Genomic DNA, 57,671 nt, shown 5'->3' on the forward strand with positions numbered 1-57,671 from the left:
GTGCGGGGGTCGTCCACTGGTCGGGGTGGGGGAGGAGCTCGCGCAGCGCAGCGAGTTCGCGGCGGCGTCCGCCGACGACCGCGACCACGGGCACGCCGACGGCGCGCGAGAAGGCGTCGACGTCGATGGAGCCCTGGCGGCGGGTCAGCTCGTCGGTGAAGGTGAGGACCACGCACACCGGCAGATCGGTGCCCAGCACCTGGGCAAGCATGCCCAGAGATCGGCGCAGCGTGGTCGCGTCGAGGGTGACGACGAGACCGTCGGGGGTGTCGGTGGTGATGTCCTCGGGGTCGAGGACGTCGGCGACGATCTGCTCGTCGGGGCTGATCGCGTCGAGACTGTAGGTTCCGGGCAGGTCCTCGACCAGGACGTCGTGGTCGCCGACCTGCGTGCGCCCCTCGTAGCGGGCCACGGTGACACCGGGGTAGTTGCCGGTCTTCGCGCGGAGCCCCGTGAGCGCGTTGAACAGGGTTGTCTTACCGGAGTTCGGGCTGCCGACGAGGGCGAGTCGGGCATCGGAGCCGTGATCGTCGAGTGATCCGGCGCCACCGTGCGGTCCGCAGCTCACGCGTCACCACCCCTCTCGTCGGCTCGGGTCAGGTAAGGCTTTCCTGGACTCCCCGTCCACCACAGTAGCGCTGCGACGCGACCGTGCCCTCCCCGAATTCGCGCAGGTGAGGGCGTACGTCCGACTTGCCCGAATGGCAGACGCACGGGATGCGATCGACACCCGCTCGACATCGTCAGGCCAGCGTTGGTTCATCTGGATCGACCACGGTCGCGTCATGAGACCGACGACTCGCCTGGCCACCCTCGTGCTCGCCCTCGCCGCGGCGGTGACCGTCGCACCCGGATCGGCGGGTGCTGTCGACTTCGGCAGTTCCGGACTCGGCGGTGACCCCGGCACCTACACCTACGCGGTGATCGGCGACGTGCCCTACGGACAGCCCCAGATCGACGTCTTCCCGACCTGGATCGCCCAGATCAACGCCGACCGCGCCGTCGACATGACCTTCCACGTGGGGGACATCAAGAACGGGTCGACCAAATGCACCGACGACTATTTCGCGTTGATCCGCAAGGACTTCGACACCTTCCGTCGGCCCTTCCTCTACACCCCCGGCGACAACGAGTGGACCGACTGCCACCGCGCCAACAACGGCGCCTACAACCCCCTCGAGCGCCTCGCGGCGGTGCGGAAGACCTTCTTCTCGCGTCCCGGACGGACCCTCGGGCAGCAGGCGCGACCGGTCGCCTCCCAGAACGCCATCGGATTCCCCGAGAACGTGTCGCTCACCCAGCGCGGCGTGGCCATGGCGACCCTGCACGTGGTCGGCAGCAACGACGACCTGCAGCCGTGGACCGGGATCGGCCAGACCGCGGCCACGCCCGCGCAGATCGCCGAGGAGACCGCGCGCATCAACGCCGCGATCACGCAGGTGCGCACCACGTTCGCCCAGGCGAAGGCGCGCAACGACCGCGCTGTGTCGTTCTACACACAGGCCGACATGTTCGATCCCACCTATGCGGTGACGCAGAACGACGATTCGGCGTTCACGCCGCTGGTGCGTGCACTCGTCGAGGAGTCGCGCAGTTTCGGCAAGCCGGTCTACCTGTTCAACGGCGACAGCCACATCTACAACTCCGACACCCCGCTCGCGACCGGCTCGAAGTGGTTGTCGTTCTATGGGATCAAGGACGCGGCTGACAACCTCACACGCGTGACCGTCGACGGTTCGTCGAACAACAAGGACTATCTGCGGGTGTCGATCTCGAAGCCGAATGATCCGAAGGTGCTGAGCTGGACCCGCGTGCCGTACACGGTGCAGGCAGCGGGCTGAGCCGCGACCCGATCACACCAGGGCCGGATCAGGCGGCCGCGATGACCTTGATGCAGTCGGCCTGGCGACGGCGCAACGCGATCTCGTACCCGGCGACCCGCACCACCACCGGTCCGCGCATCGGAGCGCGTCGCACGGCGACGACCTCGGCGCCCGGCGCGAAACCGAGGTCGAAGAAGCGACGTGCTGCCGACGGGTCGGCGTCTGCGCACAGGCGCGACACGACCGCGGACGTCCCCAGCGGCAGGTCGCTCACGGCGACCTCACCGATCGTGACCTCGTGATCGGCGACGGCGCGCGAGCGGAGACGGTCGGTGGTGATCGACATGTCGCCTCCTGCCTGTGTGATTTCGTGCTGGGCAAGTGAGCCTTACCTAGCTGAGATGAGGCAAGCATAACCACGATCTCCGACCCGGCGCCAGGCCCTCGGTGAGCGTCGGTAACGATCTGCCCGATACGGGCGATCTGCGTGTACACCCGTCCGACGACCCCAGGGACAGACCATGACCAGGATCGCGACCTATCTGACCGCCGCCGCCGCTGCGCTCGTGCTCACCGGCCTCACCGCAGGCTGCTCGTCGGACTCCTCCGACACCACCACACCGACCTCGACGGTCACCGTCACCCCGTCCACCGCCGCATCCGCATCGGGCGGCGAGACCACCGGCGGCGACCCGTCGGCGGACGGGGCCACCGACGCCCCGACCCAGGAGACCGCCGGCCAGACCCGCATTCCCGCCGTGTCGGCCGTGCCTGCGTCGGAGTTCGCGGTGGGGTCGTACTACGCATTCGGCACACCGAGCGGCAAGATCCAGTGCCACGCGGTCGAGGGCAACTTCCTCTGTCGCACCGAGGGCAACCCGCACACGGTGAGCTCGGCCTCGCTGTGCAACTTCTACTCCGGCGAGGAACAGGGCCGAGCCGTGCAGTTCGGCTGGTTCACCAGCCGGACCGAGCCATGCGCCACGATCATCCAGGGCAACGGATGGGCGGCCGGCAAGACGTTGGGCTACGGACAACGCGTGACATTCCCCGCCGACGCGGGCCGGACCATCACCTGCTCATCGGCGTCGAACGGGAACACCTGCACCCAGGTCGGCGGCTCGGGCGCGCGAGGTTTCGTGCTGTCCGCCGAATCGTTCACGGTCCTCTAGGGGTCAGGACAGCATCAGCAGCGTCGAGGTCGCGCTGGCCACGAGCCGCTGGGAGGAGTCGTGCACCTCGGCACGGACGGTGGCCGTGGTGCGGCCGTGGTGTTCGACCTGTGCGCGCACGCGGATCGGCCCGGTGTCCGGGGCGATGGCCCGGATGTAGCGACAACTGAGGTCGAGCGTGGTGAAGCGGCGGTTCTCCGGGTTCACGGTCATGAGGGCCGAACCGAACGCCGCGTCGATCACCGCGGCGATGAGTCCGCCCTGGATGGTCCCGAAAGAATTGCAGTGGAATTCGCGTGGCTCGAGCTCGAGGACCGCCCACCCCTCGCCCGCGTCCACCGGACGGTAGTCGATGGTCGACGACGCCGGACTCATGGGCAGCTCACCGGCGATCTGGGCGTGCACCTGCTCGATGCCGTGCAGCTCGGCATGGGCACGTCCGACCGGCGGCGCCCACGTGTACTCGCGCCGTGGCTCGTCGACCTGCGTCACGACTCGATCTTGTTCGCGCGCAACTCATGTCCCTTGGAGGTGAGACAGCGACCGGTCGGCAGGTCCCACGACCACCCGTGCAGGTTGCAGGTCAGTTTCTCGCCCTCGATCACCCCGAACTTCGACAGGTCGGCCTTGAGGTGCGGGCACCGACGCTGGATCTCCCAGCCGTCCTTCTCGATCGACGCCGAATCGTCATGCGCCTCGGAGAACCAGCCGTCGGCGTACGCGATGCGTTCGGCCGTCAGGCATTTGAAGAACGTGTAGAGGAACTCGTTGTATCCACCGATGCGCCACGTGGTGAACCGCGTCGACAGGAAGATGGTGTTCACCCAGTCGGGTTCGTCGTCGCGCAGCACGGTGCGCACCAACTCGGCCGGGATGCGGAAGCCGTAGCGGTACTTGCCCTCACCCTCCTTCGGCTCGCGGACCGTGCGGTTGGGGAAGTCGAGGACGACGGTCTGATCACCCATCACGAGCCCGACCGGGTATCCGATGCCGTCGCAGATGAGGTCACTCGCGGCCATGATCGGCTCGAAGAGATCGCGCAACGGCGGCAGCAGCGGCTCACCGTCGGCCGGCGCCCACGACGCCTTCGCCTCGGCGATCACCGGCGCGAACTTCTCGGCCATCTTCTCGAGGTACGCGTGCTTGTTGGCGCCGAAGACCTGCTCGGGCGGATACGGGTGCGACACCTCGACGAGCTCGGATCCTCGCAGCTCCGCCGTCGACCCCGACACCATCATCAGGCCGCGGTGCGTGGTGCCGTCGTCGGTGCCGTGCTCGACCATCTGGTCGAGAAAGGTTGCCTGATCAGGAAAGATGCTGGTCGTGTCGGGTGTGCCGTCGGCGTCGGGGACGTCGTTGAGGTAGCGCAGCTCGGGGTCGAGGAACATCGGCGGACCCGCCGAGGGCACCACCCAGGTGGCGCCGACCTGCTCGATGTACGACCGTGCGCGGTCCATGCCACGCTGACGCTTCTGCGCCGCGAAATTGGCCTTCGTCTTGCGCGGGATGTCGTAGACCATCGGGTACCAGATGGCTCCGGAGTACTGCAGCAGGTGGATGTCGATGTGGCCGAACGCATCCGAGATCACGTCGAGGTCCACCGGACGCGCGTCGTTCATGTTGAAGCACGTGGTCTCGCCGTCGGAGACGATGAGCCCGCTGTCGCCGATGGGACCGTCGGCGGGTGCCCGCAAGGCGACGATCATGACGTCGAGGCTGCCCTTGTCGTTCGAGACAGTGGTCTTCACCGAGTCCTCGGTCTCGACGAACGTGTGGAACCCGAGCGCCTCGAGCTCGCGCCGCAGATCGGGCACCGGGTAGTCCGGCAGCAGGACGGTGGCGTCCTTGTTCACGTTCTCGGCGAGGTTGCGCGCATCGAAGTGGTCGCGGTGCAGGTGCGACACGTACAGGTAGTCGCAGTCGCCGAGGGTCTTCCACTCGAGCTCGGAGTTGTCGGGGAACGGGAACCACGAGGCGAAGTAGGCGGGGTTCACCCACGGGTCACACAGGATGGACCCGGCCGCGGTCTGGATGTGGAATCCCGCGTGTCCGATGCTGGTGACCTGCACTCTGCGCCTCTCTCTCGATTCCGCGGCCCCGGGAAGCGAGGCGCACCTCCAGGGTAGAGGCGGACGCTAGGGTCATCGGCATGGAACCCGCGTACGACACCGTGATCGCGATCGCCCGCTCCATGTGGGCCGCGCAGGGACTGAAGTTCACCGTCACCGGCGCCGAGAACGTCCCCGAGTCCGGTGGGGCGGTCATCGCGATCAACCACACCGGGTACCTCGACTTCACCTACGCCGGACTCCCGGCGTTCCTCCACGGCCGCCGCAAGGTGCGGTTCATGGCCAAGAAGGAGGTCTTCGACTCGAAGGTGTCGGGGCCCATCATGCGGGCGCTGCGACACATCCCGGTCGACCGCGGCGCCGGCGCCGAGAGCTACCGGGCGGCGGTCGAATACCTGCAGCGCGGCGAGCTCGTCGGCGTGTACCCCGAGGCCACGATCAGCCGCAGCTTCGAGATCAAGGACTTCAAGACCGGCGCCGCACGCATGGCGCTCGAGGCCAACGTGCCCATCGTGCCGACCGTGATCTGGGGCGCCCAGCGCGTGTGGACGAAGGGCCACCCGAAGCGTATGGGTCGGTCGAACACCCCGATCAGCATCGGGGTCGCGCCACCGATCACGCCGACCGGCACCCCCGAGGAACTGACCGCGACGCTGCACCAGGTGATGACCGACACCCTGCACGAGATCCAGGGCGCCTACGGGAAACACCCGGCCGGCGAGTTCTGGGTCCCCGCCCGCCTCGGCGGCGGCGCGCCCACCCTCGAGGAGGCCAACGCGATGGACGCCGAGGAATCGGCCGAGCGGGCCCGCAAGCGCACCGAACGCGAGAACTGACCCCGGTCAGATCTCCGCGGTGCTCGACTGCCCGCCGCCTGCGCGTTTGGCCGTGTACATCCGCGCGTCGGCGTCGCGCATCGCGGACTCCAGGGCTTCGGGGTAGTCGCGATCCCGCGGTGCGCCGATGACGGTCGCGCCGACGCTGACCGTGACCGGCACCGCGTCGCCGGCGTCGGTCAGCCGCCGGGGCAGCAGGTCGACGAACCGCGTCACCTCGTGCGGGGTCCCGCAGAGAACGACGGTGAACTCCTCGCCGCCGGTCCGCCCCGCGACGGCGTCACCACCCAGGATGTCGCGCATCCGACGTGCCAGCGATCGCAACACGTCGTCGCCGGCCACGTGTCCGTGGGTGTCGTTGACCCGCTTGAAATCGTCGATGTCGACGACCACCGCCGCGATCGCCAGACCGTCGCGCGACGCCCGCTCCCACAGCGGCTCCACCGAGACCTCGATGCCGCGCCGATTGCGCAGACCCGTCAACGGGTCGACGAGCGACTGCTGGGCATCGATCGACAGCCGATTCCATGCGATGTGCGCGGCGATCGGCACCCCGCACACCGCGGCGAGCAGCACCAGTCCACCGGCGGCGACGGCGTACGGGTCGAAGAGGTGCGCATCGTCCACTCGCCACAGCGCATAGCCGATGACCGCGGCTGCCCAGGCGAGGTGGGCGAGCAGCCATCGCGAGCTCACGAAGTAGGTGCACAGCGCGCTGTTGATCACGAACAGTGCGCACCCGATGGCGTGGACTACGGGGCTGTAGAGCACCAGGATCAGCGTCAACCCCACGTCACCGAAGACACCGAACCCCACGAAGTAGTTCCGCGCCCGCCGCTGGGTCGTCGGCATCGGGGCGAGCACGATCAGCACGATCGCGGCCGCCTGCACCGCCATCACCACCAGGGCGACCGTCCGCGCGACGGTCCCCTGTGGGCCGTCGGGGCTACGCAGCAGCAGTGCCGAACACACCGCCATCAGCAGCGTGTTACCTGCGAACACCGCACGGATCGACGACCGCAGCGACCGCATCGAGTGGTGGTCGACGATCCAGGCGTAGTCGTGGGGCCCGGTCAACCACCGGACGAGGTGAGATCGGCCGCCGGCCCCGATGGTGTTCACCGGTGCGGGTCGGTCGGGTGTGTGGTCGGGGGTGGGCATCGGTACCTGTCAGATCACCGCGACGCCGGCCTGATCGCCGCCGGCCCGTGACCGCGGCCGGTCGCCGGATCGCAGGCGCACCAGCCGCTGCCGGTTGTACGACGGATGTGAATGCAGCACAGAGAGCTTTCGGGTCGAAGCGGTCAGCCCCCCGACGGGCTCGGCCCAATCATTGCACTCCGGCGGCCGCAGACGGGTCGATAGGCTGAACGGATGGAACCCGTCTACCGGACGCTCGAGATCGCGGCGCATGCCCTGGTCCGGGCGCAGGGGATGCGGCTGTCGGTACGCGACGAGGACAAGCTGCCCGCCACCGGCGGTGTGGTGCTGGCGGTCAACCACACCGCATACGTCGACTTCCTCGCCGCGGCACTCGGGGTCTACCGCGCGGGCCGTCGTGCCCGCTACATGATCAAGTCGGAGATGATGGACAACCCGCTGGTGCGATTCCTCATCACCCACACCCACACCGTCCCTGTGGATCGCTCGGCCGGTGCGGAGGCGTACGCCCAGGCCGTCGAGAACCTCCGCGAGGGCTACGTCGTGGGCGTCTACCCGGAGGCCACCATCAGTCGCAGCTTCGAGCTCAAGGAGTTCAAGACCGGCGCGGTGCGCATGGCCGCCGACGCGGGCGTCCCGATCGTGCCCGTGATCGTGTGGGGTGCGCAGCGTCAGTGGAGCAAAGGTGTCCCGCGGGACATGGGACGCAGCCGTATCCCGGTGTCGGTGCGATTCGGTGATCCCCTGCACGTCGGCGCAGACATCGACCCCGTCGACGAGACCGCACGCCTCAAGACGCAGATGTCGGAGCTGCTCGATGCCGTGCGCGCCGACTACGGCGAGCATCCCGCCGGCGCGCCCTGGGTTCCCGCGTCGATGGGCGGTGGCGCACCCACACCCGAGCAGGCCCACGAGATCGAGGCCGCCGAGGCCGTCCGCAAGGCCGAGCTGCGGGAGCGCAAGCGCGCCGAGCAGGCTCGCCGCGAGAAGGGGCGGGGCTGACATGCGCCGCACCCCGTTCGGGCCGCCCTCTTTGATCGTCAGCGACGTCGACGGCACCCTGATCGACGGTTCCGAGACGGTCCGGCCGTTGACCCGCCGCGCTCTGCGCCGCGCGGCAGAGGAGGGCACGGCCTTCGTGCTCGCGACCGGTCGCCCGCCCCGCTGGATCGCCCCCATCGCCGAGCAGCTCGACCACGTCACCTACGCCGTCTGCGCCAACGGCGCCATCGTCTACGACGTGACCGCCGACGTCGTGTTGCAGTCGGCCACCCTCTCGCCGGAGGTGTTGGCCGAGATCGCCGAGATCGCGCGCCGGGAGATCCCCGGGTGCGGTCTGGCCGCCGAGCGGGTCGGCGAGAGCGCACACGATTCGGCGACCGCGCCCTTCGTCGCCGCCGCGGGATACGTGCACGCCTGGCTCAACCCCGATCACGTCGAGGTCGGCGACGACGACATCGTCTCGGCACCCGCGGTGAAGATGCTCATCCGCAAGCCGGGTGCCTCCAGCGACGCGATGGCCGCGGCGATGACCGCCGCGGTCGGCGACCGTGCCGCGGTCACGTTCTCCACCGACAACGGGCTCATCGAACTCGCCGTGCCCGGCGTGGACAAGTCGACCGGTCTGCGGCGGTTGGCCGAGATCGCCTCACTGCCGGTCGATGCGGTCATCGCCTTCGGCGACATGCCCAACGACGTGGAGATGCTGCGGTGGGCCGCGCGCGGCGTCGCGATGGCCAACGCCCACCCCGCGGCGCGGGCTGCGGCCGACGAGATCACGACGAGCAACGACAACGAGGGTGTCGGTCGAGTGCTGCACCGGTGGTTCACCTGATCGGGGCGCATCCCGCCCCACCGAGGTCGACAGGTGCATCCGATTCGGGGACACTGTGGTCGTGAACACAGCACAGGATCGCCGCCCCACCGCCCGCACGATCGCACTCGGTGTCGCCACGACGGCAGCTGCTGCCGGACTCGTCGCCGCCGGCGCCGGTGCCGCCTCGGCCGCACCGTCGGCCCCCGAGGGGACGTACACCAAGACGTTCACCTCGCGGTACTACCCGACCCCGCAGAGCGCGGTCATCGGTGCCGAGATCAACCTCTACCTGTTCAACTCGGTGCGCCTCAACGGCAACCAGGCCTGCTCCGAGCAGCGCAACCCGCTGGTCAAGCCCGACAACCCCACCGGCTGGACGGCCACCATCACCGCCATCTGCCTGCGTGACGCCGGCACCGCCAACTCGAACCAGTCGGTCAACTGACCTGACGCGACCTCAGTTCGCCGGGCCGGTGCTGGGCACCGGTGCCGGCGCACTGGCACCGTTCATCTGATTCCCCAGGCTGCGGGTGAACTCGTCGATGAACGCCTTGATCACCTGCACCACCACGCCGCTGGTCTTGTTGAAGACCAGCGAGCCGAACTGGAACGCCTGGGTGATGATCCCGCTGATCGCGGAGTCCTCCGACCCCGTCGGCAGCCCCAGCGCACTCTTCTCGTAGCCGGCCGCGCCCCACGCCTTGGCGATGGCGCCCTGGACGACCTGCGCCCCGGTCTGCGGCGACCAGTAGATCTTCCCGTTCGTGAAATCGACGTACTTGGCCAACCCGTTCGGGGTGGTCAGCTCTGCGCTGGTCGGCGCACCCAACGCACCGGTCGCCCCGCCCATCGACAGCCATTTCTGCGCGATGGCGCCCAGGTCGGTCGCCGACAACACCTGCGTCGCGACCCCGCCCACCGTCGTCGTGTCGCCCGGCGCCGTGGTCGGTGACGTCGGCGCCGGTGTGGCGTCGGTCGGGGTGGACGTCGAGGGTGTCGTCGCGGTGGGCGCCGTGGTGCCCGCGGCGGCGAGGTTGCCCGCGGCGACCTCGCGGATCTGTGGGAGCGCGGCGTAGCCCAGCGTCCCGGGGCACTCGGTGTTGTCGTAGTCGCGGTGCCCGCTGATCATCGGCAGTGACGTCGTCTGACCCGCTCCGTACTGCGCGGTGTCGAAGCCGATGGAGGTCAGCGCCGAGGTGCCCTTCGGATCGAGACCGGCGAGCTTGAGGCGCCACCCGAGGTAGCTGCCCACCGAGCGGATGAGCTCCGGGGTCGGCGCCACGTCGTTGTAGTTGCCGAGCATCGCCACACCGACCGTGCCCTGGTTGAACCCACCGGTGTGGGTGCCCTGCACGTTGCGGTCGAGACCACCGAACGCGCCCTCGAAGATCTGTCCGTACTTGTCGACGAGTGCGTTGTAGCCGATGTCGCACCAGCCCAGCGTCTGTGCGTGATAGGCGTAGATGCCGCGCACGATCTCCGCCGACTGCTCGGGTGTGTAGTCGTTGTTGCCCGCGGAATGGTGCACCACAGCGGCTTTCAGCGTCGGATCGTAGGTGGGCTGATCGCACCGCTTCGATTCGTCGGCGCCCCACTGTGCGCGGGTGATGATCGGCGGCTGCTGACCGGGCAGCACCGTCGGCAGGCCGAGAGCACCGCCCGAACCGCCCGGGGTGCCGGGGTCGATGAGCGCGGCCTTGAGGGTCGAGACCACGTTCTCCAGCACGCTCGGCGTCGAGGGCCCGGTGACCGGGGCCGGACCGGTCGCCGTCGTGGTGCCGGCGGCGGGAGCCATCGGGTCGCCTGCAACCGGCGAGCGCGGGACGGTGAACGCCCGCGGGGCGATCTCGCCGGGGGAGACGGTCATCTCGGGCTTGTCCGCCGATGCGGGGTTCTCCGGCGCGCCGGGGACCGCCGGGGTGGCGACACCCGCGCGGGTGACGGCGACCTGCACGGCCTTGGTGACCCCGACCCAGATCGGTTCGGTGCCGGCGGTCGATCCCTTGCCGCCGGCACGCGGTCCTCCGTCGGCGGGATCGGCCGAGAGCCACGGACCCCAGCTGCCGTCGGACTTCTGCGCCCGGATGAATGCAGTCGTCTGGGCCAGCGCCTGCTCGGCCGCGGCCTGCGGTGCGTTCGCGGCCGGTTTCAGGTCGTCCCAGGTGAGGCCGATCATGCTGAACGGCCGGTCGCGGCTGATCTCCTTGACGACCGCGCCCGCGGGGACGTCAGCCGAGACCGGCGTCCGGGGATCGGTCGTCGGGGCAGGCGCGGTCGTGCTGCTCCCCGACGGCGCCGCCCCGGTGGGCAGGAGATCCGAGGGCAGCAGGCCGGGCGGGAGCACGCCGGAGGGGATGACCTTCGACAGATCGGGGAGAGGGATCGACGACAGGTCGATGGGCGGCAGGGTCACCCCGGCCGCGGCGAGACCCGACCGGACCAGGTCGAGGACGATCGTCGGCACGGTGTTCAGGCCGACCTGGCTGATCGTGGTCGCCTCGGCCGCGAGCGTCGGTCGACGCTGGTCGGTGGCGTTCTCGGGCGCGCTTCCGCCGATGACGGCGATCACGGGGCTGGCCACGACCACCGCCGCGACGGTCGCCACCACGATCGACGGCCTCGAGCGGCGATATCGCACAGTGAACTCCTCGCGTGACGGTGAATCGCACACGACGAGTCGTCGTACGCAGACCGCCACATCGTGTTGTCGCGGAGGGGTCAAGTCCAGAACCGGACACGGCGTGGCGTGAAACTCGTGATGCGGTTGTTATCGCATGGGGCTGTTGTGACTACTAATCGGACACTATCGTCGCTGGAGTCCCATCCATACGCACGCATCACGATGTTCGCCCAACCGCAAAGGACCCCAGCCGATGGCACAACGGGCCACCGACCGACGTCTGCTGACCTCGGCAGCTCTCGGTCTCGCGCCCGTTCTCGTGCTCGGCGCGGGAATCCTCGGCGTCGGGGCCGTCGTCGCGCACCGCGAGATCTCCGAGCCGGTGACCCTGTCGGTGGGCAGCCAGGTCACGTTGATCGGCCACGGGTTCGGACACGGGCGCGGGATGGGGCAGTACGGCGCGTACGGCTACGCCAAGAAGGGTTGGACGGCCGATCAGATCCTCAACCATTACTACGGTGGCACCACCGCGGGGAAGACGGACAAATCCGTGACCGTTGCGCTCACGCGCAACACCACGGCGAATGTGCGTGCGGACGCCGGGATGAGGGTCGGTGGGCAGACGGTGGCGCCCGGACAGGCGGTTCGACTGTCCGGGACCACCGCCACCATCACCGCCGGATGCGGTGGCGCGGTGGTCCGCACCGTCACGGTGAACCCGCCGACGATCGACCCGATCAACACCGCGAGCAACCGGCCGGCCAACGAGTGGCTCCGGTTCTGCGGATCGAACGACGCCTACCGCGGCTCCATCGGCCTCGACGGTGGCCGCGTGGTCAACATCGTCAGCGTCGACGACTACACCAAGGGCGTCACGCCCAAGGAGAGCCCCGCCCGCTGGGCCGATTCCGGTGGCGCCGAGGCACTCAAGGCCCAGGCCGTCGCCGCGCGCACCTACGCGCTGGCCGCCACGGCCAAGGGCAAGAAGATCGACGACACGATGATGTCGCAGGTGTACGGCGGGGCCGGCAGCGAGGATCCGCGCACCAACGCCGCCGCCGACGCGACCGCAGGCCAGATCCGCGTGGTCGGGGGCCAGCCCGCGTTCACCGAGTTTTCATCCTCCACCGGCGGGTACACCGCGGGTGTGAACTTCCCCGCCGTCGTCGACGACGGTGACACCGAGTCGCCCAACCACAACTGGACCGCCACCGTCGGGTCGGGCAGCATCGCCTCGGCCTTCGGCGTGGGCGCTCTCACCGGGTTCCAGGTGATCCAGGCCAACGGCCTCGGGGCCGAGAACGGGCGGGCGATCAAGGTCCGCATCTCCGGCAGCTCGCGCACGGTGGAGGCCACCGGCGACGAGGTCCGTTCCAAGCTGCAGCTCAAATCCGCCTGGTTCACCGTCCAGGGTCAGGCGAAACCGCAGATCGTCGCGCCGCCCGCGGGTGTCGGGGCGGGCACGGCCACCCTGCCCGGTGTGCCGTCGGTGCCCGGTGGTGTGCTCCCGTCGCTGGTCGACGCGGTCACCGGCGCGCTCGGAGGTCTCGTCAGCCCGTCCACACCGGGAGCGCCCTCGGCACCGAGCACGCCCGCGACACCCGGTGCGCCCACCGGGAGCGACCTGTCGACGCTGATCAGCGGACCCGTCTCCGCAGTGCTCAAGGCCGCGATCGCGGCCATCGACGCCAAGATCGTCGAATACGGCGGCCCCTCGGGACTCCTCGGTCAGGTACTCACCCCCGTCCTGCAATTGGCGGGTGGCGGGTTCCTCCAGAAGTTCGCGAACGGCAACGTCTACTTCAGTCCGCAGACCGGGGCGCACGCGCTCGGCGGGTCGGCGCTCACCGACTACGTAGCCAAGGGGGCCGAGGGAGTCCTCGGCCTGCCGACCGCCGACGCCGGCATCCCCACGAGGTGACCCCGGCCGGGTGCACCCGATCGGCGGTGACCCGGTGGGCCATCGCCGTCCGTTACCCTGAGGCCCCGTGGCACCTGACAACGCAGCACCCGATTCCTCCTACGACCTGATCGTCGTGGGGTCCGGATTCTTCGGACTCACCGTCGCCGAGCGCACCGCGTCGCAGCTGGGCAAACGGGTCCTCGTGATCGACCGCCGGAACCACCTCGGCGGCAACGCGTACTCCGAGCCGGAGCCGACCACGGGCATCGAGATCCACAAGTACGGGGCGCACCTGTTCCACACCTCCAACAAGGTCGTGTGGGACTACGTCAATCAGTTCACCGACTTCACGAACTATCAGCACCGGGTGTTCGGCCTCTACGAGGGCCAGGCCTACCCGCTGCCGATGGGACTGGGGATGATCAACCAGTTCTTCGGCAAGTCGCACACCCCCGACGAGGCGCGCGCCCTGATCGCCGAGTTGTCCGCCGAGTTCGACAGCGACACCGCGGAGAACTTCGAGGAGAAGGCCATCAGCCTGATCGGCCGCCCGCTCTACGAGGCGTTCATCAAGCACTACACGGCCAAGCAGTGGCAGACCGATCCGAAGAACCTGCCCGCCGGCAACATCACGCGCCTGCCCGTCCGCTACACCTTCGACAACCGGTACTTCAACGACACCTACGAGGGACTGCCGGTCGACGGCTACACCGCGTGGCTGCAGAGCATGGCGAACCACGACCTCATCGAGGTGCGCCTGGAGACCGACTGGTTCGACGTGCGCGACGAGATCCGGGCCGCCAACCCCGATGCGCCGGTGATCTACACCGGTCCCCTCGACCAGTACTTCGACTACTCCGAGGGCGAGCTGGGCTGGCGCACACTCGATTTCGAGACCGAGGTGCTCGAGACCGGCGACTACCAGGGCACCCCGGTGATGAACTACAACGACGGCGACGTGCCGTTCACCCGCATCCACGAGTTCCGGCACTTCCACCCCGAGCGGTCCTACCCGAAGGACAAGACGGTGATCATGCGGGAGTACAGCCGCTTCGCCGAGTCGGGCGACGAGCCGTACTACCCCATCAACACCCCCGACGACCGGACCAAACTGGCCCGCTACCGCGATCGCGCCAAGGCCGAGACGGCCTCGCAGAACGTGCTTTTCGGCGGTCGGCTGGGCACCTACCAGTACCTCGACATGCACATGGCGATCGCGAGCGCCCTGACCCTGTACACCAACACCGTGGCGCCGCACCTGCGTGACGGCGCGCCGCTGGTGGAATCCGAGTGACGGCCCAGACGCTGCTGCAGCGCGTCATCTTCCCCCGCCGGGGTGAGCCGCTCGACGTCCGCGCGCTCTACCTCGTGGAGTCGGAGAACAACGCCCGTCGCGCGCACGCCCCGACCCGTACGTCGGTGGCACTCGGCGCCGATTCCGAGGTCAGCTTCGAGACGTACTTCAACGCCTTCGCCGCGTCGTACTGGCGGCGCTGGAGCATCCTCGAGTCGGTCGTGTTGCGCGTCGAGGTCGTCGGGACCTGCCGTGTGGACGTCTACCGCTCCAAGAGCGACGGCGCCCGCATCGGCATCGGCGGCGACCTGGTGCCGCTCGATCCCGAGACCGGCACCGGCGTCATCGAGTTCACCCTCGACCTCGGGCCGTTCGAGGACGGCGGATGGATCTGGTTCGACGTCACCACCGACACCGACGCCGAGATCGTCGCCGCAGCCTGGTACGCCCCGATCGACGCCCCCGGTGGCGACGACACCCGACGGGTCACCATCGGCATCCCGACCTTCAACCGGCCCGACGACGCCGTGGCCGCACTGGTGGCCCTCACCTCCGACCCCCTGGTCGACGAGGTCATCGACGCGGTCATGATGCCCGATCAGGGCACGAAGCTGGTCCGCGAGCAGGACGGGTTCAACTCCGCCGCAGCCGCTATCGGCGACCGACTGCGCATGTTCAAGCAGGGAAACCTCGGTGGATCCGGCGGCTACTCGCGCATCATGTACGAGGCGCTGCGCCAGACCGACAGCCCCTACATCCTGTTCATGGACGACGACATCGCGATCGAGCCCGATTCGATCCTGCGGGCTCTGGCCATGTCGCGGTTCGCGCGCGACCCCATGTTGGTCGGCGGGCAGATGCTCAACCTGCAGGACCGCAGCCATCTGCACTGCATGGGCGAGAGCATCGACCGCAACCGCTTCATGTGGACTGCGGCGCCGTTCGTCACCTACGACCACGATTTCGCCAAATACCCACTGCGCGATCGCAAGAAGTCGAAGAACCTGCACCGCCGGATCGACGTCGACGGCAACGGCTGGTGGATGTGCATGATCCCGCGGCAGTGCGCCGAGGACATCGGGCTGCCCATGCCGCTGTTCATCAAGTGGGACGACTGGGAGTACGCGCTGCGGGCCCGCAAGGCCGGTTACCCGACGGCGACCGTGCCCGGGATCGCGATCTGGCACATGGCGTGGAGTGACAAGGACGACGCCATCGACTGGCAGGCCTACTTCCACCTGCGCAACCGGTTGGTGGTCGCGGCCGTCCACCACGACGGCCCGGTGAACGGCATCGTCACCTCCATGGCCAAGGCCACGGTCAAACATCTTCTGTGCCTGGAGTACTCGACGGTCGCGATCCAGAACGAGGCCATCCGCGACTTCCTCGCCGGCCCCGATCACATCCGCGATCTGCTGCCCACGGCGCTGCCGAAGATCGCCGCGATGCGCAAGCAGTACCCCGACGCCGTGGTGCTTCCCTCGGCGACGGCGTTGCCGCGCACCAGCGGCGAGGCGACGGCGCTGGGTGTCAACGCGCCGAGCAACCCGATCACCAAGATGCGTGCCCTGGGTTCGGCCGTGGTCAACAACCTGCGCCCGGCCGATCCGCGACACCACGAGGTGCCGCAGGCCAACTACCCGCCGATCGAGGCGCGCTGGTTCAGCCTCGGCCGCGTCGACGGCGTGACGGTGACCACCGCCGACGGACGCGGCGTCGTCTACCGACAACGCGACCGCGACATCGCCGCCGCGCTGCTGCGGGAGTCGTTGTCGCTCAACCGCCAGGTGAAGGCCCGGTTCGACGAGATGCGCGCCACCTACCGCGCCGCCGCCGCCGACCTCACCAGTGAGGAGAGCTGGGAACGTGTCTTCGCACAAGAGTGATGGGCAGAGCAGTGACCGCGCCGTGTCGGGGGAGGACGCGATCCTCGTGGGCATCCAGTCGGCGCTGGCCGACCGTCCCGGGGTGCTGCCGATCGCCCGCGGCATGTCGCACGTCGGTGAGCACGCGCTCGGATGGATGGCGGCGGCCGGGATCGGTGTCGTGGTGTCGCAGCTCCGTGGCGACGAGGTCGCAGCCGCGCGGTACGCCCAGGCCGGGGTCGGTGCCTTCGGTGCCCACGCGGCGTCGGTGATCATCAAGCGCATCGTGCGACGCCCGCGGCCCGCGCACCCCCGCATCGCCGTCGGGGTGTCGACCCCGAGCCGGTTGAGCTTCCCCTCGAGCCACGCGACCTCGACGACCGCTGCGGCGATCCTGCTCGGCCGGGCGGCCGGACTCCCGCCCGCGGCCCTGCCCGCGGTGCTGGTGGCACCCATGATGCTGTCGCGACTGGTGTTGGGTGTGCACTATCCGTCCGACGTCGCCGCCGGCGCCCTGGTGGGAGCCGCGTGTGCAGCCGCGACCACGCGCAGTGACAGACTGGCTGCGCGCGTGACGCCACGGGTGTGGCGTGCCCTGAGCAGTTCTCGGGGACCGATGCGCGGCATGGGAGTGAGATGAGCGAGGAGCCGGTCGAGACCGCCGAGGTCAAGGGCCCGCCGAAGAACCTGACGAGCGGGCTGATCAAGGCCGTCCGTCCGCGGCAGTGGGTGAAGAACGCGCTCGTGTTGGCGGCCCCGCTCGCCGCCGGCGCGGTCGACGACGGCACGGTGCTCTCCCGCGCGGCGATCGCCTTCGTGGTGTTCTGCATGGCCGCGTCGTGCATCTATCTCGTCAACGACGCCCTCGACGTCGAGGCCGACCGCGCGCACCCCACCAAGCGCTACCGTCCGATCGCCGCCGGCGTGGTGCCGCGGTCGTTCGCCTTCGCCCTCGCGATCGTGCTCGGCGTCGGCGCGCTCGCGCTGTCGTTCCTGGCCAACTGGCATCTCGCGGCGGTCATCGCGGTCTACATCGGCATCCAGCTCGCCTACTGCTTCGGCCTCAAACACCAGGCCGTCCTCGACATCTGCATCGTGTCGTCGGGCTTCCTGCTCCGCGCCATCGCCGGTGGTGTCGCCACCGAACTGCCCAACGGCCTCTCGCAGTGGTTCCTGCTGGTGATGGCCTTCGGGTCGCTGTTCATGGCGGCGGGCAAGCGCTACGCCGAACTGCAGCTGGCCGAACGGACCGGCGCCAAGATCCGAAAGTCGCTCGAGTACTACACGACCACGTACCTGCGGTTCGTGTGGACGCTGTCGGCCACCGCGGTCGTCCTCTGTTACGGACTGTGGGCCTTCGACAAGGAGGCCGGTCACAGCGACAACGTCTGGTACGCGGTGTCGATGGTGCCGTTCACCGTCGCGATCCTGCGCTACGCGGTCGACGTCGACGGCGGTCAGGCCGGTGAGCCCGAGGAGATCGCGCTCGGGGACCGCGTCCTGCAGTTCCTCGCGGTCGCCTGGTTAATATGCGTGGGTGTCGCGGTCTACGTCGTCAGCTGAGGCTGACATCACCGATCGCACAGCCATCACCTCCGAGCGCCCCGTGAGCGCGTTCTCCCGTGTCCGCTCGGCGCTGCCGACGGGCACCTTCGCCATCAGCGCCGTGGTGGTCGCGGTGCTGTTCGCCTCGGGTGCCTGGCAGCGTCGTTGGATCGCCGACGACGGCCTCATCGTGCTCCGCACCGTCCGCAACCTGCTCGCAGGCAACGGTCCGGTGTTCAACAAGGGCGAACGTGTCGAGGCGAACACCTCGACGGTGTGGACCTACCTCATCTGGTTCTGGACCTGGATCACCGACGCACAGATCGAGTACGTCGTCCTGTGGATCGCCCTGGTGCTCTCGGTCGCGGCCCTGCCGCTGGCGATGTTCGGCACCTACCGCCTGCTCGGCATGTCCGAGCGCGCACCGGCCGCGCACCGCGCCGCGGTGGTCCTCGTCGTCCCGCTCGGTGCGCTGGTCTACATCGCCCTGCCGCCCGCGCGTGACTTCGCGACCAGCGGTCTCGAGGTGTCGCTCTGCATCTTCTGGGTCGCGGTCCTCTGGTGTCAGGTCGTCGCGTGGTCGCGTCGGTCACCGGAGACCACCGGTGTCCGCGCCAACGCCGCCACCCTGGCCCTGGGGTTCACCGCGGGGCTCTCGCCGCTGATCAGGCCCGAACTCGCGATCGTCGGCGCGCTCGTGCTGCTGTTGGTCTTCGCCACCACGATGACGTGGCGCATGCGGATCGCGTTCGTCGCGGTCGCCGCGGTGCTCCCGGTCGGCTACCAGATCTTCCGGATGGGCTACTACGGGCTGCTCATCCCGAACACGGCCGTCGCGAAGGACGCCAGCGGCTCGAAGTTCGAGCAGGGGTTCCGCTACCTCGGCAACCTCTTCGGTCCCTATGTCCTGCTGTTGCCGCTGATCGTGGCGCTGCTCGCCCTCGCGCTCGTCTGGTTCGCACGGTCGCGGTCGCTGCCCACGCCGGTCCGGTCGGCCTCGGTCGGTCGTGTCGCGCGATTCCGGTCGCGCCTGCGGTCGCCGGGCGCGGTCGTCGTGGTCGTCCTCGTCGCCGGTCTCCTGGAGGCGGTCTACTGGCTGCGCCAGGGCGGCGACTTCATGCACGCGCGCGTGCTGCTCGTCCCGCTGTTCCTGCTCATGCTCCCGGTGATGGTGCTGCCGATCGCGGTCCCCACGTCGCTGCGGGGCGCGGGCGGCGGGATCGTCGGTGTGGGTGTCGCGGTCGCGTCGACGGCCTTCTTCGTGACCACGGTGGTGTGGGCCATCGTCACCTCGCACTCGCCCGGCATGCCCAACGGCACCGACATCGGGCGCAGCGGCATCGTCGACGAACGGCGCTACTACATCCAGAACATCGGGATCGAGCACCCGGTCACCGCCGAGGACTACCTCAACTACCCGCGCATGCGCGCGATGGTGGAGTCGATCGCCGAGCACTCCGACAAGGGCGGCGTGTTGCTGCCCTCGGGCAACTACGACGAGTGGTACTACGACCCGCTGCCGGTGCCGCCGCCGGCCGGCGTGCCCAAGCAGATCACCGTCTTCTTCCTCAATCTCGGTATGACGAGCATGAATTCGTCCCTTGACGTCCGTGTGATCGACCAGATGGGACTGGCGTACCCGATCGCCTCGCACACCGAGCGCCTCGAGGACGCCCGCATCGGTCACGACAAGGATCTCGACACCGAATGGGTGATCGCCGAGAGCGGCGCGGTGCCGATCTACCCGTTCCTGCCGCTCTACCTCGACCAGGACTGGGTGCGACAGGCCAAGGAGGCGTTGACCTGTAAGCCGACACAGGATCTCATCGCGTCCTACGAGGCGCCGATGAACCTGACGCGCTTCCGTCGGAACCTGGTGCAGTCGTTCGATTTCACCGACTACCGCATCGATCGTGTGCCGCGCTACGAGCTGCAGCGGTGCCGTCTGCCGATCCCCGCGCCGGTCGGGCAGCGCTGATCCGTGACGTTCGCGATCGTTAACATATCGGTTGTGTAACGCGGTGCCGCCTTCGACCGATATGGTCACACGGACCGGTTTCGGCAGGTCACGCCGGTGTGACGGTTTGCCGACGGAACGAGATCGCAGGTTTGTCAGACGCAATGGCATCCAATAGGCTCCGTTCGGCGCACGTGGATGGCTCCGCGTTGCCGAAATGAGATCGAAGACGGTCGGCCGGTTCGGCGTCGTCGAACGCCGGAAGACCACCGACACCGTCGGTGTGGACAGAGTTGCCGACTTCGTCGGTGGCGGACAGAGAGAGAGCACCACTCGATGCGTGTGAGTTCACGAGCCCGCAGGTCCGGGACCCAGTTCTCGATGATGAAGCGCCTGATGGCCGCATTCGTGGCGCTCGCCGCGATGTCGTCGGTCGCCGTGGTCGTCGGATCGGGCACCGCCTCGGCCGCACCCCGCGTGCAGCAGTACTTCATCGACGGCTGCGGGATGCCCGCGGTGAAGGTCCGTATGTGGACCAAGCCCGGCAACTACAAGACCGTCATCGCGCTCGACGGCCTCCGCGCCACCAATGACATCAGCGGCTGGGAGCACAACACCCGCATCCAGGACATGGCCGACTCCGGCGTCAACGTCGTGGAGCCCATCGGTGGACTCGCCAGCTTCTACAGCGACTGGAACGCGCCCAGCAACTTCAACAACCAGCCCTACCGCTACCGGTGGAGCTGCGCGATCAACCAGCGCCTGATCCCCGAGCTCGACCGTCGCGGCCTCGCCGTCGGCCGCACCGGCAAGTACGCGATCATGGGCATCTCCATGGGCGGCAACTCCGCCATGGTGATCGGCGCGAACAACCCGCGCATCGACCACATGTTCTCGATGTCGGGCTACCTGAACCTCTCGGCCCCCGGTATGCGCGAGGCCATCCGTATCGCCCTGCTCGACGCGGGCATCGAGGCCGGCGTCGGCCCGTTCAACTCCGACTCCATGTGGGGACCGCCGACCAGCGTGCGCTGGTTGGAGAACGACCCCTTCGTGCAGATCGGCAAGATGCGCGGCAAGAAGGTCCGTGTGGCCTCGGGCAGCGGCCTCCAGGGCCGTTTCCCGACCGACTTCCTCGGCCTCATCCAGGGTGCCCCGCTCGAGGCGCTGTCGCTGGCCCAGTCGCGTGCCTTCCAGGTGCAGGCATCGATCAACGGCGTCCAGATCACCTCGGACTTCCCGTCCACCGGTCTGCACGCCTGGGGCTACTGGTCGGACATGGTGTTCCGCGCCAAGAACCAGGGATGGTTCCGGGACTGACATCCACCTGCGACTGGGGAGTCACAGAAACCTCACAAGTCACATCAATTCACAGTAGTCACAGTGTGGCGTCCACACTTCGCAGCGCCCTACGTGTAGACCTCTACACGTAGGGCGTTCTGCTGTCCGGCCACTCGGCCGGTATCGATGGTTCACGAGACCGTCGATCACGAGCAGAAACATTGGTGGCGAAGGAGTATCGGTCGATGCGGGTGTGGCGGCGCGGAGTTCTCGGGGCAGCAGCCGGTCTGACCGCGCTCCTCATGGTCAGCGGTACGGGCGTCGCGGCGTCGGCACCGGACGGTTCCGACGCGCCCGCCGCGTCGTCCTCCCCGTCGACACCGGCGTCCTCGGCCGATCCCGCCCCGGCCGCGACCTCGGTGGCCCCGGTCGCGGGCGTGCGGGTGACCAACACCTTCTGGTACTCCGACCGGCGCGTGGCGATCTGGGTCTACTCGCCGGCGATGGGCACCAACATCCAGGTGCAGCTGCTGCTCGCCCGCGACTGGAATCAGTCGCCCCAGGAACGCTTCGCCCAGCTGTACATGCTCGACGGTCTGCGGGCCCAGAACGACAACAACGGCTGGACCATCAACACCGACGTCGAGAACTTCTACAAGGACAAGAACGTCAACGTCGTCCTCCCGGTGGGCGGCGAGTCGAGCTTCTACACCGACTGGAAGCAGCCCGACAACGGCAAGAACTACCAGTGGGAGACGTTCCTGACCAAGGAACTCCCGCCGATCCTGCAGGGCCAGTGGCGGTCCACCGACGTCCGCGGTGTCGAGGGCCTGTCGATGGGCGGCAGCGCCGCGATGATGTTGTCCGAGCGCAACCCGGGCTTCTTCCGTTTCGCCGCGTCGTTCTCGGGCATCTTGCAGCTCAGTTCGTTCGGCATGCCGCAGGCCGTGCAGTTCGCCGTCCGCGACGCCGGCGGATACGACTCGGCCAAGATGTTCGGCCCGCCGTCGGACCCGGCGTGGAAGGAACACGACCCCTACCTGCACGCCGACAAGCTCAAGGGGATGAGTCTCTACGTCTCGTCGGGCAACGGACTGATCGGCCAGTACGACACACCGTCGACGCTGCCGTACCTCGCCACCAACTACGCCGGTGTCGGGCTCGAGGTCCTCTCACGCGTCACCTCCACCCAGTTCGCCACCACGCTCAACCGCATGGGGATCGCCGCCCAGGTCGTCTACCGGCCGTCGGGCACCCACACGTGGCCGTACTGGGAGTTCGAGATGCACCAGGCGTGGCCGCAGGCCGCCCGTGCGCTCGGTGTCGTCTCCGACACCCCCAAGTGCTCGGTGAGCGGTGCCATCCAACCTGTGTCGGTCAAGCATCGTGAGCTCGGAGAGTGCCTCACGCCCGAGTACGGCGTCCCCGGCGGCCGGGCCCAGGACTTCCGCGGCGGGCGCGTGATCTGGTCGGCCTCGACCGGCGCCCACGTGGTGGCCGGGGCGATCGGCGGCGCCTACGTGGCCGCCGACGGTCCGGGCGGATACCTCGGTTTCCCGGTGAGCGACGAGCTCGGCACCCCCGACCGCAAGGGGCGTCTCAACAAGTTCCAGCGCGGGTACGTCTACTGGACGCAGGCCACCGGCGCCCACCCGGTGACCGGGGCCATCCTCGCCGACTGGGGCAAGAGCGGTTACGAGCGCGGACCGCTCGGGTACCCCACCGGTGACGAGGTCGACACCCCGAACGACAAGGGGCGCGTCCAGGGGTTCCAGATCGGCGCCTACTACTGGACCGCCGCGACCGGGGCCCACTCGGTGCAGGGCGAGATCATCAAGAAGTACGCCAAGACCGGCTACGAGGGCGGCTACCTCGGGTTCCCGACCAGCAACGAGATCGGCGCGGTCCGCGGCGGGCGGTTCAACCGCTTCGAGGGCGGCAACATCTACTGGACGCCGGCCAAGGGTGCCTTCGCCCTCCCGAGCGGGCCCGTCTTCGACGCCTGGGCGACCGTGGGCTTCGAGGGTGGCCGCCTGGGCTACCCGATCAGTGACCAGTTCCAGGTCACCGGGGGTGACCGCGTCAACTTCGAGCGCGGGTACATCGAGGTCGTCAACGGGGTCGCGACCATCCGCTGACGCCGATGGGTAGCCTGGCGCAGGCCGTCGGGGCGCGTGAGCGTCCCGACGACGACCGACCAGATCAGCGAGGACGTGAGATGAACAAGCAGTGGATGCGGGTGCTCGTGGCGACCGCCGGGGCCGCGGTGACCGTGGGGGTCGCCGGATGTGGCAGCGGCGACTCCACCGTCAGTGCCCCCGACAGTGCGGTGAGTTCGGTCGCGACGAGTTCGTCAGCGCCGTCGTCGGCGGCCGCCTCCTCGGGTGCGGCATCGTCCACGGCGGCGAGCGGTGCTCCCGAATCCGGTTCGGCTGCAACCGCTCCCGGCACCCAGACCTCGGCGCCGGCCGGCTTCCCCGGCGGCGCATCGCCGGCTCCGCAGGGCAGCAAGGGTGCGGCCTACCTCGCCGAACTCAAGCGCACCGGAGTCGAGTTCCCCAACGATCCCGACAACGCGGTGGCGTTCGCGACCGCGGAGTACGTCTGCTCGAGCAAGGCCTCCAACACCGACGCCCTGCAGATCAAGACCTACGTCACCGCGTTCGTCGCCTCGGGCACCACCGACGCCGCGGCGGCCTCGGCGAAGGCCGACAAGGTGATCGCCGCCGCCACGTCGACCTACTGCAAGTAGGTCGACGTGCCCTCCCGGCCCCGCACCACCGATCCGCGCCGTCGTCGGCGTCGGATCGTCATCGGCGTGATCCTCGGCGTCGTGGTGCTCGCGATCATCGCGATCATCCTGGTGGTCGCCCTCATCGTCTCGCTGCTGCGTCCGTCCCCACCGGGACCCGGGCCCGGTCCGGGACCGTCGAGCAGCGTGCAGCGTCCGAGCGCGCAGTCGGCCGACTGCCCCGACGTGCAGGTGATCGTTGTGCCGGGCACCTGGGAGTCCTCGGCGAACGACGACCCGTACGCGCCGTCGGCGAACCCGGCGTCGTTGATGCTGAAGGTGTCCAAGCCCCTCGGTGAGGCCTTCCCGGGATCGCGGGCCGACGTCTACACCGTCCCGTACCTGGCGCAGTTCCGTAACCCGACGAATCCGGCCGACCGCACCACCGACTACAACACCTCGCGCGCGCAGGGCACCGCTCGGGCCAAGGGCAAGATCACCGAGGTCAATCAGCGGTGCCCGCTGACGAGCTATGTCCTGATGGGCTTCTCGCAGGGCGCGGTCATCGTCGGCGACATCGCCTCCGACATCGGCAACGGACGGGGACCGGTGGCGCAGGACCTCGTGCTCGGAGTGGGCCTCATCGCCGACGGTCGGCGCCAGCCCGGCGAGGCGAAGACGCCGGGCCCCGACCCGAAGGGCGTCGGCGCCGAGGTGGCGCTCGGCGGGTTCGGCGGGATCGTCCCCGGCATCGCGATGACCGGTGGCCGGCCCGGCGCGTTCGGCGACCTCAAGGACCGCACATATTCGATCTGCGCCGAGGGTGACCTCGTGTGCGATTCGCCGACCATCCTCAACCCGATCGACGCACTCGGGAAACTCGCGGGCGCCATCAACAACCCGGTCCACGCGCTCTACGCCACCACGCGGTACTGGAACGACAACGGCGCCTCGGCCACCCTGTGGATGTTCGGGTGGGCCCGGTCGCTGATCTCCGACGCCCCCCGCCCACCGCACACCTGACCCGGTGCGCGCAGGCGGGCGGGAGTTTGGGGACCGCAGCGCTGCCCACGTATCGTGTCCGGCGTTCACCCGACCGATTCGCCCTGCTGATCGGCGACACCGCCGATCGCAAGACATGAGGAGTGCCGATGACGACCGACGCAGCCGCCACCACCCCGGCGTTGCGCCCGTTCCGATTCGCGGCCGGAGGTGAGGGCAACCGCGACGAGGGCGGCGCCCGCAAGTTCGTGGCACTCGCCCAGCGGGCCGAGGAGTACGGGTTCGACACCTTCGCCATCCCCGACCACCTCGAGAACCAGGTCGGGCCGCTGGCCGCGCTCGGTGCGTTGAGCCAGGCGACCAGCACCATCCGGTTGGCGACGACGACGCTGGCCGCCGGCATGCGACACCCCGTGGTCCTGGCCAAGGAGGCCACCACCATCGACGTGCTGTCGAAGGGACGCCTCGAACTCGGTATCGGGGCCTCGTGGCTGCGTGAGGACTTCGAGTCGGCCGGGATCCCGTTCGGCACGCCGGGCGAGCGTCTCCGCCAGCTCGACGAGGCGTTGCAGATCCTCGACGTGCTCCTGCGCGGTCAGGAGTGCACCTTCTCGGGCGACTACTACCAGGTCAAGGGTGTCGTCGGGGCGCCGCGCCCGCGTCAGGGACCGCGTCCGCCGATCATGGTCGGTGCGGGCGGCCCGCGCATGCTCGAACTCGCCGCACAGCACGCCGACATCATCTCGGTGGCCACGGGCAGCACCCCCGACGGTCTGCTCAAGCTGTCGGACATGACGATCGAGAAGACCATCGAGCGCGTCGACCGGATCCGTCGCGCCGCCGGCAGCCGATTCGACGACATCGAGCTGAACTGGACGATCGCCACCATCCTCATCACCGACGATCGCGCGTCGACCGCCGAGATGATCCTGGGTGCCATCGACAGCGGCTTCCCGCCCAACCTCGCGAAGGACGCCGAGCTCACCGTCGACGACATCCTGGCCTCGCCCTACATCATGTGCGGGTCGTTCGAGGAGATCGCCGATCAGATCCGCACCGTGCGTGAGCGCACGACGATGTCGTACGTGGGGGTGTTCCCGACACAGATGGATGCCTTTGCACCGGTGATCCCACTGTTGAGGGGAACATGATGCCCGCCGTGCGGGGTGACGTGCGACCAGAGTTTGCAGGGGTGAACCCGGTAGACCGTTCGCAACGGCTAACATACTCGGAGTTTGACGTGCCATCGACAGCGTCGGCCGTGGGGAGCCGAGGGTGTCGGTCACACAGTGGTGCGTGCAATCGAAGGAAACGCTGGGGGACGGATCCGAGGCCAGGTCATCGACGACTGCCCGACGATTCCCGGCGCCGCCGAGCCACGACGTGGACCGGCTGTAGCGACGACGGCGACCGACGATCGGGGTAGACGATGTCAACAGGAGTCCATATGAAGAATGCGTTCGACGATTTCCTCGATGAGACCGGCAACATCCACTTCAGCGACGACGACACCCTGGTCGACTACGTAGAGCGCAACGTCCGCGAGAAGGCCGACACCCTGGCCTACCGGTTCATGGACTACAGCCGTGAGCGCGACGGCGAGGCCATCGAGCTGACCTGGGCACAGTTCGGCAAGCGCCTGCGCGCCATCGCCGCGCGCCTGCAGCAGGTGACCAAGCCGGGCGACCGCGTCGCCATCCTCGCGCCGCAGTCACTCGAGTACGTCATCGGATTCTTCGGCTCGCTGTACGCGGGCAACATCGCGGTGCCGCTGTTCTCCCCGGACGAGCCGGGCCACACCGACCGCCTGCACGCGGTCCTCGGTGACTGCACCCCGAGCGCGATCCTCACCGCGTCGAAGTCGGCCGAGGCGGTCCGCGACTTCTTCAAGCACCTCCCGGCCAAGGAGCGGCCGCGTGTGATCGCGGTCGACGCCGTCCCCGACTCGGTCGGCGAGACGTGGCGCCAGCCGATGCCGCACCTGCACGACATCGCCTACCTGCAGTACACCTCGGGGTCCACGCGTACCCCGGCCGGCGTCGAGATCACCTACGAGTCGGTCTCGGCGAACGCGCTGCAGATGATCGAGGCGATGCATCTCACCGACAACTCGCGGGGCGTGACCTGGCTGCCGATGTTCCACGACATGGGCCTGCTCACCATCATCATCCCGGCGCTGGGCGGCAAGTACATCACCATCATGAGCCCGGCGGCGTTCGTCCGGCGGCCCGGTCGGTGGATCAACGAGCTCGCCGCACTGAGTGACGGCGCAGGCACCTTCGCGGCGGCGCCGAACTTCGCCTACGAGCACGCCGCGGCCCGTGGCCTGCCGCGTGACGGCGAGACCCTCGATCTGAGCAACGTCATCGGTCTGATCAACGGCAGCGAGCCCGTCACGGTCAGCTCGATGAAGAAGTTCACCGAGGCCTTCGAGCCCTACGGCCTGTCGAAGACCGCGATCAAGCCCTCCTACGGCATGGCCGAGGCGACGCTGTTCGTCTCCACCTCCACGCGCGACACGGAGGCCAAGGTCATCTACGTCGACCGCGAAGCCCTCAACGAGGGTCGGTTCGAGCTCGTCGACGAGACCACCCCGGGTGCCGTCGCGCAGGTCTCCTGCGGACAGGTCGCGGTGAGCCAGTGGGCGGCGATCGTTGACTCCGAGACCGCCACCGAGCGCCGCGACGGCCACGTGGGGGAGATCTGGCTCAACGGCATCAACCTCGGCCACGGGTACTGGGGCAACGAGGCCGAGACCAAGAAGACGTTCCGCAACAGCCTGATCCACCCACTGGAATCGGGCAGCCACGCCGAGGGCGCGCCGGACAACGACCGGTGGCTGCGCACCGGCGACTACGGCGTCTGGTTCGAGAACGAGCTGTACGTGACCGGTCGCGTGAAGGATCTCGTGATCGTCGACGGCCGCAACCACTACCCGCAGGACCTCGAGTTCAGCGCGCAGGAGGCCAGCACCGCGCTGCGCCCCGGGTTCGTGGCCGCGTTCGCCGTGCCCGCCAACCAGCTGCCCGCCGAGGTGTTCGCATCGTCGGCGAGCGGCCTGAAGTTCGACGCCGACGACGCCTCCGAGCAGCTCGTCATCGTCGCCGAGCGCAACACCGGTAAGCGCGCCGATCCGCAGGAGGTCGCCGACATCGTGCGCGCGGCCATCGCCCAGCGGCACGGTGTGATGGCGCGTGACGTGCTGATGGTGCCCGCGGGATCGATCCCCCGTACCTCCAGTGGCAAGATCGCCCACACGGCGTGCAAGAACGCCTACATCGACGGAACGCTGCGCGGTGGCCACACCCAGACGGCCTTCCCCGACGCTCCTGACGCCACTCCATAGACTGGATCTCGATGTCTGAACTGAATAGCGACACCCACGTCCCCACAGCACCCGACGCTGACCCGGCGACCAGCAACGACGGCGAGACGGCCGGCGATCTGACGGTCGCCGAACTGCGCGACTGGTTGCGGGACTGGGTCTCGACCGCCACCGGCATGCCCGCCGACCAGATCTCCGACGACCGTCCGATGGAGGAATTCGGTCTCGCCTCGCGTGACGCGGTGGCCATGGCCGCCGACATCGAGGACAAGACCGGGGTCCTGCTCACCGCGACCGTCGCCTACCAGCACCCCACCATCGCGTCGCTGGCCAAGCGCATCATCGAGGGCGATCCCGACGAGGGTCTCGAGGTCGACGAGGACGCGGCGTTCTACCACCGCGATCGTCCCGCCGACGACGACATCGCGATCGTCGGTGTCGCGACCCGTTTCCCCGGCGCCGGCCACACCCCGGAGTCGACGTGGGATCTGTTGATCAACGGCCGCTCGGGCACCGGGGATCTCCCCGAGGACCGGTGGACGGAGTTCAAGGCCGAGCCGCGCCTGGCCAAGGTGCTCGCCGAGAGCAACATCCGCGGTGGCTACCTCGACGACGTGAAGGGCTTCGACGCCGACTTCTTCCAGATGTCGCCGCGCGAGGTCGAGATGGTCGACCCGCAGCAGCGGCTCGCGCTCGAGCTCACGTGGGAGGCACTCGAGCACGCACACATCCCGCCGAGCGATCTCAAGGGCGGACAGGTCGGTGTCTACATCGGCAGCTCCACGAACGACTACCAGATGCTCGCGGTCGCCGATCCCGAGGCGATGGGCGACACCGCGGCGTACGCGCTGACCGGTACGTCGACGGCCATCGTCGCCAACCGCGTCTCGTACTTCTACGACTTCCACGGCCCGTCGGTCGCGCTCGACACGGCGTGCTCGTCGTCGTTGGTCGCCGTGCACCAGGCCGTGCGCAGCCTCCGTTCGGGGGAGACCGACGTGTGCGTCGCCGGTGGCGTCAACATGTTGATCTCGCCCGCGGCGACGCTCGGTTTCGACCGCGTCGGTGTGCAGGCGAAAGACGGTCGTATCAAGGCGTTCTCGGCCGACGCCGACGGCATGATCCGCGGCGAGGGCGGCGGGTTGATGATCCTCAAGCGCGTCGCCGACGCGCGCCGCGACGGTGACACCATGCTCGCGATCATCGCCGGCTCGGCGGTCAACTCCGACGGGCGGTCGAACGGTCTGCCCGCGCCGAACCCCGAGGCGCAGGTGGCGATGCTGCGGACCGCCTACCGCGACGCCGCGATCGACCCCCGCTCGGTCGACTACATCGAGGCGCACGGCACGGGCACCATCCTCGGTGACCCGATCGAGGCCGATGCGCTCGGACGCGTCCTCGGGCGCGGCCGCGACATCGACAAGCCGACCCTGCTCGGCTCGGCGAAGACCAACTTCGGCCACCTCGAGTCCGGTGCGGGCGCGGCGGGTCTCATCAAGCTGGTGCTCGCGCTGCAGAACGACAAGCTGCCCCCGTCGCTGAACTACGCAGGCCCCAACCCCTACATCCAGTTCGAGGCGACCCGACTGCGGGTCATCACCGAACCCACCGACTGGCCGCGCTACGCCGGTCACGCCGTCGCGGGTGTGTCGGGCAACGGCTTCGGCGGGACCAACGCGCACGTGGTGGTGCGCGAGGTGCTGCCCACCGACCTCGTCGAGCCGACATCGGTACCGGTGCCCGCGACGTCGGGGGTCAGCGATCTCGATCAGGCCGATCTGTCGCACTCCTCGGCCGACCGCGGTGACATCGACCCGTACGACGACGATGACGACGAGTACCTGACCGACGCCGAGAAGGCCGCGCGTGGCATGTTCGCCACGAGCGCCGCCGCGACGGTCGAGGAGATCGCCCCGACGGTCGATCCGCTGGCCGGATACGCGCCGAGCACGGTGGCCGGAGCCGTGGTGCCCCTGGTGATCTCGGGCTTCCTGCCCTCGCGTCGCCGCAAGACCGCGACCGACCTGCTGGAGTGGCTCGAGTCCGACGAGGGCCGTGCCACCCCGCTGGCCGACATCGGTCGATCGCTGGCCCACCGCAACCACGGCCGCAGCCGCGCGGTGATCATGGCCCACAGCCACGACGACGCCGTCGCCGGAGTGCGCGCGGTGGCCGAGGGCAAGAACAGCCCGCTCGTGTTCAGCTGCGACACCCCCGACCCCGCGTCGGCGGTGTGGTTGCTGTCGGGCTTCGGCTCACAGCACCGCAAGATGGCCAAGCAGCTCTACCTCGACAACCCCGTGTTCGCCGCCGCGGTCGACGAGGTCGACGGCTTCGTCCAGCACGAGCTCGGCTACTCCATCGCGGAGATGTTCACCGACGACGAGCAGACCTATGGCATCGAGACCGCGCAGGTCGGCATCTTCACCATCCAGGTCGGCCTGTTCGCGCTCCTGCGCCACCACGGCGCGCAACCCGGTGTGCTGGTGCCCCATTCGATGGGCGAGGCATCGGCGGCGTACCTCAGCGGCGGGTTGTCGCTCGAGGACGCCACGCGCGTCATCTGCCAGCGCTCGCGTCTCATGGGCGAGGGCGAGGCCAGCCTCGAGGGCGACGACATCCGCCTGATGGCGCTGGTGGAGTACAGCGCCGACGACATCATCGGCGTCCTGGCCGACTACCCGGGTCTCGAGATCTGCGTGTACGCCGCCCCGACCCACACCGTGATCGGTGGACCCGAGGCCGAGGTCGACGCGATCGTGGCGCGGGCGGAGTCCGAGGGCAAGCTCGGTCGCAAGCTGCAGACCAAGGGCGCGAGCCACACCGCGCAGATGGACCCGCTGCTCGGTGAACTCGCCTACGAGCTCACCGGCATCGAGCCGCTGCGCCCCACCGTCGGCTTCTACAGCTCGATCGACCGCGAGACGTTCTATCGTCCGGGCCACGAGCCGGTCCACACCATCGACTACTTCACCAAGGGCCTGCGGCACTCGGTGTGGTTCTCGCAGGCCATCGCGAAGTCCGTCGAGAACGGGCACCGCACCTTCATCGAGTTGTCGCCCAACCCGGCGGTGCTGATCTCGGTCGCCGCGGTCACTTTCGGTGCCGGTCTGCACGACGCCGAGCTCATCGAGACGTTGCGGCGCAAGGAGGACGAGAACCTCGGCTGGGTCACCGCCCTGATGAAGCTCTACGTCCACGGCCACCGCGTCGACGTGGCGTCGCTGTTCGGTGCCGGCGAGTTCGCCGACATCCCGCGGACGCGCTTCGAGCGCAAGGACTTCTGGATGCGTGCGGTCATCAACGGCGGCGCGGGCGCCAATAGGGTCCCCGGCTCGCACGTCGCGCTGCCCGACGGCCGTCACGCGTGGGAGGTGGCCGCCTCGGTCGTCACCGATCCGCGGGAGCTCGTCGCGGCCGCCGCGACGCAGGTCCTCACCGACGTCCGGGTCGGCGCGGTCGAGACCCGCGGCGAGATGCCCACGGCCGGAACCGTCACCACCACGTTCACCCCGCACCCCGGTGGCGGTTCGCTGCAGGTGCACGGCAAGGACGCCGGCGGTGCCTTCACACTGCTGGCCGACGCCGTGGTCACCGCGGGCGCCGCACTGGGCGGCACCGCCGTCGCGGGCGAACCCATCACGACCCCCACCCCCGCCGAGGCGGCCCGCGCGTCGGGCTTCGTCGACGAGCGCGTGACCGTCGAGCCCGAGATCGTCGAGGACGCCGGTGCGCGATGGGATCCCGAGAGCGGACAGAGCGTCGGCGACCGTGTCGCGTCGATCATCGCCGAGTCCATGGGCTACGAGGCCGAGGACCTGCCGCGGGAGATCCCGCTGATCGAGCTGGGTCTCGACTCGCTGATGGCCATGCGGATCAAGAACCGTGTCGAGTACGAGTTCGACATCCCGCAGATGCAGCTGCAGGCGATGCGCGAGGCCGATCTGCGCGACGTCGTGAAGTTCGTCAGCTACGCCGTGGAACACCGCGACGAGGTGGCGGCCCTCGCCGCCGACGCCGAGGGTGGCGGCGAGATCGACACCGCGGCCATCGCCGAGCTGATCGACTCGACCTCCACACCGGCTGCCGCGGCCGCACCTGCCGCCGAGCCGACCGCCCCTGCGGCGGAGCCGGACCCCGTACCGACCGAGACCGCGCCGAGCGAGCCCGCACGACCCGCCGCGCAGGCGGGCGACCTCATCAGCCAGGCCGCGGTGGCCGCGGCCGCGGGTGCCGACGTGCCCCCGCGTGATGCAGCCGAGCGCCTCACCTTCGGTGTGTGGGCCATGGTCACGGGCACCTCGGCCGGCGGCATCTTCAACCCGCTGCCCGTGCTCGACGAGGAGACCGCCGAGAAGTTGACGGCACGGCTCTCCGAGCGGGCCGGCGGCGAGATCGACATCGAGGACGTGCTCGACGCGCAGACCATCGAGGACCTCTCGACCTACGTTCGCGAGCAGCTCGAGGGCGGACAGGTCGACGGCTTCGTGCGGTACCTGCGCACAGTCGAGAACCCGACCCGCCCACCGCTGTTGCTGTTCCACCCCGCGGGTGGGTCGTCGATGGCGTACGAGGCGCTCATCAAGAAGTTGCCCGCCGACCTCCCGGTGATCGGTTTCGACCGGGTCGAGGGCAGCATCGAAGAGCGTGTGCTGCAGTACATCCCGAAGCTGCGCGAGGTGGTCCCGACGGGGCCGTACGTGCTGGCGGGGTGGTCGCTCGGTGGCGCACTGGCCTACGGCTGCGCGCAGGTGCTGCGTGAGCAGGGCGAGGATGTCGCGATGGTGGCACTGCTCGATGCGGTGCGGCCCAACGGTTCTCCCGAGGAGACGACCGACGAGAAGCGTGCGCGCCTCGAGCGGTACATGACCTTCGCCAAGCGCACCTACGGTGTCGACGACGTGCCGGTCCCGATGGACCGACTCGTCGAGGCCGACGACGAGGGTCAGTTCCGCATCATCATGGAGCTGCTCTCGATGAGCAACGCCAAGATCCCCGGCGGCATCATCGAACACCAGCGGACGTCGTTCCTCGACAACCGCGCGTTGTCGACGATCACCCCGACCCGGTACGACGGCAAGGTGGTCCTCTACCGCGCCGACAAGATGCAAGACGGCGCAGTCGAACTCGAGCCCCGGTGGGGTGACATCCCCGAGGACGGTCGCTGGGGCGAGGTCGTCGACGACCTGGAGATCGTGCACATCGGCGGCGATCACCTCGCGCTCATCGACGAGCCCTACATCGGGCGGATCGGCGCGGATCTCACCACGCGGCTGGCCGACATCACGCGGCCCTCGGCCGCAGCGAGCGCCTCAGGAGGCACCAAGTAGTGGACACCACCGCAGCCAAGCTGGCCGACCTCCGCGCTCGACTGGAGGTCGCGAAGGAACCGGGCGGCGAGAAGGCGATCGCCAAGCGCGCCGCCAAGGGGATCTGTTCTCCGCGTGAACGCCTCGCGATGCTGTTCGATCCGGGTACCTTCGTCGAGTTCGGTCAGCTGGCCAAGCTGCCGGGGTCCGACTCGAGCGGTTACGGCGACGGTGTGGTGACCGGACACGGTCTCGTCAACGGGCGCCCGGTCGCTGCGTTCAGCCACGACCAGACCGTGTTCGGCGGCACCGTCGGCGAGGTGTTCGGTCGCAAGGTGTCGATGCTGATGGAGTGGGCCGGCAAGATCGGCTGCCCCATGGTCGGCATCAACGACTCCGCCGGCGCCCGCATCCAGGACGCGGTCACCTCCCTGGCCTGGTACGCCGAGATGGGGCGACGTAACGACCTGCTCTCGGGTCTCGCGCCGCAGGTGTCGGTGATCCTGGGCAAGTGCGCGGGCGGCGCGGTCTACACCCCCGCCAACACCGACATCCTCGTCGCGGTGAAGGACTCGAGCTACATGTTCGTCACCGGTCCCGACGTGATCAAGCAGACCACCGGCGAGGAGATCGACGCCGAGGATCTCGGTGGTGCCCACAACCAGGCGCGCTGGGGCAACATCCATCACATCGCCGACACCGAGGCCGACGCCTTCGCCTGGGTGCGTGACTATCTCGACTACATGCCCTCGACGTGTCACGAGAAGCCGCCGGTGATCAACCCGGGTCTGGAGCCCGAGGTCACCGAGAGCGATCTGGGGCTCGACGACTTCCTGCCCGACAACGACAACGCCGGCTACGACATGCGCGACATCCTCGTCCGCATCTTCGACGACGGCGCGTTCCATGAGGTGTCGGAGATCTTCGCGCCCAACATCATCACCGGGTACGCGCGCGTCGACGGTCACAGTGTCGGTGTCGTCGCGAACCAGCCCAGCGTGATGGCCGGTGTCCTCGACACCGACAGCTCGGAGAAGGCCACGCGATTCGTGCGTATCTGCAACGCCTTCAACATCCCGCTGGTGTTCGTCGTCGACACCCCGGGCATCCTCCCCGGCGTCGCCGAGGAGGCCAAGGGCACCATCCGCCGCTCGGGCAAGTTCCTCTTCGCCTACGTGGAGGCCGACGTGCCGAAGGTGACCGTCGTGGTCCGCAAGGCCTACGGCGGCGCGTACGCGGTGATGGGCTGCAAGCAGCTCGGCGCCGACATCAACTTCGCGTGGCCCACGGCCAAGATCGCCGTGATGGGCGCCGAATCGGCCGCGGCGATCCTGACCCGTCGGCAGACCGAGAACGCGACGCCGCACGAGGCCGACAAGATCCGGACCGACTTCATCAACTTCTACAACACGATGATGGCGACGCCGTATCTCGCGGCCGAACGCGGCTATGTCGACGCGGTCATCGAGCCCTCGCAGACTCGCCTGCAGCTGCGTAAAGCGCTGGCGCAGTTGCGGGACAAGCAGATGTCGCGCACACCGCGCAAGATGCTGTTGATGCCCGTCTAGGGACAACCCTCCCTCATGCCTGCTGCGGCTCTGAGTCGTCGGAGCACCACGTGCCCGCTGTAGCTGTGAGCTCCGGTTTCAGAGCCGGGTGGCGTATTCGATGGCCGGAGTTCCACCTCGCTTGACTGGTGCATCCGGCAGCGCGTCGGTACCGTTCGTCTGACCGAGTGGTACAGGGCGGGAGGTCGTTACCGGTGTTCGCCGACAAGCGTGCCGAGTCGCCCTCGTCGCGTCGCGTCCTGATCGTCGACCAGTTCGTGCCGGATCCCCTTCTCGGCGCCGGTCTTCCGCGTGCGCACCAGATCGTCTCCGCGTTCGTCGACGCAGGGTTCGAGGTCGACCACTACCCGATGTGGTCGAAGCGTGCCGAACGCCGACGCATGAAGGTCCTGTTCGGCAGCCGTGTCCGCTTCCGCCGCGGGCAGGGGCGGTGGGGGTTGTGGAACGTTCTCCGCACCGACGGCGCCGACTATGACGCCCTGTTCGTGAGCCGCCCTCCGACCATGCGGACCCTGCTGGCCGTGGGGTGGAAGCCGCGGTGGGGCGCTCGACGTCCACCCGTGGTCTACGACGCCGAGGCCCTGTTCACCGTGCGGGAGAAGCTCCGTCGCGCGCTGTATCCACCGGTGATGTCCGATGCGGAGTACCACGAGGAACTCCGGGCCGAACTGCGACTCATGTCCGACGCGGACGCCGTCGCCACGGCCGGATCATCAGACGCCGCCGCCATCCGATCCGGGGTCGACATCCCCACACGGGTTCTGCCCCACGCGACCACGGTTCGGCCGGATCCCCCCGCGGGGTTCGAGGAACGTCGCGACATCCTCTTCGTCGGACGTCTCGCCGGACCACCCGACCTGACCCCGAACGTCGACTCGGTCCGGTACTTCGTCCGCGAGATCATGCCGGCGCTCGACCGTCTCATCGGTGACGACTACGTCGTCCGCGTCGCCGGGATGGTCGACTCCCCGGAGATCGAGGCCCTGCGATCGGATCGGGTTCTCGTCCTCGGTGTGGTAGACGACCTCCGCGAGCTCTACGACCGATCGCGGGTGTTCGTGGCGCCGACCCGGTACTCCGGCGGGATACCCCTCAAGGTGATCGAGGCGATGAGCCAGGGTGTGCCCACCGTGGTGACCCGGCAGCTCGCCGACCAACTCGAGGTGGACGAACCCACCGTCGCGATCGGCGACGATGCCGAGGGCTTCGCCGAAGCATGCGCGCGGTTGTACACCGACGCGGGTCGATGGCGGGACGTCCGCGACAACGCTCTGGGATTCGTCGCGGAGGCGTGCTCACCGGAGGTGTTCCGACAGCGACTCGTCGAGGTCGTCGACGCCGCGATCGAGCATGCCCGTGAGGGTCGTTCGCGCTGAGCCCGAGCGAGCCGGGGACTGTGAGCGGGTCCACCGTCGGCGGTCAGGCCGAGCGGTCGGCCAGCGAGGTGGTGTGCAGGACCGTGTGGTCGTCGAGGCTGAGGACGTCGACCGTCTCGGCTGCGACCCGTCTGTTCCAGTGCCTCCCGTAGATCCGCTTCAGTCCGCGGGACATGCTGAAGCCGCCGAACAGCTGGTAGCGGCGTCGTCCCGCGACGACATCGGCGGTACGGCGACCGAAGTGGTTGAGAAAGCTGCGCTCGGTCGCGACGATCCGGAAACCCTCCTCGCGCAATCGCAGGGACAGATCGACGTCCGCGCCCCACGCGAAACGGCCGAAGGTGCGCTCGTCGAGTTCGCCCACGGCGACGAACGCCTCGCGAGTCAGCATCAACGCCGTTCCGTCGCACACCGCCAGTTCGCGGTAGGCGTCGCGCGGCTCGTACTCCGCGGCCGGCCCCTCGTGCTCGGAATGCATCGCGAAGTGCGCGCCGTCGTCGTAGACACCGACCACGGCGCCCGCGTCGTCGGGGAGCCGCTCGTCGAGGATGCCGTCGAAGAAGCCGCGCGAGATCCTGACGTCGTTGTTGAGCGTCATCCCGGCGTCGTAGCCCTCGGCGAACGCGGTGCGGAAGCCCAGGTTCGAGCCCCCCGCCCACCCGGTGTTCCGACCGGGCGTGTGCACGCGCTCGTCGGCGACCGGCGAGTAGTCGCCCTTGTTGTCGACGATCATGTAGTCGACACCTTCGCGCTCGAGATCGCCGACCAGCGCGTGGGTGTACTCGATCTGCCCGTAGACGGGGACGGTGACCAGGAGAGTCTTCGTCATGCCTTCGACTCTCCCGCACATGCGCACGATTGTGAACCCGGGTTACGAGTCTTTCGTGCGTTCGTCCGACGCGGCCGCGTGCGTCACGAGGGCTCGGCCTGCGGCCTTCGATTCGGACACTCTGACATGTGAGACCGGTCACAGATAGTCGGACCGGTGTCGGTCGCTCGTTCGATTGCGACGCCGGACGGCCGGTCGTTACGTTCGGTCTCACATGCGGTGGACGATCGAGACGAGACAGTTGGACGGGCGGTGCCCCCTGTGACACCCGCACCTTCGGTGACCGTCTGCATCCCGCTCTATCACCACGCCGACACCGTCGAACGCGCTCTGCGGAGCGTGCTCGAACAGGACCACGACGACGTCGAGATCCTCGTGGTCGACGACGCGTCCTCGGATCGCGGGGCCGAGATCGCTCGCGGTCTGATCCGTGACGGCGACCGGGTCGTCGTCAACGACGTCCGACTCGGCGCGGCCGGAAACCACAACCGCTGCATCGAGCTCGCACGGAACGAGCTCATCCAGTTCGTCCACGGTGACGACGAACTGCTGCCCGGCGCACTGTCGTCGCTGGCGGCGACGTTCACGCAGGCCGACGTCGCGATGGCGTTCGCACCGCGTCGCGTCGTCTCCGACGACCCCGAGTTCCTCCGGTGGTGCAGCGTTCTCCACCATCGGTTCCGAGCGCTGGGGACCGTCAACCGCGCCGACGACCTGATCACCGAGTACATGCTGCGCGGAGCGCTGAACAACTGGTTCGGAGAACCCACCTCGGTGATGTTCCGGCGGTCGCACGCGGTGCGCGCCGGCGGTTTCCACACCGAGATGGTGCAGTCGTTCGACATGGATCTCTGGTTGCACGTCAGCGCCGGCGGTCGGATCACCTTCGTCGACCGGGAACTCTCCGTGCGACACCACACCGGGACGACGCTCAGTGCCGCCAACCAGGCGGAATGGAAGGAGTGGATCGACCGTCCGCGCCTGATCTGGGCCGTCGTCGCCGACTCCGCGATGCCCTGGCGCGCACGGCTCTACGGGGCGATCTGGACCCTCAACAGCCACCCCTTGTCGATGGTCTACGCGCTGCGCGGACCGCGCGGGCAGAGACTCCGACGCCTACGCCTCGTGCTCGCACTGCCCTTCCACGAGTTCGCCCGAGCGCGCCGGCTGCGCGCGCACCGTGACTGACGGGGTTCAGCCGAACTCGGCGGCGTTCTCGGGGGCCGAGTCGGTGGGGATACGCAGCGCCGACAGCAGGTCCTTGTAGAGCGGGCTGCTGGCCAGGAGCTCCTCGTGGGTGCCCTGGGCGATGAGGCGCCCGTCCTGCAGCACCACGATCATGTCGGCGTCGACCACGGTCGACAGTCGGTGGGCGATGGTGATGACCAGACCGGTGCGGGCGTGGTCGACGATCGCGTCGTGGATCGCGTGCTCGGTCAACGCGTCGACCTGGGCGGTCGCCTCGTCGAGCAGCAGCACCGGGCGGTCGGCGAGCAGCGCGCGGGCCACGGCGATGCGCTGACGCTGACCACCGGAGAGCGAGTTGATCGACACCTCGGCGTCGAGCCCTCCGGGAAGGGTGTCCACCACGCTGCGCAGCGACAGACGGTCGAGGACCTCGTACATCGCCTCGTCGGTCGCGTGCGTGTTGATCAGTCGCAGGTTCTCGCGCAACGTGCCCGGGATGAGGGGCGACTCCTGCTCGACGTAGGCGAAGTGGGTGCGTGTGGTCGACGCCGAGACATCCTGGTAGGCATGGGTTCCCAGACGTAGCTCGCCGCTGTCGGGCTCGAGGAACCGCAGCAGCAGCGAGAGCAGGGTCGTCTTGCCCGCGCCGGAGGGGCCGATGAGGGCCACGTGGCCACGGCTCGGCATTCGCAGGTCGATCCCGTTGAGCACCGGATCACCGTCGGGATAGCTGGCGAACACGTTGCGCAGCAACATCCCCGAACCGTCGCCGGTGGGGACACTGCGCTTGGGCTGCCACTCCGCGACGGGGTGACCCGCGCGATGCCGCGGACCGGTGCCGTTCGAGCCCCCCTGCGGTGAACCGCCCTCGATCGGCATGGCGTCGACCTGGCGGATGCGTCGCGCCGCGGCGAGTCCCGCCTGCAACTGGGTGAGGCTGGTGCTGAGCTGACCGATCGGATCGCCGATCTGGAATGCGTAGAGAAGGAACGCCACGAGGGTGGAGACGGTCATCGCACCCGAGGACACCCGTACCGCGCCGAAGGCGAGGATGGCGAGGATCGAGACCTGCACGCCGGTGAACGACGTGGTGATGGCGAGCGCCTGACGCCGCACCGCGAACATGTTCAGATCACGTGAGCGCGCGGCGATCTCGTCGAGCCGGGTCCGCACCCGCTCCTCGGCGATCGCGGCCTTGATGGATTTGATGGCACGGAGGTTGCCGTCGAGTTCACCGCCGAGTTCGCCGACGGCGGCCTGGGCGCGCTCCTGTGACTTGGCGATCGAGGGCAGGATACGGCCGAAGAGGAACGTCAGGACCAACACCGCGATGAGGGTGACGCCGACGAGGGTGATGTCGAGGATCGCCATCATGACCAGCGCGCCCACCAGCATCACCACGCCGTTGACGCCACCGACGACACTCGAGGACGCGGCTTCGCGCAGCAGCACCGAATCCGATGTCACGCGGGTGACGAGTTCCCCGACGGGGCTGCGCTGCAGCGGGGTGAGCCGCGCGTAGAGGAAGCGGAGGTTCATGCGACGTCGAGCGTCGTAGACCACCCCCTCGGACAGGTTGCCGAGGGTGACCAACTGCCACCACTGGGCGGCCGCGCTGATGATCACCAGACCGATGAGGATCGCCAGGGGTGGGATGAGACCGGACTTGCCGCTGACCGAGTCGAGGATGTGTTTCGTCGCCAGAGGTGTGCCGAGGCGCGCGGCCGACCCGATCAGTCCCGCCACGATGGCCAGCGCGAACAGCGGCAGGCGTGGACGGATGAGTTCCCAGAGGAGACGTGTGCGAGGTGGCTCGACCTCGTGCGTCGGTTCTTCGCCCATGCGCAACAGTGAACCAGAGTTCCCGACCGTCGCCCGAGTTGCGGCCGTGACAACGGCCACGTTCCTCAGCCCGTCGTGCCGCCCGAATCGGTACCGCTGGAGGACTGTCCGCCGCCACCACCGCTGCCGCCGGGGTCGGAGGCGCCGCCACCGCTCGACGGCGCCGGATCGGTGTTCGGCGGTGCGGCGACGGGCGGTGCGGTGACGGGCGGGGGCGTGACCGTCGACGGTGCGGGTGTGGGTGCCGCGGGTCCGGTTGACGGTCGTGACGGGGTGCCACCGTCACGGGTCGGCGACGGGGTGGCGGCGCCGGCGGCATCGGTCTGCGGTGCGACGACGGGACCGGGCGCGACGGGTCCGACACCGACACCGACGTCGGCGCCGTCGTCCCCGGGGACGACGGCATCGTCGGCAGCCGGGGCGGCGACCGGCTCGATCGGTGCGGCGGCCGGCGTGGGCGCACCGATCGCGGCGGGGGTGGGAGCGCCTGCGGGCGCCGACGTGGCGCCGGAGGACGGGGAGGAGTGCGCGGACTCGTGTCCGGCGCTCGGGACGAGACGCATCTGTGCCTCCGAACCCCCGTGGGTGGCCCACAGGGTGACGGTCACCGCACACACGACGACGACGACACCGGCCACGGCGCTGAACCAGCGCCATCCGGCCGACGCCGCGTGATGAGCCGATGGCGTTGCGGACACCTGCGCCCGCAACGCGGCCTTGGTGGCCTCGTAGTCGATCTCCTCGCGCACGGAACCGTCCTTCGTCCAGCCCCCCGGCGAGAGGAGAATAGCAGTGCGGCGTGATTGTTGGCCCAGGTCACGACCCTCGCGCTACCGCCGCGTGCGCGAGGCGCCCTCCGCGGCATGGAGGGCGGCGAGACGGGCGTTGTAGGCCGCCAGCGCGGCGTCGTCCCCGTCGATGTCGTAGGAGTCCCCGGTGGCGTCACCCTGTGAGCCGGTGGCGAGCGTCGCCTCCTGTCGGGCGCGGTCCAACCACGAGACCCGGCGCGCCTCGCCCGGCTTCCGATGCGTCTCGGCCCTGATCCACTGACCGGCGACCAGCACCAGCAGCAGCATCATCAGACCGTCGCCGCCGAACCACATGATGGCTCCGGCGATGTTCTGATCGGCCAACGCGTCGGGGCCCCACCCGAGCCGCGACTCGCCGTAGGCCGGCGCCAACGGGCGGTCGGTGAGCATCAGCACGATGCCGACGAGGGTGTCGGGGCCCATCGCGATCAACAGCGTCACGAAGCGGACCGGATGAGACAGATCGTGGCCGCTGAACTCGCCCCCGATGGTCGGCAGCAACAGCAGGTACCCGCTCACGATGTACACCGCCGTCTCCGAGGTGTGGATCCAGCCGTGCTCGCTCATCGCCTGTTGGAAACCGGTGAGGTGGGTGCCGACGAGCACCGCCGCGTACACCGGCACCGAGAACGCGGGTGAGGTGACGAAGCGGGTCACCCGGTGGGTCATCACCGCACGGACCCGTCCGGCGCCGACGGGCCCCGACGACTCCATCGCCAGGCGCACCGGCTGCGCGAGCACCAGCAGCAGCGGGATCACCATGATCAGCAACAGGTGGGTGATCATGTGCATCCAGAACAGATGGTGCGCGAAGGTCGCGGCGCTCGAGTTCAGCGTCACCACCAGCAGCGCCATCGCGCCCGACCACGCCGCGGTCCGCGACCACGGCCACGCGCCACCGGCGCGACCACACCGCGCGACACCGACGAGGTAGGCCGCGGTGGCAACGATCATGACCGCCCACCAGACCGGTGTCGCGGTCCAGTCGGTGAGGATGTCGGGCGGGCCCATCGGTGTCATGTCCACCCGACCCACTATCCCCTCGGCCGCGCCCGGCGTCGAGGATCATCGTCGCAGCTCACACCACGTGCGCGCCTTGTCCGATAGGTCCGATTCGACCCCTCCGGGGTCAGTACCCGATCGCCCGCATGGGTGCGGGATCCCACAGACCCGACCGGGTCTGTGCGCCGATCGTCAGTCTCGCCGTCTGCGCGGGCAGGATCTCGCTGAAGCGTTGCAGCGAACCCCAGTCGTTGCCCCAGTTGTTGCGCAGATAGGTCGCCAGCAGTTGCGGCCGCAGCATCGCCTCGGTCAGACCCAGCGGTCCACCCGCCTTGCCCGACATCCACGTCTGGCTGTTCTGGCGGGTCGCACCCGCGTCGGGCAGGATGCGCCACTTCGGCACCTCCTCGACGCCGTTGCGCACCGACATCGGTCGCTGGCACGGGAACACGAAGGCGGGCACCCAGTCGATGAGCACCGGATCGGTGCGGCCGACGACCTGCTCGAGCGTGCGCAGGGTGCTGATCCGCGGCGGCGTGACCGCGACCCATTGATCGGAGCTGCCACTGGTGTCGGCGACGAGCAGTCGCGCCACGTTCGCCCCCGCGGGCGCGTCGGACAGCGGGAACCGCAGATTGCGCCACGTCGGAGCCTCGCCGACGTCGATGGGGGATCGCTGTCCGACGGGCACCACGGCACCGTCGGCGCCGACGCGGCCGTACTGGATCCGCACCTGTTGGCCCTGGCTGACGATCCCGAGTCCGTTCTTCGCCTCGACCGCACCTGCGACCGACACCGTGAGCAGCGGGGCGTCGGCCGAACGCGCGGGCATCCGGTACCAATCGCTGGTCAGCGACCCGCCCGGACCGCCGTAGCTGCCGAGTACCGGAGTGCGGTCGGGGGAGAGTCCGAACGGCAGCTTCACCGTCGACCCGTTGACACCGCGCGCACCCTGGCCGCCACCGGTACCGCCCTCCGTCGAGGCGTCCCCGGTCGCGGCGTCGTCGGAGCCCGCCAAACCCTGCGTGGTGTTCGTCGAGCTGCTGGTGGTGGCGTCGTCGTCGCTGTTCTGGGTGGTGTCCACCGAGAGGTCGTTCGGCACCCCGTTGGGGGTGAAGCCCTGCGACGGCTGCGGTCCGGCGAGTGCGTCACCGGGTGAGGTGGTCGGCGACTGGCCCGCGACCGACGCCGGCGCCAGCAGGCCACGGTTCGGGTCGGTCTCGACGAGGACGTCGTTGGCCATGCCGCAGATGTTCCCGGTGAGGGCACGCGCGTTGCTCGACGCCCACGAGAAGCTGTTGCGCTGTACGACAGCACCTTTCACGAGCGAGAGCACCTCGAACACCACCACGAGGGCGATGAGCGTGGGAACGATCGCGCCGTGCGGGGTGCGCCATCGGCTGCTCGATCCGCGGCCCTGTGCGACGACGTCGCCGACGTGATCGTCGCGTAGGTGCTGCCACAACCCGATCAGGGCGGTGATCACCGACAGCGCGAGGAGGAGCCAGTAGATGCGGATCCCGCCGATGGCCGGCGGTCGGTCGCGCCACGGCACGCCGTAGGTGCCGACGAACCACCACCCGTTGATGCCCGCGAACGCGATGCCCATCACGAAGAACAGGGCCGCCACGAGGAAGGTGCGGTTGCGACGTCGGCGCAGGATCGCCGGCGCCGCCATCGCCCCGGCGGCCGCTGCCAGGCCGCCCGCGATCCCGGCGTAGACACCGAGATGGTGCGTCCACTTGGTGGGGGTGAAGGAGATGATGAAGACGGTGCCCAGGATGACCGCGACGAGGCGCCACACCGGCCCGCGTGCGATGCCGCGCGGCGACCGGCGCCGCAGCAGCACCAGGATCACGAACATCAGCAGCAGGAACATGGTGAGGATGCCGAAGCGGCGCGCCAGCGAGGCGTCGACCTGGTTGGGCAGCAACAGGTAGTAGTAGCGCACCGGCTCCTGCCACCACTCGAGCGTCGGTCCGACCTCGCTCGCGACCTTCGAGCTGGTGATGACCCCCGACAGGGTGTTGTCGGCGAAGATCTCGAACAGGACCGCGGTGCCGGCGGCGAGGATCGGCGCCAGGATCGGCAGCAGCCCGTCGCGGTGCCGGCGCTTCGCGAGACGTTTCACCAGTGGGCGGATGCCTGCGACCAGAGCGGCGACGGCCATCAGACCGCCGGGCGCGATGGCGAGGGTGAACGCCGCGAAGATCGTGGCCGTGGCCAACGGCAGGAAGCGTCCGGTGGCGATCGACCGGTCGACCGCGCACCACGTGAGCAGGGCGCCGACGGCGAGGGCGGGTTCGGGGCGCAGACCGTTGTTGAACGGCAGCCAGATCGCGAGGAACACCGCGGCGCACGTCCACAGCGCGGGGGTGGAGTGGCGGACCGTGCGCCCGAGACGGGGGATCACCTCGCGACTGAGCAACCACCATCCGAGCAGTCCCAGCAGGAAGGCGGGCAGACGCATCCACGGTGCGGCGAGGCTGACGTGGGTCATCGCGCGGATCACCTGGTAGTGCCAGCCGAACGGGTCCTGCGGCACACCGAAATAGCGGTAGTAGTTGATCGGGTATCCGGCGGCGTCGGCGACGCGACCGACGGTGAAGTTGTAGCCGTCGTCGGAGGTGTTGCCGCCGAGGAACCACCACAGCCCGAGGACCACGATGACGACGCCGTCGATCGGTCGCAGGGTCCACCACTTCGCGGGCAGGAAGCGCTTGTGTCGTCGCCCGTCGCCGGTGTCGAGGATGCCCAGCGAGATGAGCGACAGCAGCGTCATCGCGATGCCGAGCACTATCGCGGTCAGCTTCCACGCCGTCGGGGTGGTGACGAATCGGGTGTCGATCGTGGCGCGCAACGACAGTCCGGTGGCGGGGGTCGAGCTCGGGAGATCGGTGTAGACACCGACGATCTGGGGTCGCAGGTTGGGGTCGGCGACGTCGAACGAGAGCTGGCCGGACGCGCCCGAGGGCAGGCCGCGGATCTCCGCGCGGGTCCGGGTGCCGTCGAACCGCATCACGATCGAGCAGTCCGCGTCGTTCTGGGCCTGTGCGCGTGGGGTGTTGACCAGCACCACGTTGCGGTCGGTGACCTGGATCTGCTCCGACGTCACCGAGACGAACAGGCCGCGCGCGAACGCATCCGACCCGGCGGTGGGGATCGTCGACAGCAGGTTGCCGCCGTAGGAGGGCAGTCGCGCGGCGGCCGCACACGGCACGGTCACGTCGGCGTCGATGGGGACGAACGACACCAGCGGGGCGGCGATGTCGCCCACCCCGTTCTGGCCGACACCGTTCTGGGGCCACGACATCGACGCCGTCGTCTGGTTGACCGGCAGCAACGGCGTCGCCAAGGCGAGCAGCGCACCGAGCAGGCCGGTGACGATCGCGACGATCCGCACGATGCGCATGCGCCGGGCCGAGGTCGGCGGTCGTGTGGATGTCTTCGTCACAGTGGTGCCCTCAGAGGTCGTGCCCGTGCGGTCGGGGGTCTCGCTCACGCCGTCGTTGCTCACGCCGTCTCGGCTCGCGTCGTCGTCGCTCACGAGTCGTCCGATGTCACGACGCGGATGGATCCGTCACGCGACCATCCCCAGCGGCTGCGGTCGCCGAGGGTGACCGTCGCGGTGGGCGCGTCCGGCGCCAGGGGTGCCAGGCGCTCGAGCGATCCCCAGTCGCGGAACCAGTCGTCGCGCAGGTAGGTCGGCACCGTGGTCGGTGTCGTGGTGCCCTCCGAGATCCCCAGCAGGCCACCGTCGTCGGAATCCATCCAGGTCTTCGACTGCGACAGTGCGGTGATGCGATCGGGCAGGATCCGCCACCGCGGGACGTCGGTGACGCCGTGGCGCGAGACGATCGGTTGCTGGCAGGGGAACTGGCCGGCGACGGTGAAGTCGATCAGCGTGGGCGCCGAGGACCCGACGACCTCCTGCAGGGTCTGTAGCTGCGCCGCCCGCGGCGGGGTGATGGCGAGCCACTGATCGGAGGTGAGGTTGTCGTCGTCGGCGACGATCCGCATGACCTGCGCGCGCGGCGGGATGGCCTCGGTCGGGATGCGGAGGTTGCGCCACGGGCGGTTCGGCGGTTCGGGTCCGGGGTCGATCGGCATGAACGGCGCGCCGATCTGGGTGAACTCGCCTGTCGGGGAGCTGATCCCGAACTGCACACGCAGCGAGCGACCGAACTCGCCGACACCGTCGACGTCGACCGAGGCGATCGCGCCGGCCGCGCTGATGACGACGAGCGGTGTGCTGCCGCGCTGCGGCAGGCGGTACCAGGACGTGGTCAACGAGGCCCGACCCGAGTCGTACCCGTAGCTGCCGAGCACCGGGGTGCGCGACGGGTCGAGACCGAACGGCAGCGCCGCGGTCGAGCCGTTGACGGTGCGGGGTCCGTTGCCGCCCAGGGTTCCCGGCAGTCCGCCGGCGACGGTGAAGGCGTTCTGGATGGTGCCGGCGACGTTCATCTGGCCGGGGCGTGACTGCGTCGGCTCCGGCGACAGGTCGGGCGCGACCCCGTTGGGGGTGAAGCCGACCGAACCGGTGCCGGCCAGCGCCGCCGATGCCGAACCGCCGTCGGCGGGCACGAGCGTGCCGGCGTTGGCGTCGCGTTCGACGAGGACGTCGTCGGCCATGGCACAGGTGTTCCCGCCCAGCGCTCGAAGGTTCGCACCGACCACCGTGTACTCCGAACCGCGGGCGACGGCGGCCTTGGCGAACACCGCGAGCTCGGCCACCACCATGAGGATGGCGATAGCGGCGATGGGGGACGACGCCAGCACGAGGCGAGGACGGTCGGCCTTGGACGGCGCGTCCGACGGGGCCTCGATGTGGGCCGACGGGTCGGCGGATGCGGATTCGTGGACGACACCGCGGTTGGCGACGAAATCGAGTCGAAGGTGCAGCCACACCGCGCCCGCCGAGGCGAGTACGGCGAGCACCAACAGGATGGTCGAGACCTGGATCCCGGCCAGCACCGGGGCGCGGTCGAACCACGAGATGCCGAAGTCGTACGCCCACGGCCACGCGTTCTTGCCGGCCATCGACGCCGCGAGCGCGAACAGCAGCCCGGCGACGAGGACCGCGAGATTGCGGGCCGAGCGGGCCGCGGACTGCGCGATGGCGACGGTCGCGACGGCGGCCAGCGCCGCGGCGATCCCGGCGAAGATGCCGAACTGGATGGTCCATTTGGTGGGCGCGAACACCCACAGCACGAGGGTGACACCGACGGCGCCGATCCCGCGCCACACCGGACCCGGATCGATCCCGCGGATCCGCTTGCGGCGCAACATGACCGCGAGCACCACGAACACCGATGCGAGCAACAGCAGCACCGGGACCCGTCGGGTGAGTGCGCCGTCGTCGGTGCTGACGGTGAGGAAGAAGTAGCGGAAGTACTCCTCGTGCCAGCTCAGCGAGGGGCCGACGGTGAAACGGATGCGCACCGCGTCGTAGACCGTGGCGAGGGTCTGGTCGCGGAACACCACGATGAGGGTGAACAGCCCGGCCGCCGCGACCGGCAGCACCAGGGCCGCGAGACCGTCGTCGCGGCGACGTCGCAGCACCACCTCGACCATCGCACGCGCTCCGGCGACGAGGACCGCGACGGCGATCACGCCGTGCGGCGCCAGGGCGAGGGTGAGGCCGGCGGCTCCGGTGGCGAGCGCGGCGGGCAGCAGTCGGCGGGTGCCGATGGCCTGCTCGACACCCCACCAGGTGAGTAGCGAGCCGGCGACGATGATCGGTTCGCTGCGCAGGCCGCTGTCGAACGGCAGCCAGAAGGCGACGAACACCGCCGCGGCCGCCCACAGTGCCCAACCGCTGCGGCGGACCGCGGCGCCCAGACGGGGCAGCAGCACGCGGCTCAGCACGAACCAGGAGACGAGGGCGGCGACGAGCGCGGGAATGTGCATCCAGATGCCGGCTGTCGACACCGACGCCCAGTGACCCAGGAAGCTGTAGTACCAGTCGAACGGCGCCTCGGGGATGCCGAACCAGCGGTAGTAGTTGGAGAGGTACCCGGCGCCGTCGGCGACGCGACCCATCGTCAGCACGTACCCGTCGTCGGGGGTGCCTGCACCCAGGAACAGCCACACGACCAGCACCGCGGTGACGGCGGTGTCGGTGATGCGCGGGGCCAGCACGCGCCGCCACGAGCGCACGCCGATCCGGCGGTGGTGCCCGCCCAGCCAGTCGAGGCGCGCCAGCGCGACCAGCGCCAGCGCGATCGCCAGGATCCCGATGATCATGACCGCGAGCTTGATGGCCGAGGGCGAGCTGGCGTAGCGGTTGTCGATGCCGACGTCGACGCGCAGGCCCTGGGCGGCCGCGGCCTGCACCCGGGGCGTGGTCAGCGTGCTGAAGATCCCGTCGACCTGGGGACGCTTGTCGGGGGTGAGGGTGGTGGCCGGACCGAGGCCGACGAACTGTGCGCCCGGTCCGGTCGGCGAGGAGAACACGCGGATCGAGCGGCACTGCGGCGACCGGACCTGCTCACGGGTGGCCGATGCGGCCGGTGTGCCGCGGAAGGAGACGGTGACCGTCGAGGAGTTCGCCGACACCACGAGCGACTTCTGCGAGGCGCGGTCGGCGGTGGTCGGCTTGGTGGCCAGCACCGTGCCCCCACCGGTGCCGAGCGAGTCGACCAGCGAGCACGGGATGGAGGCGGTCAGCGACTGCGGCGTCTGGGCCGTCAACGGCGCGACCACCGACGGCGTGTCGGCCGCCAGCGACTGCCCGGCGGGCCAGGAGAACGCGGCGGTGGTCTGGTTCACCGGCAGCAACGGGGTGAGGATGCACGCGAGAATCCCCACCACACCGGCACTCACGGCCACCAGGCGAGCGGTTGTCGCACTGGACAGTCGGGCAGTCATCGGCACGAGCAACGATGGTATGCGACTTGTCTGCGGCCGCCGCATCGCCACTGTGCACATCGACGTCGGGTGTGCGGCGAGCGCGGTGGTCAGTAGCGGATCGGGGCGGGACTCCACAATCCCGAGCGGGTCCGGGTGCCGAGTTCGAGCTGCGCCGGGCCCACGGTGTCGTTGAAGGGCTCGTAGCGTTCGAGCGACCCCCAGTCCCGGCCGATGTCGTCCTGGAGGTAGCTGGGCACCGTCGTGGAGTCCAGCGACACCTCGATCCATCCCAGCGGGCCGCCGCCGAACGAGTCCTGCCACGCCGAGACGGCCGCGGCGAGGTCGGCGCCGGGCATGATGCGCCACTTGGGCACCTCGGCGACGCCGTCGCTGTGATCGAACGGTCGCTGGCACGGGAACGCCAGACCCGAGGTCCAGTCGATCTGCACCGGGTCGCGGTCGCCGACGAGCGACTGCAGCGTCTGCAGCCGGGGCGCCCGGGGCGGGCTGACCACGATGAAGCGGTCCGACGCCAGGTTGTCGTCGGTGGCCACGATGCGCACCGCGGTCGCGTCGGCGGGGAACGAGCTGCGGTAGGTGCGCAGGTTGCGCCACGACGGGCTCGGTCCGGGATCGATGAGATCGACCTCGCCGGCCGAGGTGTAGTCGCTGTCGCGGGTGCCGCTGCCGGTGCTGTACTCCAGCTTGAGGTCGGAGATGTCGAAGTTCCCGGCCGCGGCCATGGCGATCAGCGGGGTGTTCGCCGACTTCGCGGGCAGGCGGTACCAGGACGACGTCAGACGTGCGGGGACCTGGTCGGCGGCGGAGTAGCTGCCGAGCACCGGGGTGCGGTCGGGGTCGAGGCCGAACGGCAGCTTCGCCGTCGACCCGTTGACGCCGGGCTTGTCGTTCTCGCCACCGCCGGTGCCCCCGGTGTTGTTGGTCAGCACGTCCGGCGAGGCCGCCACGTTGGTGCTGAGTACACCCAGGGAGCCCTCGCTGGCCGTCGAGTCGAGCATCATCGGCAGACCGTTGGGGGTGAAGTTGCTGGTGGCGGCACTGCTGTCGGACGTGCCTTCGGGCCGCGGTCCGGCCAGCGGATCCGACGACGACGTGTCGATCGGTTGCAGGAGGCCGGCGTTCGGATCGGGCTCGACGAGGACCTTCTCGGCCATCGCACACGGCGAACCGGTCAACGCGTCGAGGTTCGACGACGGCACCGAGAACGACCCGCTCTGGTTCACGCCGGACACGACGGCGGTCGAGACCTCGAACACCACGAGCAGTCCGGCGATGATCGCCAGCGGGGCGGCCGCGAAACGGCGGGCCACCGGCAGCGGCGCGGCCACGATCCGCGCACGCCGCGTGCGGGGGGCGGTGGTCGTCGTATCGGCGGTGGGGTCGGGTGCGGGACGGTGCGGGTCGCGGAGGTGGAACCAGCCCGCCAGCGCCAGCGTCGCGATGCTCAGGTACAGCAGGATGCTGCCCAGCGCCACGATCAACCGCACCGGCTGCGAGCCGTAGGGCATCCCGTAGTTGGAGATGTAGAAGTAGGCGTTCGGCCCGGTGAAGGCCAGGCCGGTCACGAACAGCACCAGCGCGGTCACCAGGGTGCGGTTGCGGCGCGAGTGCATCGCGGTCGCCGTCACCGAGATCGCGGCGATGGCGGCCAACGCCGCCGCGAGACCGGCGAACACACCGAAGTGGTGGGTCCACTTGGTCGGCGTGAACATGAGGAACACCAGCGAGGCGAAGGTGATGCCGACGATGCGTCGGGTCGGGCCCATCGCGGTGCCGGGGATCCGGTTCTTGCGGAACAGCATTGCGCCGGAGACCACGAGTCCGACCAGCATCACCAGGACCGCGAACCGGCGACCGACCGAGCCGTTCGCGGAGAACTCGAACAGCGCCGAGTAGCGGTTGATCTCGTTGTACCAGTGCAGCGACGGGCCGAGCGCGGTCTTCATCTTCGACGCCTGCAGGAACGCCGTCAGCGTGAGATTGGAGAACACCACGAAGATCACGAACGTCCCCGCGGTGAGCACGGGCGCGATCATCGCGAGGTAGGTGACCCAGCGGCGACCACCGGTGGCCTCCTGGATCGCCTTGGTGCGCTTGATGATCGACATGATCATGGGTCGTCCGCCGGCGATCAGCGCCGCGACGGCCATCAGTCCGGTGGGGCCGGCGGCGAGGCTGAACGCGCCGACGGTGCACGCCACGGCCGCGGGGAGGGTGCGCCCGGTGGCGATGGCCCGTTCCACCGAACACCAGGTGAGCAGCGCGCCGAGGCAGATGATCGGTTCCGGGCGCAGACCGTTGTTGAACGGGAACCACGACGCCATGAACACGAACGCCGCGGTCCAGGGCACGATGCGGCTGGTGGTGGCGGCGCGACCGAGCCGGGGCAGGATCTCGTGGGAGATGATGAGCCACACCGCGATCCCGCACAGCAGCGCGGGGAGCCGGACCAGCGGGCTCGCTGTGCTGATGTGGGCGAGCCAGCCGAACACCTGGTAGTACCAGCCGAACGGAGCCTCGGGTGCGCCGTACCAGCGGTAGTAGTTGGCCGTGTAATGCGCGTGTTCGGCGACGCGCGACATGGTCAGCAGATAACCGTCGTCGGAGGTGTTGGCGCCCACCATGTGCCAGACGAGCAACCCGCCGATCACGACACCGTCGCGGGGATTGAACCGCCACCACCGCGCGGGCAGGATGCGGCGGTGCCTGCGGCCGTCGGTGCCGTCGAGGACGGCCAGCGCGATGAGCGCGACGATGGTGGCGACGACGCCGACGACGATCGCCGTCCACTTGATGGCGGTCGAGGCGGTGGAGTAGCGCGAGTCGATCGTGGCGTGGGCGCGCAGACCCGGTATCGCGCCGGCGGTGTCGGTGAGGTCGGTGAAGATGCCCGTCAGCTGCGGACGCTGGTCACCGTCGGAGGTCTCGCCCTGTAGGGGTGCGCCGTCGGAGTCGGTCATGCCGACGAACCGCGCGGTCACCGCGTCGGAGGTGGCGGTGACGTCGATGCTGCGGCAGTTCTGGGCCCGGATCTGCGCCAGTGATGCGCTGACCAGCGGCACGTTGCGGACCACGACCTCGACCGATCGTTGGTCGGCGGGATCGGTGATCGACCCCGAGACGCGGATGAAGAGGCCACGCTCGACGGCCTTCTCGGCGTCCTTCGGTGTGGTCGACAGCAGCACCGACTGCCCGGGCCGATCGAGACGGGTGACCGCCGAGCAGGGCACCGACACCTCGATGTCGATCGGCACGTAGCTGATCAGCGGCGCGGTCACCGACCGCAGCTGCTGGTCGGCCGACACCTGCGGCCAGTCGATCTCGGCGGTCGTCTGGGTGACGGGCAGCAGGGGTGTGGCGATGGCGAGCACGAACCCGATCAGTCCGGCGACGACGGCGACGATGCGGGCGACACGCACACGGTCCCGGCCGGATCGGCGGTCCGTCACGCTCCGGGGCTGCTTGGATGGCGACGTCGCGGGCCGGGGGTTTTCGGGCACAGCTGCTGATCGTAACCGCGTGGCGAGGCTGCCCCGCGCAGGAGGCCGGGCGCCCTACAGTGACGAACATGTCCCAGCGCAGCCGGACGGTCCTCCTCCTCAACGGCCCGAACCTCAACATGCTCGGCACCCGCCAGCCGGAGGTCTACGGACCGGCGACCCTTGCCGACGTCGTGGAGCTCGCAGAGCGCACGGCCGACGAGCTCGGGCTGACCCTCGTCGCCCGGCAGACCAACCACGAGGGCGAGATGCTCGACTGGATCCACGCCGCCCGCGGGACGGTCGACGCGATCGTCGTCAATCCCGGAGGATGGACGCACACGTCGGTGGCCCTGCGTGATGCGCTGGTGATCCCCGAGGTGCCGATCGTCGAGGTCCACATCAGCAACGTCGCCGCCCGCGAGGACTTCCGACACCATTCCTACGTCTCGCCCATCGCGTCGGCGGTGATCGCGGGATGCGGTGTCTCGGGCTACGGATACGCGCTCCGACGGGTCGCGGAGCTGCTCGACACGCAGTGATCTCGGTCACATCACGCTCGGTCGGCACTGTGGCGATGACCAGCGTGACGGCCCATCCTTCGGTATGAGATCCGGTCGCAGTTGTCCTGTTCAACTGCCGTTCGAACAAAAGAGGGGGACGGGATGCCGAGTGTCCTCCGTTAGTATTCCTCGCAATGCTGTTGCGCCTCCGGAGTGCGCGACGGTGCGAAGCGACCGTCGGGGGCGAATCACACCCACGTCGACGGTGATGTGGAGGTCCGATGCGGGAGGCTCGTCATGTCGACCGCTGACATCGCCCGCCAGTCGCCCGGAACCGACGGTCCGGCCGACGAACGCGAGGTCACGGCGGTGTCGGCAGGCCGCGACGCCGGCCTCGAGGCGATCGAATCCGATCTCGTCCGCAGCCGTTTCCACGTGCTCTCGGCCATCGCGGCGTACTTCGCCCGGCCCCGCTGGTGGGTCGAGATCGCCCTCATCGGTGCCCTGTACGGCGTCTACTCGCTGATCCGCAACAGCGTCGGCGAGGTCGCCGACACCGCCTTCCGCAACGCCGAGTCGCTCCTGTCGTTCGAGGACCGGTTCCACATCGCCCTCGAGCGTCCGCTCAACGAGTGGGTGCACCACACGCCGATCGTGGCCGACATCGTCGCCCTGCAGTACGCGACGCTGCACTTCATCGTCACCCCCGCGGTGCTCGTGTGGCTGTTCTTCCGCCGCAGCACCCACTACCGCGCGGTCAGCGCCATCCTCATCGTCACCACGGTGCTCGCGTTGATCGGCTTCTACTGGTTCCCCACGGCCCCGCCGCGGCTGCTGAGCCAGCAGGGTTTCGTCGACATCATGAGCCAGACGTCGTCGTGGGGGTGGTGGCCGGAATCGGGCACCCCGGGAAGCGACGCCATCTCCAACCAGTTCGCCGCGATGCCGTCGCTGCACTGCGCGTGGGCCGCCTGGTGCGGGCTGTCGCTGTTCTTCCTCGCGCGTCGCATGTGGGTGCGCATCCTCGGCCTCATCTACCCGTTCACCACGTTCTTCGTGGTGATGGGCTCGGGCAACCACTTCATCCTCGACGTCCTCGCCGGTCTGGCCACGCTCGCCGTCGGCGCCGCCGTCGTGTTCGGCATCAGGGCGTCGTGGCGACACCGCGTCCGTCGGCGACACGCTGACCGCGGCCGAATGAGACCGATTCGATGATCACCGGGGTGACCGGCCGGCAACGGAGCTGGCCGATGGCACTCCCGCTGGCGGTGGCCCTGGTCGCGACGGTCACCCTCTGGGCGCTGAGCCCGACCCTCGGAGACCTGCAGGCCGCGATCGCGCGCGAGGAGGCCGCGCGGTCGGGCGTCGGTCTCGGATACTGGTTCGGCTGGTACGGCGGGGTGTCGCCGGGCAGCTACTCCCTTCTCGTGCCGGCGTTGTCGGCGCTCACCGGCTCGTTGGCCCTGCTGGCGATCGCCACCCTGCTGATCGCGGTGATGGCGCACCCCCTGGCGCACGCGACGGTCGGCGTCGGTGCGGGCAGCCGGGCGGTGCACCCGACGATGCTGACGTGGGCCATCGTGGTCGCCGCCGTGCTCAACATGATGTCGGGTCGTGTGGCGTTCTCCGTCGGTGCCGCGTTCGCGCTGTTCGCCGTGCTGTTGCTGCAACGTGGGACGACCACCCTCGCCGCGGTGGTGTTGGTCGTCTCCGGTCTCGCCAGTCCGCTGGCACCCGCGTTCGTGGGGTTGGCGGCCGTGCCGTTCCTGCTCGGTGGCGGCCATCGGTCCCGGACGGTCTGGAGTGTGCTGATCGGCTCCGGTCTGGGCGTGGTGGTGCCGTTCGCACTCTTCGGGGCGCCCGGCGCCCAGGGCTTCCCGTGGACGACGCTGGTGTGGACGATCCTCATCGGCCTGGGTGCGGGGTACGCGATCACCGAGGCGCCGCAGCGCTGGATCGCGCCGCTGGCGATGATCACCGCGATCGTGGTGTTCGCCGTCCCCAACGGGATCGGGTCGAACCTGAGTCGCTTCTTCTGTCTCGTGGTCCCCTGTCTCATCCTGTGGTTCTCGCGCCGCGCCCTGCCGATCCTGCTCGTCACCCTTCTGCCCGCGGTCAGTTACGCGGGGTTCGTCGCCGTGGCCGATCAGGTCGCGGTCGCCGATGCCGGTGACACCGAGAAGAACTACGAGCCCCTGCGCCTGGCCCTGCTGCGCGGGCCCGGCCTGGTGAACCACCGCGTGGAGCTGATCGATGCGGGTACCCACGCCGGATCACACGAACTGGGGTCACTGGTGAAGCTGGCGCGAGGGTGGGAGAACCAGTCCGATTCGCGGTTCAACCCGATCTTCTACGAGAAGGATGCGCTCACCCCGCTGTCGTACCGACGGTGGCTGAACGAGAACGCGGTGTCGTGGGTCGCCGTCTCCGACGAGCCGCTTCGCCAGGCGAGATCCGAAGCGGCACTGGTCAATGCGGGACTGCCGTATCTCACGCGCGAGTGGGGCAACGACGAGTGGACGCTCTACCGGGTGGCTAATCCGGGATCGGTCGTGGCGCCGCCGTTGTCACTGGTGACCGAGACCCCCGCACAGATGGTGGTCGAGATCCCCGACACCGGAACACATCCCATCCAGATCCGCCCCAACCGTTACCTGGTCGCGCGTGACGTCGACGATCCGACGGTGAGTGCGTGTATCGATCAGACCCAGCAGGGGTGGATCACCGTGCGGGCCCCGCAGCCGGGCACCTATCGGCTCGAGGGGCCGCTGTCGGTGCGCGGCGTGCTGTCCGAGCAGTCGCCGAGCTGTACCTGATCGCAACAGGCGTTGACACCGCGCCCTGCGCAGGAGGACACTCGATGGGTACGTGTGACGGCAGACACACCTATCGGTGGTCACCGTGCCCGGCACCGACAGCGGAGGTTCCCCATGGCGACCGACATCCGGGCGCGCAGGATCAGGTTCTCCTACCCCGAGGGATCCCTCGAGCGGCACTACGTCGCCGGGGACCTCGTGATGAGCCACATCGTGTCGATGCTCTCGGCCGTGTTCCCCGAGGGTGAGGACTTCTTCGTCCGGTCGGTGAAGCACTACCGCGACCAGGTCACCGATCCCGTGCTCAGCAAGCAGATCGCCGGGTTCATCGGCCAGGAGGTCACCCACGGCCGCGAGCACCGCGAGATCAACGAGCGACTCGGCGCCATGGGGTACCCGACGATGGCGTGCGACAAGCACACCAAACGCGCGCTGGCGCGGATGTTCCGGCGATTGCCCCACCGTTTGTCCCTGGCGATCACCGCGGCACTCGAGCACTACACCGCGACGCTGGCGTCGCTGCTGCTCACCGAACCGCGGGCGCGCGCACTCATCTCGTCGGAGCAGGTGCGGGCGCTGTTGATGTGGCACGCCTACGAGGAGGTCGAGCACAAGGCCGTCGCGTTCGACGTCTACCGGTACGTGGGCGGGACCGAGCGGATGCGCATCGCCACCATGCGTGTGGTCCACGTGGTGTTCGTCCTGAACACCATCGTGTGGACGATGGTGTCGATGGCGCGTGATCGCGCCACCTACAACCCGCGACGACTGTTCGCGAGTCTTGCTGCGCTGCGCGCCAATCCGTGGCTGGGACGCGAGGTGCTCGATGAATTGCGCACCTACACCCGGCGCGGCTTCCACCCCGACGACAACCCCACCGAGTACCTGCTCGAGGAGTGGCGGGCCGAGTTGTTCGGCGACAGCGGCGTGTTGGCCGACAACCTCGCGGCCGGCCGGGGCCACCGCACGAACTGAGGCGTCAGCCCCGCAGGGCCGTTGCCACCGCGTCGGACACCGACCCGCGGTGGACCTCACCGTGGCCGGGGAAGAGGAACTCCACGGCCGCACCCGACAGCCGTTCCCGCTCGGCCAACGCGCGCAGGGCCTCCCGGTTCGCGGCCTCGTCGTGGTGGAACACCGGGTGGATGCACTGCGGCCCCACGTGGGCGGTGATGCCGTGTCCGGTCACCAACGCGTCACCCGACACCAGCACCCGGCCACCGGCCACGAGGTAGGCGCTGTGGCCGTCGGTGTGGCCGTGCGCCGACCACGGCACCGGACGCCCCGGCAGGTCCAGCGACCCGTCGGCGGAGGTGGCGAACGGCTCGGCGTTGGGGATGCCGGTGGTGTCGAGACCGCCGAGGGCGACGATCTCGGCCATCCACCGCAGCACGCGTGGCTTGTAGGCGAGCTTCGCCAGCGATTTCGGTGTCGCCTGCTGCAGGTGTTCGCGGCGCGCGTGGGACACCTCGACCGGGTCGAGGTGGACCGGGAAGGCGTAGCGGTTCGCGAGACGACTGAGGCCGCCGATGTGGTCGACGTGGGCGTGGGTGACGAGTGCGGCGCGGATGTCGCCGGGCTGCGCACCGATCTCGCGCACCGAGGCGATCACGTCGTCGACCTGCTTGGGGTAGCCGCCGTCGATGAGGGTGACACCCGAATCGTCGCGCAGCA

40 protein-coding genes (1 of these 40 running past the window's edge) are annotated in these 57,671 nt (G+C 69.2%); 26 read left to right on the forward strand and 14 right to left on the reverse strand.

Annotation, left to right across the window (positions count from 1 at the left end; translation table 11 throughout):
• On the reverse strand, nucleotides 1-568 hold a 568-nt coding region (locus TU34_RS01865), incomplete at its 3' end, for a FeoB small GTPase domain-containing protein (protein ID WP_045821157.1).
• A 217-nt stretch (nucleotides 569-785) separates the two neighbouring features.
• On the opposite strand from TU34_RS01865, the gene TU34_RS01870 reads away from it, so the two are divergent.
• Complete coding sequence (locus TU34_RS01870) at nucleotides 786-1,841, forward strand: hypothetical protein (RefSeq protein WP_045821241.1); 1,056 nt, start codon at nucleotides 786-788, stop codon at nucleotides 1,839-1,841.
• Between the two features lie 28 nt (nucleotides 1,842-1,869).
• Here the strand turns inward: TU34_RS01870 and TU34_RS01875 are convergent, their stop codons facing one another.
• The gene (locus TU34_RS01875) at nucleotides 1,870-2,169 is read right to left on the reverse strand and encodes a FeoA family protein (protein ID WP_045821158.1); all 300 of its coding nucleotides are present in this window, start codon (nucleotides 2,167-2,169) and stop codon (nucleotides 1,870-1,872) included.
• A 175-nt stretch (nucleotides 2,170-2,344) separates the two neighbouring features.
• Here TU34_RS01875 and TU34_RS01880 point away from each other — a divergent pair, with 175 nt between their 5' ends.
• Nucleotides 2,345-2,995, forward strand: coding sequence for a hypothetical protein (locus tag TU34_RS01880; protein ID WP_045821159.1), 651 nt, complete (start codon nucleotides 2,345-2,347; stop codon nucleotides 2,993-2,995).
• Between the two features lie 3 nt (nucleotides 2,996-2,998).
• Here the strand turns inward: TU34_RS01880 and TU34_RS01885 are convergent, their stop codons facing one another.
• Together TU34_RS01885 and TU34_RS01890 are read right to left on the reverse strand one after the other, a co-directional pair.
• Complete coding sequence (locus TU34_RS01885) at nucleotides 2,999-3,487, reverse strand: PaaI family thioesterase (protein WP_045821160.1); 489 nt, start codon at nucleotides 3,485-3,487, stop codon at nucleotides 2,999-3,001.
• Nucleotides 3,484-5,064 carry a Rieske 2Fe-2S domain-containing protein gene (locus TU34_RS01890; protein ID WP_045821161.1) on the reverse strand — a complete coding sequence of 527 codons (1,581 nt, stop codon included), beginning with the start codon at nucleotides 5,062-5,064 and terminating at the stop codon, nucleotides 3,484-3,486. Before TU34_RS01890 ends, TU34_RS01885 begins: the two co-directional genes overlap by 4 nt.
• A gap of 80 nt (nucleotides 5,065-5,144) precedes the next feature.
• Here TU34_RS01890 and TU34_RS01895 point away from each other — a divergent pair, with 80 nt between their 5' ends.
• On the forward strand, nucleotides 5,145-5,900 hold the full coding sequence (locus tag TU34_RS01895) for a lysophospholipid acyltransferase family protein (protein WP_045821162.1): 756 nt from the start codon (nucleotides 5,145-5,147) through the stop codon (nucleotides 5,898-5,900).
• Between the two features lie 6 nt (nucleotides 5,901-5,906).
• On the opposite strand, the gene TU34_RS01900 is transcribed toward TU34_RS01895, so the two are convergent.
• Nucleotides 5,907-7,061, reverse strand: coding sequence for a GGDEF domain-containing protein (locus TU34_RS01900; RefSeq protein WP_052688617.1), 1,155 nt, complete (start codon nucleotides 7,059-7,061; stop codon nucleotides 5,907-5,909).
• A 213-nt stretch (nucleotides 7,062-7,274) separates the two neighbouring features.
• On the opposite strand from TU34_RS01900, the gene TU34_RS01905 reads away from it, so the two are divergent.
• From TU34_RS01905 to TU34_RS01915, 3 genes are all read left to right on the forward strand, one after another.
• Entirely contained in the window at nucleotides 7,275-8,063 is a 789-nt protein-coding gene (locus TU34_RS01905) for a lysophospholipid acyltransferase family protein (protein WP_045821163.1), read from the forward strand.
• A 1-nt stretch (nucleotide 8,064) separates the two neighbouring features.
• Nucleotides 8,065-8,895: a Cof-type HAD-IIB family hydrolase gene (locus TU34_RS01910; RefSeq protein ID WP_045821164.1), complete on the forward strand. Its 831-nt coding sequence runs from the start codon at nucleotides 8,065-8,067 to the stop codon at nucleotides 8,893-8,895.
• Between the two features lie 61 nt (nucleotides 8,896-8,956).
• The gene (locus TU34_RS01915; protein ID WP_150116345.1) at nucleotides 8,957-9,322 is read left to right on the forward strand and encodes a hypothetical protein; all 366 of its coding nucleotides are present in this window, start codon (nucleotides 8,957-8,959) and stop codon (nucleotides 9,320-9,322) included.
• 12 nt (nucleotides 9,323-9,334) lie between these two features.
• Here the strand turns inward: TU34_RS01915 and TU34_RS01920 are convergent, their stop codons facing one another.
• On the reverse strand, nucleotides 9,335-11,515 hold the full coding sequence (locus TU34_RS01920) for an N-acetylmuramoyl-L-alanine amidase (RefSeq protein ID WP_045821243.1): 2,181 nt from the start codon (nucleotides 11,513-11,515) through the stop codon (nucleotides 9,335-9,337).
• A gap of 235 nt (nucleotides 11,516-11,750) precedes the next feature.
• On the opposite strand from TU34_RS01920, the gene TU34_RS01925 reads away from it, so the two are divergent.
• The 15 genes from TU34_RS01925 to TU34_RS01995 all read left to right on the forward strand — a co-directional run bounded on the left by TU34_RS01925 (nucleotide 11,751) and on the right by TU34_RS01995 (nucleotide 36,653).
• On the forward strand, nucleotides 11,751-13,418 hold the full coding sequence (locus TU34_RS01925) for a SpoIID/LytB domain-containing protein (RefSeq protein ID WP_052688619.1): 1,668 nt from the start codon (nucleotides 11,751-11,753) through the stop codon (nucleotides 13,416-13,418).
• A 67-nt stretch (nucleotides 13,419-13,485) separates the two neighbouring features.
• Entirely contained in the window at nucleotides 13,486-14,694 is a 1,209-nt protein-coding gene (gene glf, locus TU34_RS01930) for a UDP-galactopyranose mutase (RefSeq protein ID WP_045821166.1), read from the forward strand.
• Nucleotides 14,691-16,580 carry a glycosyltransferase gene (locus TU34_RS01935; protein WP_275041721.1) on the forward strand — a complete coding sequence of 630 codons (1,890 nt, stop codon included), beginning with the start codon at nucleotides 14,691-14,693 and terminating at the stop codon, nucleotides 16,578-16,580. The genes glf and TU34_RS01935 overlap by 4 nt, the downstream gene beginning before the upstream one ends.
• Nucleotides 16,561-17,199 carry a phosphatase PAP2 family protein gene (locus TU34_RS01940; RefSeq protein WP_045821168.1) on the forward strand — a complete coding sequence of 213 codons (639 nt, stop codon included), beginning with the start codon at nucleotides 16,561-16,563 and terminating at the stop codon, nucleotides 17,197-17,199. Before TU34_RS01935 ends, TU34_RS01940 begins: the two co-directional genes overlap by 20 nt.
• A complete protein-coding gene (locus TU34_RS01945; RefSeq protein ID WP_045821169.1) occupies nucleotides 17,196-18,122 on the forward strand; it encodes a decaprenyl-phosphate phosphoribosyltransferase in 927 nt (308 codons plus the stop codon). Before TU34_RS01940 ends, TU34_RS01945 begins: the two co-directional genes overlap by 4 nt.
• A gap of 43 nt (nucleotides 18,123-18,165) precedes the next feature.
• Nucleotides 18,166-20,082, forward strand: a complete 1,917-nt coding sequence (locus TU34_RS01950) for an arabinofuranosyltransferase AftB family protein (RefSeq protein WP_275041722.1) — start codon at nucleotides 18,166-18,168, stop codon at nucleotides 20,080-20,082.
• Nucleotides 20,083-20,442: 360 nt separating this feature from the next.
• Nucleotides 20,443-21,381, forward strand: a complete 939-nt coding sequence (locus tag TU34_RS01955) for an alpha/beta hydrolase (protein WP_045821170.1) — start codon at nucleotides 20,443-20,445, stop codon at nucleotides 21,379-21,381.
• A gap of 206 nt (nucleotides 21,382-21,587) precedes the next feature.
• The gene (locus TU34_RS01960) at nucleotides 21,588-23,480 is read left to right on the forward strand and encodes an alpha/beta hydrolase-fold protein (RefSeq protein WP_045821246.1); all 1,893 of its coding nucleotides are present in this window, start codon (nucleotides 21,588-21,590) and stop codon (nucleotides 23,478-23,480) included.
• Nucleotides 23,481-23,485: 5 nt separating this feature from the next.
• A complete protein-coding gene (locus TU34_RS01965) occupies nucleotides 23,486-24,094 on the forward strand; it encodes a DUF732 domain-containing protein (protein ID WP_052688621.1) in 609 nt (202 codons plus the stop codon).
• 54 nt (nucleotides 24,095-24,148) lie between these two features.
• Complete coding sequence (locus TU34_RS01970; protein WP_045821248.1) at nucleotides 24,149-25,096, forward strand: cutinase family protein; 948 nt, start codon at nucleotides 24,149-24,151, stop codon at nucleotides 25,094-25,096.
• A gap of 128 nt (nucleotides 25,097-25,224) precedes the next feature.
• Nucleotides 25,225-26,226 (forward strand): LLM class F420-dependent oxidoreductase, encoded by a 1,002-nt coding sequence (locus tag TU34_RS01975; RefSeq protein WP_045821171.1) that lies wholly within the window; start codon nucleotides 25,225-25,227, stop codon nucleotides 26,224-26,226.
• 296 nt (nucleotides 26,227-26,522) lie between these two features.
• Nucleotides 26,523-28,421, forward strand: coding sequence for a long-chain-fatty-acid--AMP ligase FadD32 (gene fadD32, locus TU34_RS01980; RefSeq protein WP_045821172.1), 1,899 nt, complete (start codon nucleotides 26,523-26,525; stop codon nucleotides 28,419-28,421).
• An 11-nt stretch (nucleotides 28,422-28,432) separates the two neighbouring features.
• On the forward strand, nucleotides 28,433-33,730 hold the full coding sequence (pks13, locus tag TU34_RS01985) for a polyketide synthase Pks13 (protein ID WP_045821173.1): 5,298 nt from the start codon (nucleotides 28,433-28,435) through the stop codon (nucleotides 33,728-33,730).
• A complete protein-coding gene (locus TU34_RS01990; RefSeq protein ID WP_045821174.1) occupies nucleotides 33,730-35,277 on the forward strand; it encodes an acyl-CoA carboxylase subunit beta in 1,548 nt (515 codons plus the stop codon). The genes pks13 and TU34_RS01990 overlap by 1 nt, the downstream gene beginning before the upstream one ends.
• 194 nt (nucleotides 35,278-35,471) lie before the next feature.
• Nucleotides 35,472-36,653 carry a glycosyltransferase gene (locus TU34_RS01995; protein WP_045821175.1) on the forward strand — a complete coding sequence of 394 codons (1,182 nt, stop codon included), beginning with the start codon at nucleotides 35,472-35,474 and terminating at the stop codon, nucleotides 36,651-36,653.
• Between the two features lie 43 nt (nucleotides 36,654-36,696).
• Here TU34_RS01995 and TU34_RS02000 read toward each other — a convergent pair whose 3' ends face one another.
• Nucleotides 36,697-37,482, reverse strand: a complete 786-nt coding sequence (locus tag TU34_RS02000; protein ID WP_045821176.1) for a glycosyltransferase family protein — start codon at nucleotides 37,480-37,482, stop codon at nucleotides 36,697-36,699.
• 261 nt (nucleotides 37,483-37,743) lie between these two features.
• Here TU34_RS02000 and TU34_RS02005 point away from each other — a divergent pair, with 261 nt between their 5' ends.
• Complete coding sequence (locus TU34_RS02005; RefSeq protein ID WP_045821177.1) at nucleotides 37,744-38,670, forward strand: glycosyltransferase family 2 protein; 927 nt, start codon at nucleotides 37,744-37,746, stop codon at nucleotides 38,668-38,670.
• A 6-nt stretch (nucleotides 38,671-38,676) separates the two neighbouring features.
• On the opposite strand, the gene TU34_RS02010 is transcribed toward TU34_RS02005, so the two are convergent.
• The 6 genes from TU34_RS02010 to TU34_RS02035 form a co-directional block, all read right to left on the reverse strand.
• Entirely contained in the window at nucleotides 38,677-40,512 is a 1,836-nt protein-coding gene (locus tag TU34_RS02010; protein WP_045821178.1) for an ABC transporter ATP-binding protein, read from the reverse strand.
• A gap of 65 nt (nucleotides 40,513-40,577) precedes the next feature.
• Nucleotides 40,578-41,261, reverse strand: coding sequence for a hypothetical protein (locus TU34_RS02015; RefSeq protein WP_045821179.1), 684 nt, complete (start codon nucleotides 41,259-41,261; stop codon nucleotides 40,578-40,580).
• Between the two features lie 81 nt (nucleotides 41,262-41,342).
• Nucleotides 41,343-42,341, reverse strand: coding sequence for a cytochrome c oxidase assembly protein (locus TU34_RS02020; protein WP_045821249.1), 999 nt, complete (start codon nucleotides 42,339-42,341; stop codon nucleotides 41,343-41,345).
• 109 nt (nucleotides 42,342-42,450) lie between these two features.
• Nucleotides 42,451-45,735 carry an arabinosyltransferase domain-containing protein gene (locus tag TU34_RS02025; protein WP_045821250.1) on the reverse strand — a complete coding sequence of 1,095 codons (3,285 nt, stop codon included), beginning with the start codon at nucleotides 45,733-45,735 and terminating at the stop codon, nucleotides 42,451-42,453.
• Nucleotides 45,736-45,866: 131 nt separating this feature from the next.
• Complete coding sequence (locus tag TU34_RS02030; protein WP_045821251.1) at nucleotides 45,867-49,196, reverse strand: arabinosyltransferase domain-containing protein; 3,330 nt, start codon at nucleotides 49,194-49,196, stop codon at nucleotides 45,867-45,869.
• Nucleotides 49,197-49,285: 89 nt separating this feature from the next.
• Nucleotides 49,286-52,648: an arabinosyltransferase domain-containing protein gene (locus tag TU34_RS02035; RefSeq protein WP_203225395.1), complete on the reverse strand. Its 3,363-nt coding sequence runs from the start codon at nucleotides 52,646-52,648 to the stop codon at nucleotides 49,286-49,288.
• Nucleotides 52,649-52,767: 119 nt separating this feature from the next.
• Between TU34_RS02035 and aroQ the strand changes: the two genes are divergently transcribed.
• The 4 genes from aroQ (at nucleotide 52,768) to TU34_RS02055 (ending at nucleotide 56,972) form a co-directional block, all read left to right on the forward strand.
• Nucleotides 52,768-53,220 carry a type II 3-dehydroquinate dehydratase gene (gene aroQ / locus TU34_RS02040; RefSeq protein ID WP_045821181.1) on the forward strand — a complete coding sequence of 151 codons (453 nt, stop codon included), beginning with the start codon at nucleotides 52,768-52,770 and terminating at the stop codon, nucleotides 53,218-53,220.
• 258 nt (nucleotides 53,221-53,478) lie between these two features.
• Complete coding sequence (locus TU34_RS02045; RefSeq protein ID WP_052688641.1) at nucleotides 53,479-54,396, forward strand: phosphatase PAP2 family protein; 918 nt, start codon at nucleotides 53,479-53,481, stop codon at nucleotides 54,394-54,396.
• Nucleotides 54,397-54,431: 35 nt separating this feature from the next.
• Entirely contained in the window at nucleotides 54,432-55,997 is a 1,566-nt protein-coding gene (locus tag TU34_RS02050; RefSeq protein WP_238981129.1) for a hypothetical protein, read from the forward strand.
• A 114-nt stretch (nucleotides 55,998-56,111) separates the two neighbouring features.
• Nucleotides 56,112-56,972 carry a metal-dependent hydrolase gene (locus tag TU34_RS02055; protein WP_045821183.1) on the forward strand — a complete coding sequence of 287 codons (861 nt, stop codon included), beginning with the start codon at nucleotides 56,112-56,114 and terminating at the stop codon, nucleotides 56,970-56,972.
• A 4-nt stretch (nucleotides 56,973-56,976) separates the two neighbouring features.
• Here TU34_RS02055 and TU34_RS02060 read toward each other — a convergent pair whose 3' ends face one another.
• Nucleotides 56,977-57,671: the 3' portion of an MBL fold metallo-hydrolase gene (locus tag TU34_RS02060; protein WP_045821184.1), read on the reverse strand. The gene runs 85 nt beyond the window's last position; only the last 695 of its 780 coding nucleotides appear in the window; its start codon lies beyond the right edge, outside the window; it ends in the stop codon at nucleotides 56,977-56,979.

It is taken from the genome of Williamsia herbipolensis (genome assembly GCF_000964005.1).
Lineage (GTDB): Bacteria > Actinomycetota > Actinomycetes > Mycobacteriales > Mycobacteriaceae > Williamsia_A > Williamsia_A herbipolensis.

Excerpts from the sequence above, each read along its gene's own strand:
- TU34_RS01870 (WP_045821241.1), top strand. The coding sequence starts at position 786 with ATGAGACCGACGACTCGCCTGGCCACCCTCGTGCTCGCCCTCGCCGCG.
- TU34_RS01875 (WP_045821158.1), bottom strand. The coding sequence starts at position 2,169 with ATGTCGATCACCACCGACCGTCTCCGCTCGCGCGCCGTCGCCGATCAC.
- TU34_RS01880 (WP_045821159.1), top strand. The coding sequence starts at position 2,345 with ATGACCAGGATCGCGACCTATCTGACCGCCGCCGCCGCTGCGCTCGTG.
- TU34_RS01895 (WP_045821162.1), top strand. The coding sequence starts at position 5,145 with ATGGAACCCGCGTACGACACCGTGATCGCGATCGCCCGCTCCATGTGG.
- TU34_RS01900 (WP_052688617.1), bottom strand. The coding sequence starts at position 7,061 with ATGCCCACCCCCGACCACACACCCGACCGACCCGCACCGGTGAACACC.
- TU34_RS01905 (WP_045821163.1), top strand. The coding sequence starts at position 7,275 with ATGGAACCCGTCTACCGGACGCTCGAGATCGCGGCGCATGCCCTGGTC.
- TU34_RS01910 (WP_045821164.1), top strand. The coding sequence starts at position 8,065 with ATGCGCCGCACCCCGTTCGGGCCGCCCTCTTTGATCGTCAGCGACGTC.
- TU34_RS01925 (WP_052688619.1), top strand. The coding sequence starts at position 11,751 with ATGGCACAACGGGCCACCGACCGACGTCTGCTGACCTCGGCAGCTCTC.
- TU34_RS01945 (WP_045821169.1), top strand. The coding sequence starts at position 17,196 with ATGAGCGAGGAGCCGGTCGAGACCGCCGAGGTCAAGGGCCCGCCGAAG.
- TU34_RS01955 (WP_045821170.1), top strand. The coding sequence starts at position 20,443 with ATGATGAAGCGCCTGATGGCCGCATTCGTGGCGCTCGCCGCGATGTCG.
- TU34_RS01960 (WP_045821246.1), top strand. The coding sequence starts at position 21,588 with ATGCGGGTGTGGCGGCGCGGAGTTCTCGGGGCAGCAGCCGGTCTGACC.
- TU34_RS01965 (WP_052688621.1), top strand. The coding sequence starts at position 23,486 with ATGGGTAGCCTGGCGCAGGCCGTCGGGGCGCGTGAGCGTCCCGACGAC.
- TU34_RS01975 (WP_045821171.1), top strand. The coding sequence starts at position 25,225 with ATGACGACCGACGCAGCCGCCACCACCCCGGCGTTGCGCCCGTTCCGA.
- fadD32 (WP_045821172.1), top strand. The coding sequence starts at position 26,523 with ATGAAGAATGCGTTCGACGATTTCCTCGATGAGACCGGCAACATCCAC.
- pks13 (WP_045821173.1), top strand. The coding sequence starts at position 28,433 with ATGTCTGAACTGAATAGCGACACCCACGTCCCCACAGCACCCGACGCT.
- TU34_RS02000 (WP_045821176.1), bottom strand. The coding sequence starts at position 37,482 with ATGACGAAGACTCTCCTGGTCACCGTCCCCGTCTACGGGCAGATCGAG.
- TU34_RS02010 (WP_045821178.1), bottom strand. The coding sequence starts at position 40,512 with ATGGGCGAAGAACCGACGCACGAGGTCGAGCCACCTCGCACACGTCTC.
- TU34_RS02020 (WP_045821249.1), bottom strand. The coding sequence starts at position 42,341 with ATGACACCGATGGGCCCGCCCGACATCCTCACCGACTGGACCGCGACA.
- TU34_RS02025 (WP_045821250.1), bottom strand. The coding sequence starts at position 45,735 with ATGCGCATCGTGCGGATCGTCGCGATCGTCACCGGCCTGCTCGGTGCG.
- TU34_RS02030 (WP_045821251.1), bottom strand. The coding sequence starts at position 49,196 with ATGACTGCCCGACTGTCCAGTGCGACAACCGCTCGCCTGGTGGCCGTG.
- aroQ (WP_045821181.1), top strand. The coding sequence starts at position 52,768 with ATGTCCCAGCGCAGCCGGACGGTCCTCCTCCTCAACGGCCCGAACCTC.
- TU34_RS02045 (WP_052688641.1), top strand. The coding sequence starts at position 53,479 with ATGTCGACCGCTGACATCGCCCGCCAGTCGCCCGGAACCGACGGTCCG.
- TU34_RS02050 (WP_238981129.1), top strand. The coding sequence starts at position 54,432 with ATGGCACTCCCGCTGGCGGTGGCCCTGGTCGCGACGGTCACCCTCTGG.
- TU34_RS02055 (WP_045821183.1), top strand. The coding sequence starts at position 56,112 with ATGGCGACCGACATCCGGGCGCGCAGGATCAGGTTCTCCTACCCCGAG.